The sequence below is a fragment of the Actinomadura monticuli genome (assembly GCF_041463655.1).
Classification (GTDB): Bacteria; Actinomycetota; Actinomycetes; order Streptosporangiales; family Streptosporangiaceae; genus Spirillospora; species Spirillospora monticuli.
The window spans coordinates 561669-619339 of the sequence record NZ_JAXCEI010000001.1; the positions used below are offsets into that span (position 1 = coordinate 561669).

At 72.4% G+C, this 57671-nt stretch carries 47 protein-coding genes (2 of these 47 cut by a window edge); 27 read left to right on the forward strand and 20 right to left on the reverse strand.

Annotated features, from left to right (window positions below; genetic code table 11):
• The 7 genes from SM611_RS02775 to SM611_RS02805 form a co-directional block, all read right to left on the reverse strand.
• Nucleotides 1-131, reverse strand: the start of a protein-coding gene (locus SM611_RS02775; protein WP_371947169.1) for a roadblock/LC7 domain-containing protein. It extends 283 nt beyond the left edge of the window; the window shows 131 of its 414 coding nt (coding positions 1-131); its start codon is at nucleotides 129-131; the stop codon falls past the left edge of the window.
• Between the two features lie 91 nt (nucleotides 132-222).
• Entirely contained in the window at nucleotides 223-1926 is a 1704-nt protein-coding gene (locus tag SM611_RS02780; RefSeq protein ID WP_371947170.1) for a sensor histidine kinase, read from the reverse strand.
• A gap of 628 nt (nucleotides 1927-2554) precedes the next feature.
• Nucleotides 2555-4885 carry a helicase-associated domain-containing protein gene (locus tag SM611_RS02785; RefSeq protein ID WP_371947171.1) on the reverse strand — a complete coding sequence of 777 codons (2331 nt, stop codon included), beginning with the start codon at nucleotides 4883-4885 and terminating at the stop codon, nucleotides 2555-2557.
• Between the two features lie 124 nt (nucleotides 4886-5009).
• Entirely contained in the window at nucleotides 5010-6236 is a 1227-nt protein-coding gene (locus tag SM611_RS02790) for a Wadjet anti-phage system protein JetD domain-containing protein (RefSeq protein ID WP_371947172.1), read from the reverse strand.
• A complete protein-coding gene (locus tag SM611_RS02795) occupies nucleotides 6233-9577 on the reverse strand; it encodes an ATP-binding protein (RefSeq protein WP_371947173.1) in 3345 nt (1114 codons plus the stop codon). The genes SM611_RS02790 and SM611_RS02795 overlap by 4 nt, the downstream gene beginning before the upstream one ends.
• Nucleotides 9574-10245: a DUF4194 domain-containing protein gene (locus SM611_RS02800; protein WP_371947174.1), complete on the reverse strand. Its 672-nt coding sequence runs from the start codon at nucleotides 10243-10245 to the stop codon at nucleotides 9574-9576. The genes SM611_RS02795 and SM611_RS02800 overlap by 4 nt, the downstream gene beginning before the upstream one ends.
• Entirely contained in the window at nucleotides 10238-12106 is a 1869-nt protein-coding gene (locus SM611_RS02805) for a DUF3375 domain-containing protein (RefSeq protein ID WP_371947175.1), read from the reverse strand. The genes SM611_RS02800 and SM611_RS02805 overlap by 8 nt, the downstream gene beginning before the upstream one ends.
• Between SM611_RS02805 and SM611_RS02810 the strand changes: the two genes are divergently transcribed.
• Nucleotides 12036-13385, forward strand: coding sequence for a serine/threonine-protein kinase (locus SM611_RS02810; protein WP_371947176.1), 1350 nt, complete (start codon nucleotides 12036-12038; stop codon nucleotides 13383-13385). The two genes, SM611_RS02805 and SM611_RS02810, sit on opposite strands and share 71 nt — an antisense overlap.
• Here the strand turns inward: SM611_RS02810 and SM611_RS02815 are convergent.
• Both SM611_RS02815 and SM611_RS02820 read right to left on the reverse strand, forming a co-directional pair.
• A complete protein-coding gene (locus SM611_RS02815) occupies nucleotides 13372-13884 on the reverse strand; it encodes a hypothetical protein (protein WP_371947177.1) in 513 nt (170 codons plus the stop codon). The genes SM611_RS02810 and SM611_RS02815 overlap by 14 nt on opposite strands.
• Nucleotides 13885-14122: 238 nt before the next feature.
• Nucleotides 14123-15538 carry an endo-1,4-beta-xylanase gene (locus tag SM611_RS02820; RefSeq protein ID WP_371947178.1) on the reverse strand — a complete coding sequence of 472 codons (1416 nt, stop codon included), beginning with the start codon at nucleotides 15536-15538 and terminating at the stop codon, nucleotides 14123-14125.
• A gap of 391 nt (nucleotides 15539-15929) precedes the next feature.
• On the opposite strand from SM611_RS02820, the gene SM611_RS02825 reads away from it, so the two are divergent.
• Complete coding sequence (locus SM611_RS02825) at nucleotides 15930-17357, forward strand: non-reducing end alpha-L-arabinofuranosidase family hydrolase (protein WP_371947179.1); 1428 nt, start codon at nucleotides 15930-15932, stop codon at nucleotides 17355-17357.
• On the opposite strand, the gene SM611_RS02830 is transcribed toward SM611_RS02825, so the two are convergent.
• From SM611_RS02830 to SM611_RS02840, 3 genes are all read right to left on the reverse strand, one after another.
• Complete coding sequence (locus SM611_RS02830) at nucleotides 17245-18723, reverse strand: serine hydrolase domain-containing protein (protein ID WP_371947180.1); 1479 nt, start codon at nucleotides 18721-18723, stop codon at nucleotides 17245-17247. The genes SM611_RS02825 and SM611_RS02830 overlap by 113 nt on opposite strands.
• 301 nt (nucleotides 18724-19024) lie before the next feature.
• On the reverse strand, nucleotides 19025-19435 hold the full coding sequence (locus tag SM611_RS02835) for a DoxX family protein (protein ID WP_371947181.1): 411 nt from the start codon (nucleotides 19433-19435) through the stop codon (nucleotides 19025-19027).
• Between the two features lie 183 nt (nucleotides 19436-19618).
• Complete coding sequence (locus tag SM611_RS02840; RefSeq protein WP_371947182.1) at nucleotides 19619-20020, reverse strand: VOC family protein; 402 nt, start codon at nucleotides 20018-20020, stop codon at nucleotides 19619-19621.
• A gap of 135 nt (nucleotides 20021-20155) precedes the next feature.
• Here SM611_RS02840 and SM611_RS02845 point away from each other — a divergent pair, with 135 nt between their 5' ends.
• Nucleotides 20156-21028 carry a sigma-70 family RNA polymerase sigma factor gene (locus SM611_RS02845; protein ID WP_371947183.1) on the forward strand — a complete coding sequence of 291 codons (873 nt, stop codon included), beginning with the start codon at nucleotides 20156-20158 and terminating at the stop codon, nucleotides 21026-21028.
• 216 nt (nucleotides 21029-21244) lie between these two features.
• Nucleotides 21245-22738, forward strand: a complete 1494-nt coding sequence (gene rox / locus SM611_RS02850; protein ID WP_371947184.1) for a rifampin monooxygenase — start codon at nucleotides 21245-21247, stop codon at nucleotides 22736-22738.
• Here rox and SM611_RS02855 read toward each other — a convergent pair.
• On the reverse strand, nucleotides 22735-22911 hold the full coding sequence (locus tag SM611_RS02855) for a hypothetical protein (protein WP_371947185.1): 177 nt from the start codon (nucleotides 22909-22911) through the stop codon (nucleotides 22735-22737). The two genes, rox and SM611_RS02855, sit on opposite strands and share 4 nt — an antisense overlap.
• A 67-nt stretch (nucleotides 22912-22978) precedes the next feature.
• On the opposite strand from SM611_RS02855, the gene SM611_RS02860 reads away from it, so the two are divergent.
• Both SM611_RS02860 and SM611_RS02865 read left to right on the forward strand, forming a co-directional pair.
• Nucleotides 22979-24238, forward strand: coding sequence for an acyl-CoA dehydrogenase family protein (locus SM611_RS02860; protein WP_371947186.1), 1260 nt, complete (start codon nucleotides 22979-22981; stop codon nucleotides 24236-24238).
• A gap of 41 nt (nucleotides 24239-24279) precedes the next feature.
• Nucleotides 24280-24834, forward strand: a complete 555-nt coding sequence (locus tag SM611_RS02865; protein ID WP_371947409.1) for a TetR-type transcription factor C-terminal domain-containing protein — start codon at nucleotides 24280-24282, stop codon at nucleotides 24832-24834.
• Between the two features lie 84 nt (nucleotides 24835-24918).
• Here the strand turns inward: SM611_RS02865 and SM611_RS02870 are convergent, their stop codons facing one another.
• Nucleotides 24919-25506 carry a TetR/AcrR family transcriptional regulator gene (locus tag SM611_RS02870; protein WP_371947187.1) on the reverse strand — a complete coding sequence of 196 codons (588 nt, stop codon included), beginning with the start codon at nucleotides 25504-25506 and terminating at the stop codon, nucleotides 24919-24921.
• Between the two features lie 100 nt (nucleotides 25507-25606).
• On the opposite strand from SM611_RS02870, the gene SM611_RS02875 reads away from it, so the two are divergent.
• The 5 genes from SM611_RS02875 (at nucleotide 25607) to SM611_RS02895 (ending at nucleotide 33264) form a co-directional block, all read left to right on the forward strand.
• The gene (locus SM611_RS02875) at nucleotides 25607-26740 is read left to right on the forward strand and encodes a hypothetical protein (protein ID WP_371947188.1); all 1134 of its coding nucleotides are present in this window, start codon (nucleotides 25607-25609) and stop codon (nucleotides 26738-26740) included.
• A gap of 20 nt (nucleotides 26741-26760) precedes the next feature.
• The gene (locus SM611_RS02880) at nucleotides 26761-27825 is read left to right on the forward strand and encodes a hypothetical protein (RefSeq protein WP_371947189.1); all 1065 of its coding nucleotides are present in this window, start codon (nucleotides 26761-26763) and stop codon (nucleotides 27823-27825) included.
• Nucleotides 27822-29021 carry a sulfotransferase family protein gene (locus SM611_RS02885; protein WP_371947190.1) on the forward strand — a complete coding sequence of 400 codons (1200 nt, stop codon included), beginning with the start codon at nucleotides 27822-27824 and terminating at the stop codon, nucleotides 29019-29021. The genes SM611_RS02880 and SM611_RS02885 overlap by 4 nt, the downstream gene beginning before the upstream one ends.
• 172 nt (nucleotides 29022-29193) lie before the next feature.
• Nucleotides 29194-31227, forward strand: coding sequence for a SpoIIE family protein phosphatase (locus SM611_RS02890; protein ID WP_371947191.1), 2034 nt, complete (start codon nucleotides 29194-29196; stop codon nucleotides 31225-31227).
• A 150-nt stretch (nucleotides 31228-31377) separates the two neighbouring features.
• Nucleotides 31378-33264 carry a tetratricopeptide repeat protein gene (locus SM611_RS02895; protein WP_371947192.1) on the forward strand — a complete coding sequence of 629 codons (1887 nt, stop codon included), beginning with the start codon at nucleotides 31378-31380 and terminating at the stop codon, nucleotides 33262-33264.
• On the opposite strand, the gene SM611_RS02900 is transcribed toward SM611_RS02895, so the two are convergent.
• The gene (locus SM611_RS02900; protein WP_371947193.1) at nucleotides 33251-33760 is read right to left on the reverse strand and encodes a hypothetical protein; all 510 of its coding nucleotides are present in this window, start codon (nucleotides 33758-33760) and stop codon (nucleotides 33251-33253) included. The two genes, SM611_RS02895 and SM611_RS02900, sit on opposite strands and share 14 nt — an antisense overlap.
• Before the next feature lie 152 nt (nucleotides 33761-33912).
• Here SM611_RS02900 and SM611_RS02905 point away from each other — a divergent pair, with 152 nt between their 5' ends.
• The 3 genes from SM611_RS02905 to SM611_RS02915 all read left to right on the forward strand — a co-directional run bounded on the left by SM611_RS02905 (nucleotide 33913) and on the right by SM611_RS02915 (nucleotide 38160).
• A complete protein-coding gene (locus SM611_RS02905; protein ID WP_371947194.1) occupies nucleotides 33913-35403 on the forward strand; it encodes a helix-turn-helix domain-containing protein in 1491 nt (496 codons plus the stop codon).
• A 148-nt stretch (nucleotides 35404-35551) separates the two neighbouring features.
• Nucleotides 35552-36841: an FxsB family cyclophane-forming radical SAM/SPASM peptide maturase gene (locus tag SM611_RS02910; RefSeq protein ID WP_371947195.1), complete on the forward strand. Its 1290-nt coding sequence runs from the start codon at nucleotides 35552-35554 to the stop codon at nucleotides 36839-36841.
• Nucleotides 36838-38160, forward strand: coding sequence for an HEXXH motif domain-containing protein (locus tag SM611_RS02915; protein ID WP_371947196.1), 1323 nt, complete (start codon nucleotides 36838-36840; stop codon nucleotides 38158-38160). The genes SM611_RS02910 and SM611_RS02915 overlap by 4 nt, the downstream gene beginning before the upstream one ends.
• Nucleotides 38161-38212: 52 nt before the next feature.
• Here SM611_RS02915 and fxsT read toward each other — a convergent pair whose 3' ends face one another.
• The gene (gene fxsT / locus SM611_RS02920; RefSeq protein WP_371947197.1) at nucleotides 38213-40684 is read right to left on the reverse strand and encodes an FxSxx-COOH system tetratricopeptide repeat protein; all 2472 of its coding nucleotides are present in this window, start codon (nucleotides 40682-40684) and stop codon (nucleotides 38213-38215) included.
• Nucleotides 40685-40941: 257 nt separating this feature from the next.
• Here fxsT and fxsA point away from each other — a divergent pair, with 257 nt between their 5' ends.
• Together fxsA and SM611_RS02930 are read left to right on the forward strand one after the other, a co-directional pair.
• A complete protein-coding gene (gene fxsA, locus SM611_RS02925) occupies nucleotides 40942-41127 on the forward strand; it encodes an FxSxx-COOH cyclophane-containing RiPP peptide (RefSeq protein WP_371947198.1) in 186 nt (61 codons plus the stop codon).
• 701 nt (nucleotides 41128-41828) lie between these two features.
• A complete protein-coding gene (locus tag SM611_RS02930) occupies nucleotides 41829-41978 on the forward strand; it encodes a hypothetical protein (protein ID WP_371947199.1) in 150 nt (49 codons plus the stop codon).
• Here the strand turns inward: SM611_RS02930 and SM611_RS02935 are convergent.
• A complete protein-coding gene (locus SM611_RS02935; protein WP_371947200.1) occupies nucleotides 41956-42588 on the reverse strand; it encodes a TetR/AcrR family transcriptional regulator in 633 nt (210 codons plus the stop codon). The genes SM611_RS02930 and SM611_RS02935 overlap by 23 nt on opposite strands.
• Nucleotides 42589-42740: 152 nt before the next feature.
• Here SM611_RS02935 and SM611_RS02940 point away from each other — a divergent pair, with 152 nt between their 5' ends.
• Together SM611_RS02940 and SM611_RS02945 are read left to right on the forward strand one after the other, a co-directional pair.
• Entirely contained in the window at nucleotides 42741-43967 is a 1227-nt protein-coding gene (locus tag SM611_RS02940; protein WP_371947201.1) for a cytochrome P450, read from the forward strand.
• A 205-nt stretch (nucleotides 43968-44172) separates the two neighbouring features.
• Nucleotides 44173-45624, forward strand: coding sequence for a dihydrolipoyl dehydrogenase family protein (locus SM611_RS02945; protein ID WP_371947202.1), 1452 nt, complete (start codon nucleotides 44173-44175; stop codon nucleotides 45622-45624).
• Between the two features lie 36 nt (nucleotides 45625-45660).
• Here SM611_RS02945 and SM611_RS02950 read toward each other — a convergent pair whose 3' ends face one another.
• Nucleotides 45661-46542: a LysR substrate-binding domain-containing protein gene (locus SM611_RS02950; RefSeq protein ID WP_371947203.1), complete on the reverse strand. Its 882-nt coding sequence runs from the start codon at nucleotides 46540-46542 to the stop codon at nucleotides 45661-45663.
• Between the two features lie 72 nt (nucleotides 46543-46614).
• Between SM611_RS02950 and SM611_RS02955 the strand changes: the two genes are divergently transcribed.
• The 6 genes from SM611_RS02955 to SM611_RS02980 all read left to right on the forward strand — a co-directional run bounded on the left by SM611_RS02955 (nucleotide 46615) and on the right by SM611_RS02980 (nucleotide 52317).
• Nucleotides 46615-47796: a thiolase family protein gene (locus SM611_RS02955; RefSeq protein ID WP_371947204.1), complete on the forward strand. Its 1182-nt coding sequence runs from the start codon at nucleotides 46615-46617 to the stop codon at nucleotides 47794-47796.
• A complete protein-coding gene (locus SM611_RS02960; protein ID WP_371947205.1) occupies nucleotides 47793-48488 on the forward strand; it encodes a 3-oxoacid CoA-transferase subunit A in 696 nt (231 codons plus the stop codon). Before SM611_RS02955 ends, SM611_RS02960 begins: the two co-directional genes overlap by 4 nt.
• A 1-nt stretch (nucleotide 48489) precedes the next feature.
• Entirely contained in the window at nucleotides 48490-49140 is a 651-nt protein-coding gene (locus SM611_RS02965; protein WP_371947206.1) for a 3-oxoacid CoA-transferase subunit B, read from the forward strand.
• A 412-nt stretch (nucleotides 49141-49552) separates the two neighbouring features.
• Nucleotides 49553-50407, forward strand: a complete 855-nt coding sequence (locus SM611_RS02970) for a peptidoglycan-binding domain-containing protein (protein ID WP_371947207.1) — start codon at nucleotides 49553-49555, stop codon at nucleotides 50405-50407.
• 43 nt (nucleotides 50408-50450) lie between these two features.
• A complete protein-coding gene (locus tag SM611_RS02975; protein WP_371947208.1) occupies nucleotides 50451-51338 on the forward strand; it encodes a peptidase inhibitor family I36 protein in 888 nt (295 codons plus the stop codon).
• A 34-nt stretch (nucleotides 51339-51372) separates the two neighbouring features.
• Nucleotides 51373-52317: a SpoIID/LytB domain-containing protein gene (locus SM611_RS02980; RefSeq protein WP_371947209.1), complete on the forward strand. Its 945-nt coding sequence runs from the start codon at nucleotides 51373-51375 to the stop codon at nucleotides 52315-52317.
• Nucleotides 52318-52373: 56 nt separating this feature from the next.
• Here the strand turns inward: SM611_RS02980 and SM611_RS02985 are convergent, their stop codons facing one another.
• Nucleotides 52374-53393 carry an NBR1-Ig-like domain-containing protein gene (locus SM611_RS02985; protein ID WP_371947210.1) on the reverse strand — a complete coding sequence of 340 codons (1020 nt, stop codon included), beginning with the start codon at nucleotides 53391-53393 and terminating at the stop codon, nucleotides 52374-52376.
• 346 nt (nucleotides 53394-53739) lie between these two features.
• Here SM611_RS02985 and SM611_RS02990 point away from each other — a divergent pair, with 346 nt between their 5' ends.
• Entirely contained in the window at nucleotides 53740-55320 is a 1581-nt protein-coding gene (locus tag SM611_RS02990) for a GMC oxidoreductase (RefSeq protein WP_371947211.1), read from the forward strand.
• Between the two features lie 53 nt (nucleotides 55321-55373).
• Here SM611_RS02990 and SM611_RS02995 read toward each other — a convergent pair whose 3' ends face one another.
• On the reverse strand, nucleotides 55374-56054 hold the full coding sequence (locus SM611_RS02995; protein WP_371947212.1) for a TetR/AcrR family transcriptional regulator: 681 nt from the start codon (nucleotides 56052-56054) through the stop codon (nucleotides 55374-55376).
• Nucleotides 56055-56226: 172 nt separating this feature from the next.
• Here SM611_RS02995 and SM611_RS03000 point away from each other — a divergent pair, with 172 nt between their 5' ends.
• Both SM611_RS03000 and SM611_RS03005 read left to right on the forward strand, forming a co-directional pair.
• Nucleotides 56227-57468 (forward strand): oxygenase MpaB family protein, encoded by a 1242-nt coding sequence (locus SM611_RS03000; protein ID WP_371947213.1) that lies wholly within the window; start codon nucleotides 56227-56229, stop codon nucleotides 57466-57468.
• Nucleotides 57469-57665: 197 nt separating this feature from the next.
• Nucleotides 57666-57671: the 5' end (the start) of a peptidoglycan recognition protein family protein gene (locus tag SM611_RS03005; RefSeq protein WP_371947214.1), read on the forward strand. Its footprint extends 2097 nt past the window's final position; the window shows 6 of its 2103 coding nt (coding positions 1-6); it begins with the start codon at nucleotides 57666-57668; its stop codon lies off the right edge, out of view.

The following is a 57671-nucleotide window of genomic DNA, read 5'->3' on the forward strand; positions in this document are numbered from 1 at the left end:
TCCTCTTCGAGTCCGGGCGTGAAGCAGATCTTGAGGCCGTCCCTGGACAGCACCAGGACGTGCCGGGCACCCGGTGCTCGCTCCAGCAGCCCCGCGAGCAACCAGTCAAGATCACGCTGATCGGTGTTCATCGGTTCCCCGGGGCGGCCGGTGGTCCGGGTCGCCCCTCCTCCCATCTGTGAATCCTGCTGTCCGTCGTTCTGCCGGGGCCTGTCGCGGATCTCACTCGTCCGCGGCGGGCCCCGCCTCCCCCGCACCTGCTCCCCCACCCCCGGCCGCCGCGGACCCGGCCCCGTCCGGCTCGGCACCGGAGGCCGACGCGGACGCGGACGCGGACGCGGACGGGGATGCGGAGGCGGCGGGAGGCCCGGCCGCGGATTGGCGGAACGCGGCGAACCGGGTCCCCGAGTCGCGGAGACGGGGTTCCTGCCCCGCGGGCCGTCCCGCGGGCGCGCTCGCGAGGGCGGCGCCGCGTCTGCGTTTGGGCAGGACCAGATCATCGGATTCCGCGCCGGCGGGCTGAGGCGCCGCGACCTCGCGCTTCGGCTCCGCTGGACGGCGGGCGGCGGGGACGGCCGCGTCCGCCGCGTCCACGGCGTCCGCGGCACCGGGCGGGGTGTAGACGATGAGGTTGGCGGGGATCAGCACGATCACGCCGATTCCACCGCGCGAGGACGGGCGGAAGCTGACCCGCAGGCCGTGCTTGCGGGCGAGGCGCCCGACGACGGCCAGGCCGAGCCTGGTGCCGGGCAGCGAGCTGAGATCGGCGGCCTCGCTGACGAGCCGTTCGGCGCGCTGCCGTTCGCGCTGCCGCATGCCGAGGCCGCCGTCCTCGATCGTGACCAGGATCCCCGCGTCCTCCTCCTCGACGTACACGTGCACGGTGCTGCCCTGCGGCGAGAAGTTGGCGGCGTTGTCCATCAGCTCCGCCAGCGCGTGGATCACGCCTTCCGCGGCGAATCCGGCGACCGCGGCGGTACTGGTCAGGTGGTACTGGACGCGCTGGTACGCACCGATCCGGCCCATGGCGCCGCGCAGGACGCTCTCCATCACGATCGGCTTGGTCCAGCGCCGCCCCGACCGGCCGCCGCTGAGCAGCGCGATGCTGTCGGCCAGCCGTCCCAGCTGGGAGACGTCGTGGTCGAGGCCGAGCAGGTCCCCGAACACCTTGTCGTCGCCGTAGCGGTCCTCCAGGTCGCGCAGCTCACCGAGCATCCGGGTCGTCCTCGCCTGGATCCGCGCGGCCGCGCTCGCGCAGGCCGCCAGCGCCGCGGCGCTGGTCCGCTCTCCCTCGGCGAGGTCCTCGGCGACCCGGTGCAGGACGCGCCGTGTGGTGTCGTGGGCGGGGTCCGCGAGTTCGGCCAGGACGGCCGGGACGCCGACCCGGTCGCGCCTGATCCGGGTGGCCAGGGCGGGCAGCGCGGTGTCGGCGAGCCAGGCCAACTCCGCGTCGAGCGCGGCCGACTCCGCCCGCACCTGCGCGGCCGCGCGTTCCCCGGCGGCGAGGCCGTCCACGACGATGCGCAGCAGCCGTCCGAGGGCCCGGTCGGTCACCGGCGGGAAGCCGACCAGCACCTTCTCGGGCGGAGCGCCGTCGCGCAGCCGGGCGACCAGGGTGGGCAGCGGCCCGTCGACCAGTTCCGCGAGTTGTCGCTCCAACCGGTCGTCCTGGGCGGTGACCTGCATCAGCCGGCCTCGCAGCCGCTGGTTGTCCGCGGCGAAGTACACGGCGGCCCCGATGGCGGCGCTGAGCGCGAGGAGCATGCCTCCACCTCCGCCCGCCACCAGGGCGCGTGATTGCGGGCCGACGGCGAAGAGGGCGGCCAGCAAGATGCCGCCGCCGGCGATCGCCATGATGAGCCACACCAGTACCGCGCGTTCCAGGGGGGCGCGCTCGATGCGGAGTCGGCCTGCGTGTACCGGCATCCATCCTGTCCTTTGAGCGAGGGGCTGGCTGATGGAACCGTGCGCAGGCCCAGCGGACTGCGGGCCCGACCCGGATGCGGACCTCAACACGCACGAACCCCGAAATGGGGCGGAACCCATGATGCACGAAGACACGGGAGTAAGGGGAGATACTTCAGCGAACTACTGTCCCTTTTGCTCTGAATTGACCACCTTCCGATGCGGTTATCCGACCGGAAGAATCACCAAAGATCGTGGATCGTTCCAACTCTGGAGCCGCTAAGCCGGGGATCCGCCGCTTCGCGGGAGCGCGCCACGAACGTCCCGACCTCACGAAACGTTCGCCGAAGGCCCGCCGTGAACGGGCGGCCAAAAACGATCATCATTGAGCGATTCCTCCGGGTGCCCTGCACCTCGGCCAGGCGCGCCGAACCTCTCCTTTGCGGACGGCGGCGCCGCCGACTCCGCCACACCGTTCAGCACGCGGCGGTATTGATCGACATGAGAAATCGGACTCGATGCGGAGCGCCGACCTGAGGCCCCGGACAGCGGCCTCCGGTCCCGCCGCCGCGGCGCCCGGCCGTGCCCCCTTCCTTCGCTTCTCCGGCAGCCGCCCACCGACCGGGTTCCCCATGCGCCCGCGCTGGTCTCAGATCATGAGAGCTGCCGGGGTCACGGCCTGGACGCGGCCGATGTGGAAGACCCTCTCGGCGTCGCGCAGCCGGCACCACGCGGTGAGGAAGGGGGCGTCGAGCCGGGCCTTCTCGATCACACGGGTGGTGGGATTGCCCTCGCCGTTGACGTACTCGATGCCGACGGCGACGCCCGTCCGCAGTGCGTGGGCCAGCATGCGCCGTTCGGAGACCGGCAGGTGGGAAGCGAGCTCCGCCATGTGGGCGTCGACATCGTCGGCTTCGGCGGGCGGGTCCGGTGGTGTTCCGTGCAGCCGGGCGGCCAGGTCGATCGGCGTGCGCGGCCGGGTGGCCTCGGCCTTGCCCGGACGCTTCTCGCGACGTGGAGGGCGTGCGCGTTCGATCAAGGGCGCGTCGCCGTCGCCCGCGCCGGCCGGTACGTAACCGGCCGCCCGGAGCGCCGCGAGGGTCTGGTCCACCGGCTCGGCGCTGGCGAGCACCGTGGGCGCCAGTTCCCGGAGCTTCAGCCGGCGCAGCCCCCGATGGGCCAGGATCTCGGCGAGCAGCGCGGGACGGGAGCAGCGGATCGCGCAGGCGAGCGCGGTGACGGTGACCTCGCCGTGCCTGCGGGCGACATCGTCGATCAGGTACGCCAGCGGCTGCGGCAGGCCGGTGCCCGCCGCCGCCTCCAGGTCGGAGCGGATCCCGTCGGCGGTGCGGCCCTCGTCCAGGGCGCGCCGCACGCTGGGCAGGCTGAACCTCCAGACCGAGGCGGTGCCCCGTGATTCGCGATCGGCGACCAGGTCCAGGAGTCCCGCCAGCCACGGCGCGGGCGGCCCGGGGACCACGGCCGTGAGGTCGCTTTGCAGGAGCACCCGTCCGCACGTCGCTTCCAGCGCGTCCGCGACGGCCTCATCCAGCGTCACCGCAGCGTCGACGCCCGCCAGCACCCGTCCGGTCGGGGTGAGCGCGCCATGGGCGATCACGCCGAGCAACTCCGCCTCGTGCCAGACGGCCGCGATGTAGGGCGGCGCCACCTCGGCGTCCTCGAACAAGAGCGGGGACCGCCATGTCACCGCCGCGACCAGTTGTCCGGGTCCGGTCGCGCCGCGCCCTCCGGGGAGGGCCGCGAGGCTTTCGAGCACCGCGGCGCGAAGCCGGGGCGCCGCTGGATCGTGCGCCCGAGTGTCCAGAGGGGCGCTACGGCCCGTCTCCGGATCGTCGAGCAATGGAAGGCGCGGCATCTGCGCCCAGGTACGCAGCATGGACGCCAGGCGGGCGGCGGACGGCGGCGGATCACCCGCTTCAGCCGCCGGGGCCAGCGCGCCGTCGCGCCAGTCCAGCAGCCCCTCGGCCGCGGCCAGTTCCAGCCAGAGCCGGACGGCGTCCTCGGAACCTCCTGTCCGCTTGGCCGTCCGCCGCAGTTCCCGGACACCGACGCCACCGGACTTCAGACGGGCCGGCGGCTCCGCGGCGCAGGACCGGAGAACCGCCTCCATCTGCTCTAGGGCGCGTGCCGAGGCCGCCGCGAACTCCGCCGTCACCGCGCCCTCCGACGCCGCGGCCGTGCCCACGGACGGCGCGGCCGGTGTGAAAGGCGCCTGGTAGGACGGGCCGCGCAGCGCCAGTGCCACCTCCGCGGGCATGAGCGGCTGCAGCCAGTCGAGCTGGACGAGCAGTCCCCGGGCCAGCGCCCAGGTATACGGGCTCTCCCGGCCGAACAGGTAAATGCCCTGGTCGCCGTCTATGCGGCCGGCGCGTGCGATCTTCTCGATCCGGCTCCGTTCCCGTTGCGGCGCGGCGGCCACGACTCGCCGCACCCGTTCCGCGTCTCCCAGACCCGCGAGAGCCGCGTCCAGCAGCTCGGCCTTGCGCTTCCCCCGCGGCTCGACACCCAGGCCGCGGACGATCCGGCGGAGATCCTCGGCTCTCAGGTGCGGCAGCAGAACGGCGGCCGACGGCCCCAGACCGAGCGGTCCGTCCCCGATCGGCCATTCCCTCAACGGCTCCACGAGGTGCAGCAGGCCATCCGCCGGCCATACGAGGCCGCGCCGGACGAGTGCGTCCAGCACCCGTTCGAAGTCGTCCGGCTCGGCACCGAGCAACGCCTCGACGTCCGCCCTCGCCGCGGCGCCGCCGAGGGCCGCGAGCACCTCCGCGAACTGCACCAACGGCAGCTCGCAGGCGGCGAACGCCACCAGCGCCCCGCGCGGGCCGGACAGCCGTTCCGCGAGCTCGCCCAACGTCAACGGCTCCGGGTCGGCCAACGCGTCCGACCGCTCGGACAGCAGACCGGCCAACTCCTCCCGGCTCAACCCCGCCAGCCACGTGCTGAGCGACCCCGTCACACCTCGATCCTTCTGCGCCACCCGCCTACGATCCCACCGCGTGGACGCGTCGGCGAGCCGAACAGCGGGTCCGCACCGATCCGACCGCGATCGGGGGTCGTGTCGGCGGGTCGGCGCCGCTTGGTCACGGGTGAGATGTCGTGGAGACGTCCAGCAGCCGGGTCGCCGCGTGGACGAGAGGGATCGCTTCCTGTTCGATCCGGCGGAACGGGGTGGGGCCGGCCGTCGCGACGGTGTCGTAGGCGGTCGCCTCGGCTTCGGTCAGATGAGGCAGATTCTCCTCGGACGGCTTGAGGGGGCGCCCCCTCTTGTCGTGGTTCACGCCGTGCTGTGCGTAGCGGTGCAGGTCGGCGGCGTCCATCAGGATGGAGGTGACCGGTTTCGGTGGCGCGCCGTCCGGTGCGGGCTTGGCCAGCGCGGCGCGGAACCCGTCGAGGATCGCGTACCCGTCCGCGTCGATGTCTCCCCAGTAGACGATGTGGTCCGCAGCGCGGATCCAGGGGACGTTCGCCAGGAGGGACGCCGCCGCCTTGCCGCCGCCCTCGACCACGATGGCGTCCTCCACAGGCGGGAACCAGAGCCTGGAGTCGCGGTTCTCGACGACGAGGACGATCCGCGGCCGGTAGGCGATGTCGTGCGTGTCGCCGGTCGTCCACGCGTCGTGTCTGCGGCTCCCCGATGCGGCGTGCGCGGGGTCGACGTAGGTCAGATGCAGCACGGCCGGCCGGGACCGCACCTCGTCACGGACGTCGCGTCCGGCGACGTCGCGCAGTAACGCGCCATGGGTGTCGAGCCACTTGGTGTGCATGCCGGGGACCGGGAGCTGGCGTAAGGTCCACGCGCCCGCGTCGGGGTTCCGGCGCAGCCAGGTCACCGCGCTGAGCAGCACCTCGACGTCCTCGCCCCCGAGCAGGTAGACGGCCCGGACGGTGGCCGGGGTGAGGACCGCGCCGGTCGCCCGTAGCGACGACGCGAGCGCGCGGGCACGGCCCGCGTCCACGGGCGGCGGCTCGGTCCCGGAGACCAGCGCGAGGGCGGCGTCCAGGCCCGCGGCAAGCGTGGCGGGGTACTCATCCGTCACGCCCTGGACGGACACGGGCTTCCGGACGATCTGCACGCCCGCGGGCAGCCGGCCGGCGAAGTCACGCCAGCGCATGTGCCACTCGTGCCAGGCGGGGTACCCGATCCGCGCCACGGCGCTGCCCGTCGAAACGCCGGGACGGAGCGGGACGGAGAACGTGACCGGTTCCCCGGCACCGAGGTCGGCGCACACGGCGGCCGCCCACTTCTGATGGATCTTGCGGCGGAGCGACTCGACCGCGTCGGCCGGGACGACCAGTCGGGGGGTCATGCGTCGGGGACCGCCACGATGGGCTTCGCCCACGACCGCCCCTCGGTGTTCTTGAGGGTCAGGTATTCGGCGTCCACGTGCGGTTCGATCGCGCTGTGCTTGTCGTTGGGGGCGCTGATGACGAGCTGGAAGCCGAGCCCGCGCCAGGCGCCGATGGCCCGTCCGGTGAAGTGCGCGTCCGCCTTGATCAGCGCCTCGTCGAGGAAGACGGGGGCGTAGCGGGGACGTTCGGCGCCCGCGTCGCCCAGCTGGTAGCGCAGCGCGGCGCCGACGATGAACGCGACCAGTTCCTGCGACTCGCCGCCGGACTTCTCCCCGATGTGGTCGTAGACCGCGACGTGCTCGCCGGCGAGGTCGCATTTCTCCGCGCTGATCCGGACGTGGTTGCGCACGTCGATCAGGTCGGCGAAATCGGGGGCGGTGCGGCGGATGCGGTCGATCACCTTGGCCATGCGGTGGTAGGCGCGTTCCCGGTCGGCGTCGGTGGCCGCCTTGTCGATGGCGGCGCGCACGTCGCGCAGCTCCTTGCGGAACCGGGCGCGCACCGCGGAGTGGCTCTCCTGCGGGTCGATGCGCAGCCGGTGGCCGTCGTCGGCGAACGGCAGTTCGGCGAGGATCCGGTTGACCGGGTCGATCCGGTCGCGGATCTCCCGGACGGCGGCGGCGAGCTCGCTGTCCAGGCTGGTGAGGTCGTTGCCGGAGAGTTTGAGCAGGCTGTCGCGCCACTCCGTCTCCAGTTCGTGCAGGCCGCTGGTCTCCAGATCGGTGAGGAGGCGGTCGAAGTCGCGGTAGGAGTCCTCCGGGTCGGTGCCGAGGTTCGGGTTCGGCCAGCGTTCGACGAACGTCGAGAACGTGTCCTGCAACGCCTTCCGGGACCGGCCGATCTCCTCCTCGGCCGACTTCCGGTCGTCGTTCATGCGGTCCACTCCGCGCCGGTGCGCGGCGTCGAACTCCGCCAGCGCCGTCGCGGGGCCGGTGCCGTCCGGGGCGGCGCCGAACAGCCCGGCGAGGTAGTCGCGGTGCTCCGGGCTCACCGTGGCGCCGGTCGCCGCGGCGGTGTCGAGGGCCCGCTGGGCGCCGTCCACCTCGTCGACGATCGATTCCCAGTCCTTCTCGAGCCCGTCCAGCTCCCGCTTCTGGCCGCCGACGCGCTCGGTCAGGTCCTTCACCTCCTGCTTGAGCTCCTCCGCCTCCCGCTGCAACCGGTCGATCTCCGGGTTGCCCTCGCGGACCTCGGCGATGACCTGCTTCCAGCGATCCCGTTCGGCGGTGACGGACGCGACGTCCACCTGCTCCCAGGACAGTTCGGTCACGGTCTGGTGGGCGGTGCGCCGCTCCTCGAACGAGTTGAGGGCCTGCTCCGCGTCCGCCACGCGTGCGGCGGCGTCGTCATGGCGCTCCCGGGCGTGGCCGATCCGGGTGTCGAGGTCGGCGAGCAGCCTGCTGTTGCTGAAGCCCAGGAGGTTGGCGCGGCCGTGGCCGCCGTGCGCTCCCCTGCCGCGCTGCGACATCTGGCCGGTGATCGTGAGCGCCCTGGAGTACTGCCCCAGCAGCTTGGGCGTCTCGACGCAGACGAAGTCGAAGCCGCGGACGAGTTCGCCCTTGAGCCAGGCGGTGAACGGCGACGGCCGGTAGTCGAGCCGGCCGGGGAGCCGCTTGTCGTCCAGCCCGATCTCGTCGCGCATGCCGGTGCGGACGCCTTCGAAGTGGATGCGCCGGGCGAGCGGCACCGCGTTGATCGCCTCGCGGAACGCGTCCAGCCGGCCGATGTCGATCAGCATCCGGGTCGCGAACCCGCCGAGCGCCAGGTTGAACGCCTCCCGCCACGGTTCGAACTCCGTGCGCACCTCGATCAGCTCGCCGACGAACGGCAGGTCGTCCGGCGTGAGCCCGGCGGCGTCGGCCAGCCGGTCGCGGGCGGTGTGCAGGTCGGACGGGATGTTGCCGCGGCGGGCCTCGACCGCCGCGCGCTCGCCGCGCAGCGCGGCCAGGTCGCGTTCGGCGGCGGCGGCCTCCCCCGCCGCCTTGGCGAACTCGTTCTGGGCGGTCTTCCTGGCCTGGGAGTCGGCCAGCGCGCGGCGCGCCGCCTCGACCAGCGCGGCGAAGTCCGCACCGGTCGCCGCGGTGGCGCCGATGGCGGCGAGGGCCCGGTCCAGGCGCTCCCGTCCGCGTTCGACGTCGGCCAGCCGCCGCTCCACATTGCGGATCTCCCGGAGCGCGGTCTCCAGCCGGTCGCCGCCGGACGCGCGCAGGGTGTCCAGCAGCGCGTCCCGCCGGGACTCCGCCACGCCGATCAGCGCCGTCGTCTCCCGCACGCCCTGCTCGGCCTGGCGGCGCCGTCCGGTCAGGTCCTCCTCCGCCGCACGCAGCAGGTCGAGCCGGCGTTCGTGCCGCCACAGCGCCGCGGGGGACACCGGGTCGGCGAACGACCCGACGTCGTCGATCACCCGCAGCCGCGCCACCGCGGCATCGATGGCCCTGCGGTGGTCGCGGATCGGGGCCAGCGCCCGCACCTGCCGGCGAGCGGTGATCATTCGCTCCCGGGTGCCGGACAGCTCGTCGAACTGCTGCACCACCTCGTCCGCCGTGGCCAGGGTGGACGGCTCCTCCAGGACCATCGTCTTGTACAGCGCGTCGACGGTGGTGATCTGCTGGCCCGCCTGGATCCTGCCGAGCAGCCCGACCGCCTTGTGCCCGTCCCCGGCGGCGCCGATGCCGAGCGCGGTGTGCAGCCGGGCGGTGAAGTCCCGGTCGGTGCCGAAGCACGTCAGGCCCGTCGCGGCGACGGCGTCGCGGGCGAACCTGCTGCCCGCCGGGCCGTCCAGCTCGCGCAGGTCGTAGGCGTCGTCGCGGACGGCGCGGACCGCGACGACGTCTTCGAGAGTGCGCGCGGCCGACGGCACGTACCAGGCCCGCAGCGCGGTGAAGACCGCACCGCCCTGGTCCGCCCAGGTCATCGCGATCGCCGACCAGGTGTCGCGGCCGTCCCCGCGCAGCACCCGCACCCTCGTCTCACCGTCCGCCCGCGACTCGTCGAGCTTCCCGCGCGCGTAGGAGAGGATGTTGCGCTGGTCCTTGCCCCGCGGCCGGCCGACCACCCCGCCGTTGGACGCCCCGTTGAACGGCGTGGTGTGCGGCATCAGCAACGCGATGTAGGAGTCCATCAGCGTCGACTTGCCCGACCCGGAACCGCCGCTGAACAGGGTCGCGCCCGGGGCGAACCGGACGCGGTGGTACCCGTCGTAGCCGCCCCAGTTGACCAGCTGCAGGTCCCTCGCCACCCACTGCTGCCCGCGCGAGGCCTCCGGGATCAGCCCGAACAACGTGTCGATCATGCTCATGGCGCGGCCTCGTTCCGCTCCCGTAGCCACTGGCTCAGTTCGGTGAGCTTCCCGGTGCTCAGCACGACCTCGACCAGCGGCGTGATGCGGTACCGGCCCGCGGACTCCTCCGCGAGCAGCCCCTCCTTGGCCAGCCGGTCCACCGCGTTGCGGATCTCGCGCTGGCCGCGGGCGAGGTTGTGGTCGTCGGGGTCGAAGTAAGTGAGCACGGTCTGCTCCAGCTCTTCGATGTCGACCCGCGCGGACGTCTCGCCGGTCCCGCGCTCCCGCTGGTAGACCGTCCGCAAGTGGACCAGGACCAGGGTCTCGGCCCGGCTGTAGGGATCGTCCTTCAGCAGGATCGGGACGTCGGACTCCGCCGAGCGCACCTGCTGCTTGTAGGCGATGCCGCGGTCGTGGTCGACCACGAGCCGGACGAACAGGTCGTGCAGCCGCGACTCGATGAGCTGCTGGTTCTCCAGCAGCGTGCGCCACTGCGCCGGGTTCTTGTCGGCCAGGACGAACCTGCGCTGCAGGAGCCGCACCAGCACCTTCCGCACGTCCACGTCCAGCGTGCCGGTGTCGCCGGCGAACAGTTCGGACGGGTCGTCCTCCATCGCCACCGGGTCGATGAAGCCGGCGTCCGCGCCCGTCGTCCAGCCGTCGTCCGCGCCCTCCGGTTCACTCATCGTCGTTTCCCGGCCTCTCGCCGGCGGCGCCGTCCGCGGGACGGGGATTCGCCGGGTTCGCCGGGTTCACCGCGCGCACTCCGCCGAACGCGAGGCGCCGCCGGGTCCGGTCCGGGCGGACCGCGTCGACCACCGCCACCTCCTCCGTGCCGGTCATCCCCGAACCATGAGCGATCTCCAGCAGGCCGAGCAGATCCACCGGCCGCCGTATCCGCTCGTCCGCCGCGCGGAACGCGGCCGCGACGTCGACGCTGTCCGCGTCGCCGGCGAACGCCGCCAGATGCGCGTGCAGTTCGGCGTACTGGGGGCCGCCCCATGCCCGGGTGTCCGCGTCCGGCACGTCCTCCGCCTCGTCCCATTCGCGCAGCGGCGTGGGCGGCGTGGGCGGACGCAGGTCGCTCAGGGTCTGGCGCAGCTGCCTCACGTCGGCCACCGGCAGGCGGCGCAGCGGGGCGACGACCGCGCCGCGGCGTGACTTCGGCACCCAGGCGTGCAGCCCCGACATCACCTCCCGCAGCAGCTCGTCCACCTGGCGGTCGCGCATCGGGTCATGGTTGCGCACCTGGGTGGTGATGACGTGCGACGCCTGCCGCTGCGCGGCCAGCACCTCCTTGACGCCCTGCTCGATCCGGCGCGCGATCTCGGCGAGCTCCCGGCGCCGCGGCTCCGGCATCAGGTCGGTGAACCCGTGCCGCAGCACGGTGCGCAGCAGATTCCACAGGTCGTCGATCTGCGCCGGGTCGCCGATCAGGCGCAGCGCCCCGGCGAACGCGCGGCCCTCCGGCGTCGCGTCCATGATCTGCCGGCCGCGCTCCAGGTACTCGCGCAGGACCTCCCCGGTCGGCCGCACGTCCTGCCGCAGGTCGGCGACGACGTCCCGCTGCATGGCCTTGATCGACTCCGCGACGCGGGCGAAGTCGGCGGGCAGCTCCCGCGCCAGATGCAGCACGTTCTCGGCCGCCTCCAGAAGCTGGTCGTCGTCGACGGCGTCGATGGCGCCGCCCCGTTCGAGCCGGTCGAGTTCCCGCCGACGCTGGTCGATCTCCGTCTGGAGGCGCGCCATCCGGGCCATCACGTCCGGGTCCGCGTCCTGCGCGAGCCGCTCGACCGCCTCCAGCAGAGTCCGGACGCGGGACTCCGACACCCGGGTCCGTGCCCCGCCGACCCGGCCGGCCACCTCCAGCGCCCCGACGCCGTGCGCGGACAGCCGGTACACCTCGACGTCGTCGGCGACCTGCCGCACCAGCCAGCCCGCATGCACCCACTGCCTGCACAGGTCGCGGGCATTCCCCGAAGGCAGCGGCTGGTCGCCCTCCTCGCCGTAGCCCGCGGCCCGCAGTTGTTCGAGGGCGTCGGCGATCTCCGCATGGGCGTCCGCCACCGCCACCACCGGCCGCTCCGGCGTGAACATCATCGCCAGCACCGTCACCACGAACGGCGCATAGGTCCGGTGGAGCAGATCGAGCATCGGATTCTGGAACGCCCGAAGCGCACCCTGATATGCGCCTTGCACACCTCGTGTTCCCATCGCCGACCAGAGTACGACCTGTGACTCGACGCCACGCATCCGAAAACCGAAACCGGGGACCTCACCCCCTCCACCTCGGTCCAGCGCACACCTGGCGGGACCGCCGTCCGTCATTCCGCGGCCCGGACCTGCCGGTCTCCGGCGGCGATGCCTCGCCACCGGCGAGCGGCTTCTGCGAAGATCTGAACTGTTCGTGCAGACACGCTTGTTCCTGTGAGAGGTAGCGCCGTTGGAACCGCTGAGGCAGGACGGCTCGCGACGGATGGCGGACGCGGAAGGGCAGGTCCTGGCGGACCGGTACCGGCTGGTCTCACTGCTCGGCCGGGGCGGCATGGGAGCGGTCTGGCGAGCCCGCGACGAGCAGCTGGGCCGGGAGGTGGCGGTCAAGGAACTGCGCCTGCCCGAACAGCTGGACGACGCCGCGCGGCGGACCTGGATCGCCCGGCTGGACCGCGAGGCGCGTGCCGCCGCCGGGCTGAGGCATCCCGGGATCGTCACGGTGCACGACCGCGTGGCCGGTGATGACGGCCGCCCCTGGATCGTCATGGAGCTCGTCAGGGGGCGGTCCCTGGACGACCTGCTGAAGGCCGAGGGGCGGCTGCCGCCCGCCCGGGTCGCGCAGATCGGGTTGCACCTGCTGGACGCACTGCGCGCGGCTCATCAAGCGGGAATCACCCACCGCGACATCAAGCCCGCCAACGTCCTGCTGGAGGACGACCGCGTCGTCCTGACCGACTTCGGCATCGCGGCCGTCGAAGGCGATGCGACCCTGACCGGAACGGGCGCCGTCCTGGGCACTCCCGCGTACATGTCGCCCGAGCAGGTCCGCGGCGAAGAGGTCACGGCCGCCGCCGACCTGTGGTCACTCGGCGCCACGCTCTACACCGCCGTGGAGGGGCGCCCCCCGTTCGAAGGCGCCGGCACCGGGGCCGTCTTCATCGCCATCGCCACCCAGGACCCCACCCCGCCCGTCCACGCAGGCCCCCTCGAACCCGTCCTCAGGACGCTGCTGGACCGGACCCCCTCCCGACGTCCGACCCCCGATCGCCTTCACACCCAGCTCACCGCGGTCGCCCAGGGCCGTCCGCCGGAACAACCGACCCTCGTCCAGCCGCCTGTTCCGCAGCCGCCGCAACGCCCCGCCCGCACGCGCAAGGTGAAGAAGGCCGCCTTCATCGCCCTCGCGGCGGTCGCCGCCACCCTGACGCTCACCGTCGCGACGGGGTGGGTGGTGAACGAGTTCCAGGGATGGCAGGGGAACCGGCGCTACGAGGCGAACATGGACACCGTCGGGGGCCTGGGGACGATCCCGGGCAGTTCAACCGAGCTCACAAGGACGTACAAGGACACGGTGGAGGTCGACTCGACTCTCTGTGAGGACACATCCGCCCCGGGGTGCAACCTGCAGGCACAGGTCGACACCGTCCTCACCTGGTTCCGCACCCGGAACGGCGTGCGGTCCGTGCTCCTCCAGCCCCCCACCGAGGAGCCCAACACCTATCCCAGCCGTTCGCTCACGGTTCTCACCGAGGGCTCACCGAAGATCACCGAAGTCATCGTCTACGACAACGAGCACACCGACAAGATCATGCTCAGCTTCACCGTGGGCTGACGGCCGGCGCTCCGAACGCTTCGTCGACGGCCTTCACCCGGAGCTCTTCGAGGACGGTGATCTGGGCGTCGGCGCGTTCCAGCAGCGTGCGCAGCTCGCCGACGTCCAACCCGGGTTCGCGGTCCACGAGGGAGAGCAGGGTGCGCCACCCGGCGGCCTTGCCTTCGACCGCCAGGCGCATGGCTTCCAGCTCCACCAGGTCGCTCAGTGGCGAGCGGGTGCGCAGCCGTCCGTTGAACTTGAGCCGGGCCGCCTTCTCGCCCGCCCACGCCGCCATGCTCTTGTACCGGCGGACGGGCAGCCCCAGCGACAGCACGATCGACAGCAGGGCGCCCCGGTCGGCGGTGATGTCCCCGGCGAGCCGCTCCAGCCGCTCCTCATCGGCGGAGCCGCGGTGCGCGTGCGCGACCCGGCGAGCCAGTTCCACCCCGCCGGCCGCCCCGGCCAAATGGTCATTGAGGTAGATCCCCAGAAAGGCCCTGGTGTCTGTGGTCTGCATCTTCCACCGGTACCCGAAGGTCTCCGCACAAACGGGACGACGGCAAAACCGGTCCTGTGGTCGCGCGAGCGCCGACGGATCCGGAGCGGGGCCCGGCCCGCAGCCGAACCTGGGATCGCTGACCCTGGACGCGCGCGAGCCCGGCGCCCGCTGACCCGCCGCGGACGGCGGAGGCAACGGTGGAGGCGGTGGAGGCCCCGGACCTCCACCGCCTTGCCGCTACTTCACTTGTGGCAGGTCAGGTGCGGGTCCAGCGCTGGTTGCTGCCGTTCCAGCAGGAGTAGAGCTGGATCGGGGTGCCGTTGGCGCTGCCGGCGGCGTCCAGGCAGAGGCCGGACTGGACGCCGACGATGGATCCGTCGGAGTTGACGCGCCACTTCTGGTTGTCGCCTCCCCAGCAGCCGTAGATCTGGACCTTGGCGCCGTTGCCGGTGCCGGCGGCGTCCAGGCACTTGTTGCCGTAGACCCTGAGCTCGCCCGCGTCGGTGTAGGTCCACTGCTGGTTGGTGCCGCCGTGGCAGTCCCAGAGCTGGACCTGGGTGCCGTCGGCGGTGCCGGCGTTGGGCACGTCCAGGCAGCGGCCCGAACCGACACCCTTGATCGTTCCGGCGTCGTCGTCGGGGGGCGTCGTGGTGCCGCCGTTGAGGGCGTTGAGGACCGAGGTGTAGGCGGCCTTCTTGTTGCCGTTGCCGTCGAACAGCAGCGGCGTCTGCTCCGAGCGCCAGGAGTCGGTGTCGCGCACGCCCCAGACGGTGATGCCGAGGCACCGCGAGACGGCGAGGCAGTCGTTGGTCACGTTGGCGTAGGTCGTGGCCGAGGCGCCCTGGATGTCCAGTTCGGTGATGGCCACGTCGACGCCGAGAGCGGCGAAGTTCTGCAGGGTGGTGCGGAAGTTGCTGTTGTAGGGGCTGCCGCTGTTGAAGTGGGACTGGAGGCCGACGCAGTCGATGGGCACGCCGCGCTGCTTGAAGTCGCGGACCATGGAGTACACGCCCTGGGTCTTGGCCCAGGTCCAGTTCTCGATGTTGTAGTCGTTGTAGCAGAGCTTGGCGGACGGGTCGGCGGCCCGCGCGGTGCGGAAGGCGACCTCGATCCAGTCGTTGCCGGTGCGCTGCAGGTTGGAGTCGCGGCGGCCTCCGGAGCCGCCGTCGGCGAAGGCCTCGTTCACCACGTCCCACTGGACGATCTTGCCCTTGTAGTGGGCCATGACGCCGTTGATGTGGTTGATCATCGCCTGGCGCAGCGCGCTGCCGCTGAGGTTCTGCATCCAGCCGGGTTGCTGGGAGTGCCAGGCGAGGGTGTGGCCGCGTACCTGCTTGCCGTTCTGGACGGCCCAGTTGTAGACGCGGTCGCCGGAGCTGAAGTTGAACTGTCCCTGCTGGGGTTCGGTCGCGTCGATCTTCATCTCGTTCTCGGCGGTCACCATGGTGAATTCGCGGCCGGCGATGCCGGTGTACACCGAGTCGTTGAGCCGGCCCGAGGCGATGGCGGTGCCGAAGTAGCGGCCGCTCTGCGCCGCCGCGGCGCCCAGCGTGCTCTCCGCAGCGGACGCCGGGGACGGCGCCACCATCGCGGCGGCGGCGAGGACCCCGGCAGCGCCCGCGAGGACGGCCCGCCTGCGGATCCCGGGCCTGGTCATGGCATTGATACGCACGTCTGTTTCCTCCGTGAATTGAATGAGGGATGGGAGCACGGAACACCGCCGTGCGACAGACGCCGCGCCCCATCATGGGAGCGCACACACCACCCGGGGCGTCGCGGACTCATTGTGTGAGCCTTCAAAGATCACGTCAATATGTCTTGGAAAGATTTCATCGCACACGTCCAGGCACCGAATCGTGTATGCGGTCTAGCAGGGAATTCGTGCCTCGAAACTTTTCGGGGAGCCGTGGGTCTTGACGATGTCGCTTCGCCTCGTATTTACTCCGGGCCACCACCACCCCCCTCCACCACCGACAGAGAGAAGGTCCCGCCCGGCCGGAAATGTTAGCGCTAACATCATCTGGAACGAAGGGAAGAAGTTCATGTTGAGGACCGGTGCAGCAGTGCTGGCATCGCTCCTGCTGTCGGTGCTCCTGTTCGTGCCGAAAGCACAGCCGGCCCAGGCCGCGACAGTGGATGTGAACAAGTGGTACGTCCTGGTGAACCGCAACAGCGGCAAGGCCCTGGACGTCTACAACCTGGCGACCAATGACGGCGCCCGCATCACCCAATGGACCAGGAACGATCAGAACCAGCAGCAGTGGCAGTTCGTCGACTCCGGCGGCGGTTACTACCGCATCAGGTCGCGCCACTCCGGCAAGGTGCTGGATGTCTACAACTTCTCCACCGCGAACGGCGGCTCGATCGTCCAGTGGTCCGACCTGAACGGCACCAACCAGCAGTGGCGGCTGGCCGACAGCTCGGAAGGCTACGTCAGGTTCATCTCGCGCCACAGCGGCAAGGCCCTCGAAGTGCAGGGCGGCTCCACCACCGACGGCGCGAACATCGTCCAGTACGACGACTGGGGCGGCGCCAACCAGCAATGGCAGCTCGTCGAGGTCGGCGGCGACGATCCCGGCCAGCCGTGCAGCCTTCCGTCGACGTACCGCTGGTCGTCGACGGGCGCGCTGGCGCAGCCCAAGTCCGGGTGGGTCTCGCTCAAGGATTTCACCGTCGCCCCCTACAACGGCAAGCACCTCGTCTACGCGACGACGCACGACACGGGCACCCGATGGGGTTCGATGAACTTCGGCCTGTTCGGCAACTGGTCGGAGATGGCGTCGGCCAGCCAGAACGCGATGTCGAACGCCACCGTCGCGCCCACGCTGTTCTACTTCGCACCGAGGAACATCTGGGTCCTCGCCTACCAGTGGGGGTCGACCGCCTTCTCCTACCGGACGTCGAGCGACCCCACCAACCCGAACGGCTGGTCATCGCCGCAGGTGCTCTTCTCCGGAAGCATCTCGGGCTCCGGAACGGGCCCGATCGACCAGACGCTCATCGGCGACGACTCGAACATGTACCTCTTCTTCGCCGGCGACAACGGCAAGATCTACCGGGCGAGCATGCCGATCGGGAACTTCCCGGGCAGTTTCGGCTCGTCCTCGACAGTGATCATGAGCGATTCGACCAATAACCTGTTCGAAGCCGTTCAGGTCTACAAGCTCCAGGGCCAGAACCGCTACCTCATGCTCGTCGAGGCGATCGGTTCGCAAGGGCGCTACTTCCGCTCGTTCACGGCCACCAGCCTGAACGGTTCGTGGACCCCGCAGGCCGCGAGCGAGGGCAATCCCTTCGCCGGAAAGGCCAACAGCGGCGCCACCTGGACGAACGACATCAGCCATGGCGAACTGATCCGCACCAGCGCCGACCAGACCTTCACCGTCGATCCCTGCAATCTGCAACTGCTCTACCAGGGGCGCAGCCCCAATTCCGGCGGCGACTACGGCCTCCTGCCCTACCGGCCGGGTCTGCTGACGCTGCAGCGCTGACGCGACCCGGGTCCGGACCCGGCGTGGCGGCACCGCGTGGCGGGCTCGGCGGCATGCCGAGCCCGCCATCCGGGCCGGGGTCAGGCTCCGGTTCGCCCGGCCTCGCGGAGTCGGCGCGGCCCGTGTGCAGGTAGCGCGCGCGGCCCCCGCCGTCGTCCCCCAGGAACGCGACGGGCCGGTGGCCGGGCTTCGCGGGCAGCAGGGAGTCGCCGCGCCATCCGAGCAGCTCCGTCCGGTACGGCTCGTCCCCGGCCGCCGCGGCGAGGCCGAGGGGGACGTGCTCCAGCCACAGCCGTCCCCCGTCGTCGGCGCTCACCCTGGTCCGGCTCGTGCTCGACAGGTAGAAGCCCGCGTAGCGCCGCGCGTCCAGGCGCGCCGCGGGATCGGGGACGGGCTCGGCGGGCGGCTCGACGACCCTGCCGAGGATCTCCCTCATCAGCGGCCTGCGATCGCCGCCGTTGGTGAGGATCGCCACGCACACGTCGCGGCCGGGATCGACCCGCAGGACGGCCGACTGCCCGACGGTGTTGCCGTCGTGGCCGAAACCCCGCCCGCCCGGCAGGTCGTAGAGCTCCCAGCTCAGGCCCCACGCCGTCCCCCAGCCGATGTCCGGCAGGACGACCTGCGGCTCCCGCATGGCCCGCAGCCCTTCGTCGGCGAGGTGCGCGCGGGCGAAGGCCAGCAGGTCACGCGCGGTCATCGCGAGCATCGATCCGGCGGGCGCGTTCGAGCGCGCCATCGCCCAGACCCGGACGGGCCGCCCGCCCAGATGCCCCACAGCCGCGCGATGCAGGATCGCCTCGTACGGGTCGCTCGCCGCGTGCGTCATGCCGAGGGGCGTGAACAGGTGGTCCCGCATGCACCGGTCGAACGGCTCGCCGCGCACGACCTCGACGATCCGCCCGAGCACGCTGTAGGCGGCGTTGTTGTAGGAGAACATCGCCCCGGGCTCGAAGATCTGCGGCACTTCGGCGAGCAGCTCCACATACCTCTCCAGGCAGTCGTCCCCCTTGCCCGTGTCGGTGAAGACGTCCCCCTCGAACCCGGCTGTGTGGCACAGCAACTGCCGGACGGTCGCCTCCCGGAACCCGGGAAGATACGTGTCCACCGGCGCGTCGAGCTCCACCAGCCCTTCCGCGACGAGCCCCATCACCAGCGTCGCCGTCAGCACCTTGGTGACCGACCCGATCTGGAACACCGAGTCGACCGTGGCCTCCACTCCCGTCGCCGTGCTCAGGACCCCCGCCGCCGCCTCGACCACCCGTCCGCCGGCATCGACCGCGACCGACACACCCGGCACCCCGTACTCGTCCGCCAGCCCCGGCAGCCGCTCCCGCAGCCCCTCCCCCACCTCATCGATCTCCATCCCCATCCACCCACCGTAGATCGGCCGGGGTCACGCCCTCGTCTGGACGCGGGGAGAGGTCCGCAGGAGGTCGCGCCAGTCGCGGGGCTGCGTTGACCTGCGGCGTGTTGTTGTTATGGCGAGCCGGATACCAACAACACGCCGCAGATCAACGAACCGGCGGGCGTGCCGTCCGTGCGGCGGGTGGGTGGCTGGGGGTGGCGTGGGTGCTGGGTGGATGCGCGCGGGCGCGGCCTGCTGCTGATCGCGCACCTCGTCCACGACTGGGGCGTCCGCCCACCCTAGCTAGTTCGGCCCGGAATCATGTCCGCGTCTGGACGCGGGGAGAGGTCCGCAGGAGGTCTCGCCAGTCGGCGGGCCAGTTGGCCAGCGCCAGGACGCCCATGATGACGAGGTGGGTGGGCGCGGCCCAGCTTTCCGCCGCCGGGTCGTGGTTGACGATGTGGGTGGTGACCGCACCGGTGAGCACGAGCACCAGGGTCGTGGCGGCCAGGAAGCGCGTCCGCTTGTCCGGGATCACGAGCAGGACGGCCGCGATGCCTTCCAACGCGCCGACCACGAGGCGCATCCAGGACGGGTAGCCCCAGTCGACGAACTTCACGGAGTACGCGGGGCCGAAAATCGTGTCACCGGGCCAGTACTTCGTCACGGCGCCCAGCGCGAATTCAAGAGCGAGGAACCAGTACAGGACGGTCATGAGCCGCTTCGACATCGTCTTCCTTCCGGATATTCGAGCAGGATCAGGTCTCCGCGCGGCGATTCCGGCGGAGTCGAGGTCGGGTTTCCGGTGCTGGCCGCGTAGGGCCCGGTGAAGTCCTCGTGCCGGGCGGGCGCGGCCCGAGGGTGATCGTCACCCTCGGCCGCGCGTCCGCGGAGTTCCACGCGCCGGGCGGCGCTACTCGGCGTAGGGCTGGTCCTCGCCCTTGTCGCTGTATCCGAGGCTCCAGATATAGCCCTCGGGGTCGGCGAAGGTGCCGCCGTACCCTCCCCACTGGAGGGGCCCGGCGGGCTTGAGGATCGTGGCGCCGGCCTTCTCGGCCTCCGCCATGACCTCGTCCACCCGCGCCTCGCTGCGGACGACGTAGGTGAGGACCACCCCGCTGAAGCCGCTGCCGTCCGGGGCGGTGCCGACCTGCTCGGCCAGCCCCTCGCGGCCGTAGAAGCCGACGGGCGAGGCGCCGTCGGAGGCGAAGAACACCGAGACGCCCCAGTCGTTCTCGATCGTCCAGCCGAGCCCCTCGGTGTAGAACCGCTTGGCCCGGTCCATGTCCCGGACGCCGAGAAGGATGGAGCTCACGTGAGCCTTCATGGTTGTCTCCCAGGTGGTCGGTGGTCCGCCGGATGGGCGGGACGACATCCGCGACCGGATGTCACATCGACGCGTTCGCGCCGGTCACTTCGTATGACAGGGACTTTCACGGGAGTGTGACGGATGGCCGAGCAGGACTGGCTGAGCGCGCGGTTCGCCGAGCACCAGAAGCACTTGCAGGCGGTGGCGTACCGGATGCTGGGCTCGCGGAGCGAGGCCGAGGACGCGGTGCAGGAGGCGTGGGCCCGGGTCAGCCGCGCCGACACCGGTCAGGTGGAGAATCCCGGCGGGTGGCTGACGACCGTCGTCGCGCGGGTGTGCCTGAACATGATGGAGGCGCGCCGCATCCGGCCCGAGGACGCCGCCGGAGCGCTGCCGCCCGAACCGGCGGCGCCCCAGGCGAGCCCGTCTCCGGCGGGTCGGGCCGGGCCCGAGGACGAGGCGCTGCTCGCCGACTCGGTGGGCATCGCGCTGACGGTGGTGCTGGACACGCTCACGCCCGCCGAACGGCTCGCGTTCGTCCTGCACGACGTCTTCGCGGTGCCGTTCGGGGAGATCGGCGGCATCATCGACCGGTCGCCCGCGGCGGCCCGGCAGCTCGCCAGCCGGGCCCGGCGCCGCGTCCAGGGCGCCGCCGAGGCGTCCGACGCCGCGCGCTCGGCGAAACGGGAGATCGTCGCGGCGTTCCTCGCGGCGGCGCGCGACGGCGACTTCGACGCGCTGCTCGACCTCCTCGATCCGGACGCGGTGGCCGTGGGGCAGGTCCGCGGCGCCGAGGCCGTGGCGTCCTTCTTCGCGGGCAGGGCGCGGGCCGCCCACCTCGCCCTCGTCGACGGCGAGCCCGCGGCCGTCTGGTCCCACCGCGGCGTGCGCAGGGCGGTCATCACCTTCACGGTCGACGACGGCCTGATCACCCGCATCGCCACCGAGACCGACCCCGACCGGCTCCGCGCCCTCGACGTCATCTTCCTGCCCGCGAGCACGCGGGGCACCTGACCGGCCGTCGGGTATGCGCGACCGGTTCGCGCCGTAAAGGGTTGGACGGGCGGGGCCCGGACTTGTAGCTTGCCGGTGACCGTGGCACCGGCCGAGGAGGTGAGACCCATGAACGCTGTAGCGATGTGGGTGCTCCCCCTCCCCGTCACGGCCGGCGACTGACGCAGGTGTCGCCGGGAGCGCCTCGACAACAAGGCACTCCCGAAAGGCAGCACCATGCGTTCACTCTTCACCGCCGAGTCGTCGCCGGACTCCGGCACCGGCACCGCACCCCGCACGCACGACGTGATCATCGCCGGGTGCGGGCCCACCGGCGCGGTGCTGGCCGCCGAGCTGCGGCTGCACGATGTGCGGGTCCTCGTTCTGGAGAAGGAGACCGAGCCCGCGTCGTTCGTCCGCATCGTCGGCCTGCACATTCGCAGTCTCGAACTGATGGCGATGCGCGGGCTGCTGGAGCGCCTGCTCGAACACGGGCGGCGGCGTCCGGCCGCCGGGTTCTTCGCCGCCATTCCCAAGCCCGCGCCGAAAGACCTGGACACCGCGCACGCCTACCTGCTGGGCATCCCGCAGCCGGTCGTCGTCCGCCTGCTCGAAGAACATGCGATCGAACTGGGTGCGCGGGTCCGGCACGGCACCGCCGTGGCCGCCTTCGAGCAGGACGACGAGGGCGTGACCGTCGAACTGGCCGACGGGGAACGGCTGCGGTCGCGCTATCTCGTCGGCTGCGACGGCGCGCGCAGCACGGTCCGCAGGAAGCTCGGTGTCCCCTTCCCCGGCGAGCCCTCGCGGACCGAGACGCTGATGGGCGAGATGAAGGCGGCCGCGCCGCCGGAGGAGATCGCCGCGAAAGTCGCCGAACTCCGCGAGGTCTACCAGCAGTTCTGGCTCCGGCCGTTCGGCGAAGGGGTCTACAGCGTCGTCGTCCCGGCGGCCGGAGCCGGGGATCGCGCGGAACCGCCCACTCTCGACGATTTCAAGGAGCGGTTGCGCGCCATCGCCGGAACCGATTTCGGCGTGCACTCCCCGCGCTGGCTGTCCCGTTTCGGCGATGCCACCCGGCTGGCCGAGCGTTACCGGGTCGGTCGCGTCCTGCTGGCGGGCGATGCGGCGCACATCCATCCGCCCACCGGCGGGCAGGGCCTCAACCTGGGCGTGCAGGACGCGTTCAACCTCGGCTGGAAACTGGCCGCGCAGATCCGCGGCTGGGCGCCGGCTTCGCTCCTGGACACCTACCAGGCCGAACGCCATCCGGTCGCCGCGGACGTGCTGGACAACACCCGCGCCCAGATGGGACTGCACTCCGCCGACCCGGGCGCGCGGGCCGTGCGGAGGCTGCTCACCGAGCTGATGGACATCGACGAGGTGAACCGCCGCCTCATCGAGAAGATCACCGCGATCGGCGTCCGCTACGACTTCGGCGAGGGACCCGACCTGCTCGGCCGCCGCCTGCGCGACATCGACGTGAAACAGGGCCGCCTCTACGACCTGCTGCGTCGTGGCCGCGGCCTGGTGCTCGACCGCACCGGACGCCTCTCCGCCGGCGGCTGGACGGACCGGGTCGACCACCTCGCGGATCCCACCGCGGCGCTGGACGTCCCGTGCGTCCTGCTGCGCCCCGACGGCCACATCGCCTGGGTCGGCGACGACCAGCAGGAGCTGGACGACCGGCTGTCCCGCTGGTTCGGCCCCCGCCAGGACCCGCCGCGTTAGCGACCGGTGAAGTCGGCGGGACGGCGTTCCAGGAAGGCGGCGACGCCCTCCGCGTGGTCTTCGGAGGCGGAGAACTCGGCCAGCATGGCGTAGGTCATGGCGCCGCGCTTGTCCGGACGGTCGATGGTCAGCGTCGCGACGCCGTCGCTCGTCTCGTAGCGGATCTCGCGCATCGTGCTCCCTCTTGGCTCCGCGGGACGGCTGGTGTATTGCTAGTTGAACAAACGTTCAGGAGGATTTGTGGACTTCGCCCTGCCCGACGAGCTGATCCGGCTGCTGGCCGACCTCGACGCCTTCATCGAACGCGAGATCCTGCCGCTGCACGCACAGGACGACAACGAGCGCTTCTTCGACCACCGCCGCGAGTACGCGCGCACCGACTTCGAGAACGGCGGGGTGCCGCGCCCCGAATGGGAGGAGCTGCTCGCCGAGATGTTCCGCCGGGCGGACGCGGCGGGCTGGCTGCGCTACGGGCTGCCCAAGGAGGCGGGCGGCTCCGGCGGGACGAACCTGGACATGGCGGTGATCCGCGAGCACCTCGCGCACCGGGGTCTCGGGCTGCACAACGACCTGCAGAACGAGTCGTCGATCGTGGGCAACTTCCCGTTCGTCCACATGATGCTGGAGTTCGGGACGCCGGAGCAGAAGCAGGAGTTCCTGGAGCCGATGCTGGCCCGGGAGAAGCGGATCGGGTTCGGCCTCACCGAGCCCGACCACGGCAGCGACGCGACCTGGATGGAGACCACCGCCGTCCGCGACGGCGGGGACTGGATCATCAACGGGGCCAAGCGCTTCAACTCCGGCATGCACTCCGCCACGCACGACGTGGTGTTCGCCCGGACGTCCGGCGAGCCCGGCGACGCGCGCGGCATCACCGCCTTCTTCGTGCCCACCGACGCGCCGGGCTTCTCGGTGGACTTCCACTGGTGGACGCTGAACATGCCCACCGACCACGCCGAGGTCACCATCCGGGACGTGCGCGTGCCCGATTCGGCGATCTTCGGCGCCGAGGGCGAGGGGCTGGCGGTCGCGCAGACGTTCGTCCACGAGAACCGCATCCGGCAGGCGGCGTCCGGCGTCGGCGCCGGGCAGTACTGCATCGACCGCAGCGTCGAGTACGCGCGCAAGCGTCTGACGTTCGGGCAGCCGCTGGCCACCCGGCAGGCGATCCAGTGGCCGCTGGTCGAACTGCAGACCGAGGCGGAGATGCTGCGCGGCCTCGTCCGGAAGACGGCCTGGGAGCTCGACCGGATCCCGCACTTCGAGATCAGCGACAAGGTCTCGATGTGCAACTACCGCGCCAACCGGTTCGTGTGCGAGGCGGCCGACCGGGCGATGCAGGTGCACGGCGGCCTCGGCTACACCCGGCACACCCCGTTCGAGCACATCTACCGCCACCACCGCCGCTACCGCATCACCGAGGGCGCGGAGGAGGTCCAGATGCGCAAGGTCGCCGGGTACCTGTTCGGGTTCGCGGGCCCGAACAAGGTGGAGCGCTGAGGGCGCCGCGCGCGGCGCAGGGCCCCGGCGAGGAGGGGATCCTGAAGGCCGCGATCACGGTGATGGCCGAGAAGGGCTACCACGGCACCTCGGTGCGCGACATCGCGATGCGGGCGGGGCTGAGCCCCGGCGCGCTCTACTACCACTTCGAGTCCAAGCAGGAGCTGCTCGCGACGATCATGGAGCGCGGCATCGAGGAGCTGCTGCGGCGGACCCGCGCGGCCCTCGCCGGGGCCGGGGACGACCCCGCCGCCCGGCTGCGGGCGATCGTCCGGACCCACGTGCTGTTCCATCTGGAGGACCAGCGGGGCACCATGCTCGGCACGAGCGAGCTGCGCGCCCTGGAGGAACCGGTGCGGGCCCGGCACCTGGACAAGCGGCACCGGCAGCAGCGGCTGTTCGACGACGTCGTGCTGCAGGGCGCCGAGCGCGGCGTGTTCGGCACGCCGATCCCGCTGGAGGCGTCCCGCGCGGTCGTCGTGATGTGCACCGGCGTGGCGGGCTGGTTCTCGCCGGAGGGCCCGCTCGGCCGCACCGAGGTGGCGCTGCGCTACGAACGCCTCGCGCTGGACATGGTCGGCGCCGTCCGGAGCTGACCCGGCCGGGCTGAGCCGCACCCCGAACCGGCACGCCACCAGGACTCCACGGAAAGGGACGTCATGGCAGGAGATGTCACTAGGTCAGTCGCGGACGGGGGACGGGCCGAGGCAGGCGCGGGCGATGCGCCGGGACTGGGCGAGGAGCCGTTCGACCGGGTGGTGCTCCGGGTCGGTGAGGCGGAGGCGGACGAGCTCGTCGGCGAGCGCGTGCAGGACGCGGATGCTCAGCTCGGGGTCGTCCTGATGGCCGGTGATCTTGTGCAGGTGGGAGCGGGTCACGGCGCGGGCCCGGGCCAGCCGCTGGTGCAGCTCGGGCGGTCCGCCCTCGGCGGGCAGCATGAGCATCCGCCAGGTGGCGGGGGCGGCGTCGACGGCCTCCAGGACGCCGGCCAGCCCGGCGGTGAAGGGGTCCTCGCCCGCCGGGACGGGTCGGGCGACGGCCTGCCGGAAGCCGGCGAAGGCATGCTCGACCTCCCGGTCGAGCAGCGCGATCAGGAGCCTGGGCAGCGAGTCGAACTGCTGGTAGAGGACGGTGCGGGTGACGCCGCACTCCGCGGCGACCCGGTCGAAGGTGACCGCGTGGTAGCCCTGCTCGACCACGATCCGGCGGGTGACGTCGAGGATCTGGGCACGCCGCCGCGGACCGCTCAGCCGCCTGCGTGTGGCCATGCGCCGGAGTCCCCCCCGCCCCTTGCCGGGCTAACTTACGATCTGTAAGTTAACGCCTCGTCCGGCGGTCGTCCAGCCCGGACGGAAGCGAGGGTCAGCGATGGGCACGACGTACCGGGTGATCGTCTGGGGGCCCGGAGAGGTCGGCGGCGCCTTCGCCAGGGCCGCCCACCGCAGGCCCGACATCGAGCTGGTCGGCGCGAAGGTGTTCAGCGAGCGCAAGGACGGCGCCGACCTCGGCGACCTGCTCGGGCTCGGCCCGATCGGGGTCGCGGCGACCACGTCGGCCGAGGAGGTCCTCGCCCTGGACGCCGACTGCGCGATCGTCACACCGCGGCCCGACGTGCTCGGGGCGAAGCTGGACGCCGACGTGATCGCCCTGCTGGAGTCCGGCAAGAACGTCATCTCCACCGCCGCCTACCACAACGCGGCGATGCCGAACTGGCTGACGGCGTCCCGCCCGCCGGTCTCCCGGCTGCTGGAGGCGTGCCGGACGGGCGGGACCACGCTGCACGGCACCGGCGTGCATCCGACGTTCATGGTCGAGCGCGTCGCGATGACGATGGCCCGGGGCGTCTCGGGCGTCTCGCACGTGCGGTGCGTGGAGGCGGTCGACTTCGCGGCCGCGGCGGGCTCGATGTGGGGCGGGCTCCGCCGGATCGGGTTCGGCTCCGACCCGGCGGACCTGGGCGCGGGCAAGCCGCTGGCGCTGTTCGGCGACCTGTACTACGGCGACCTGACCGGCAACGTCGCCCACCACCTGTTCGGCGCCTCGATGGACGAGGTCCGGGTCGTCCACGACCTGCGCGGCATTCCGGCCGCCGAGCGGTTCGAGACCCGGTCCGGCTTCGTCGTCGAACCCGGCCAGGCCGCGGCGCTCCACCTCACGCACAAGGGCTACCTGGGCGACCACTGCTTCTTCACCAACGAGGAGTGCTGGTACCTCGGGGCCGCCAACGCCTTCCGCGGCGACGATCTGCCCTACCCCGACCGCGAGGGCCACAGTCCGATCGACTACACCATCGAGATCACCGGCGACCCGTCGATCTTGCGGACCCGGCTCACCTTCGACCCCAACCCCGGCGCGTCCGGCACCGACCGCACCAACCCCGTCACCGCCGCCTCGGTCCGCGCGATCCTCGACGCGCTCCCGGCCGTGTGCGCCGCCGGACCCGGCGTCCTCATCGACGATCCGACCCCGCACTACGTCCACGACGACCGAGTCCGTCTGTGACCGCGTCCTCTGGAGCCGCCATGACGCCCGAAGCCCGAGCCTGGGCCGGCCTGGTCGACGCGCTGTCGGCCGCGGGACGGGACCTCGACGACGCCGCCCTGTCCGAGGACGAGCGCGCCGACGGCTACCGGGCGCTGCTGCGCGGCCTGCACCACCAGCTCGCCCGGTTCGAGGCCGACCGCGAACGGCCCGAACTCGTCCCGTTCAACGGCTGGCGGCAGAAGTTCTTCATGGACAACCCCGACACCCGCTACTGGGTCGCCGACGTGCGCGGCGACCGCCGGTACCGGGTCACGGGGCACCCGGGAGACGCCGTCTACACCTCGATCACCGCCTACACCGCCTCCGCGGGCGCGGCGGAGGCCGCGGCCCGCATCGACGGCGACGCGCTCCCCACCGACCCCTCCGGCGAGTTCTCCCTGCTCGTCGGCGGGGAACGGCCGGAGACGGGACCGTGGCTGCCGCTGCCGGACGGCAACGTCCAGCTGTGGGTCCGCCACTTCCACGACGACGTCGCCGCCGACCGGCACGGCTGGTGCGCCATCGAGCCGGTCACCCCGCCGCGGCCCCCGCCGGTGATCGAGGCGGCGCGGTTCCGGCACCGGCTGCAACGGCTCGCCACGACCGTCCAGATGATGCCGGCCGTGTTCGCGGCCGTCGGCGGCCAGGTGGAACCCAACACCGTGCACCACTGGGCGGAGATGGCCGGCGGCGCCGCCTTCACCGAGCCCGGCATCCACTACCAGCGCGGCGCCTGGCGGCTCGGCCCGGACGAGGCGCTCGTCATCGAGGGCGAGACCGTCCCCTGCCGCCACTGGAACGCCCTGCTCTACAGCAGGTACCTCAACTCCCTCGACTACCGGCACCGGACGGTGTCGCGGACCGGCGCCACCGCCGCGCTCCGCGACGGCCGCTACCGCCTCGTCCTGGCCGCCAGGCGACCGGACGTCCCGGGGATCGACTGGCTGGACACCGAGGGCCGCCCGTCCGGGCTGATCGTGCTGCGCTGGCTGCACGCCGAACAGCCGCCGCAGCCACCGCAGGTCCGCACCTGCCGGATCGACCAGTTGGAGAACGACTCGTGACGCTCTGGCGCCCGCCCCGACGCACCCGGCAGGCAGACGCGGTCTACTCCGCAGCCGAAGCCGACCGTGCCGCACGTCCCGACGCCTACGCCCTCGACGCCGACACCGTCGTCGAGACGGCGCTGCGCGGCGCCGACCCCGCGGAACTCGGCGACCCGGCGCACTGGCGCGAAGCCCTGGACCGCTATCTGGCCTCGGCGCGCGACGACGGCCGCCTCAACGCCGTCGGCGACCGGATGGTCCGGGGCACCTCCGTCGCCGGGCTGCGCGCCCGGCTGGCGATGAACCGCCTCCCCCGCGACGACCGGCCGCTCGACCAGGCGCCCATCGTCATCACCGGCGGATGGCGCACCGGAACGACCTTCCTGTACCGGCTGCTGGCGAGCGACCCCCGGCTGCGCGCCCCGCTCCCCGCCGAACTCGCCGTCCCCTGGAAGTTCGCGGGGGCCTCCCCGCAGCGGCGCGAGGAACTCCTCCAGGCCGGCTCGGCGGCCAACGACATGCTGGACCTGCTCAACCCGGACCTGGCGACCGTCCACGACCACGGCCCGCGCCTGCCCGAGGAATGCGTCGTCGCGATGAACCCCGGGTTCCGCAACTGGGGTTTCAGCGCCACCGTCCGCCTGGACGGCTACAGCCGATGGCTCGCCGGCCAGGATCTCACCCGCACCTACCTGGACTACCGGCACGTCCTCGCCACGCTCGACGCCGCCGACGGCCGTCGCTGGGTCCTCAAGGCGCCCGCCCATATCGCCGAGCTTCCGCGCCTCGCCGGCGCCTTCCCCGGCGCCACCGTGATCGTGCTGCACCGCGACATCGTCCAGACCGTGGCCTCGGGCGCCAGCCTCTTCGCCGTCTTCCGCTCCACCTACAGCGACCACGTCGATCCCGCCGACGTCGGACGTTTCCAGACCGAGCAGACCGAGCTGTGGCTCCGCCGCGCCCGCGCGTTCCGCGACTCCCCCGAGGCCGGCTCGGTCAACGTCCTCGACGTCGCCTACGACGACCTCGTCCGCGACACCCCCGCCGTCCTGCGGCGCATCTACGCCGCCGCGGGCCTGTCCCCCGGCGACCCGGCCGACCTCACCGACCGGTACCACGCCGCCCATCCCCGCACCGCCAAGGGCGCCCACCGCTACACCGCCGCCGCCTTCGCCCTCGACGAGGCGGACCTCCGTGCCCGCTTCGCCTTCTGAGGACGCCTGCCGCGCGACGCGGGCCTGCCGCCGGACGCATCGGTGGGCGCCAGGTCCCACGGCATGTCGCGTTCAGTAATCCCGACCTGCTGGGGAAGGAAACAGTGACGCCCGCGGCAGACCGGGGCTGGACGCGAGCGAGGTCGATCATGGTCGGCGACGGAGGGACGAGGTGAACGACACGGGCGGTCGCGGGATGGGGTGGCTGGCGCTGGAGGCGTTCGACCTGGCGCCGGTCGCGGTCGCGCTCACGATCGGGCCGGACCACCGCCTCGTGTACACCAACCAGGCATATCGGGCCTTCGTCGGGGACCGTCGGCTCGGCGAGCCGATCGGGGACGCGTTCGGCGAGTGGGTCAAGGAGGACTACGGGGACCTGTTCGACCGCGTGCTGGCCACCGGGGAGCCGGCCAGCATGGTCGAGGCGCCGGTGAAACTGGCCTCCGCCGGCACGGACGACGAGACGAGGTTCTTCTCCTTCAGCCTGTCGCGGTTCGTCCACGAACGGCCCGGAGTGCTGGTGACCGCCGTGGACGTCACCGAGCAGGTCGCCGCCGTCCGGCAGGCCGAGCGGGCCACGGAGGAGCAGAAGCGGTCGCGGCGCCGGTTCGAGAGCCTGGTGCGGGTGAACGCGCAGACCGTGTGGGTCGCCGACCCCGCCGGGCGGATCATCGAGCCCAGCGCCGGCTGGGAGCGGATGACCGGGCAGACCTGGGAGGAGTACCGCGGCGACGGCTGGCTGACGGCGCTGCACCCCGACGACCGCGGACCCGCGATCCGGGCGTGGGCCGATGCCCGGCGGCGCGCCCGCCCCCTCCAGCACGTGTACCGGGTGCGGAACCGGGACGGGGAGTACCGGCACGTCGAGGCGCGCAGCGCGCCGGTGCACGAGAGGGGCGTGGTGGCGGAGTGGATCGGCTCCTGCACCGACGTCGAGGAGGAGTACCGGCAGCGGCAGCGGCTCGACCTGCTCGGCCGCGCCGCCGCGGCCGCCGCCGAGCACACCGGGCTGCAGGAGGCGTTCGCCGCGCTCGCCGAGGTGCTGGTGCCCGCGCTCGCGGACGGCTGCGGCGTCCACCTGCTGCCCGATCTCGGCGACCGTCCCAAGCGCGCCCCGGTCATCGCGCAGCGCATCGTCACCGCCGCGCGCGACGGCCTGCGCCGGCAGCCGCCGGCGGGCGAGGAGCGGTTCGCCCCCGACAGCGGGTTCGCCCGCGCGCTGGAGGGTCGGCGCCCGGTGCACCGCACGTTCCCGCCGGGGCGTCCGCCGGCGGATCTGCTGCCCCGCAGCACCACCGACTGGCTGGTCGACGTCCGGGCCGGCAGCGTCGTGCTGCTGCCGGTGGTCGTCGACGGCACCGTGGCGGCGGCGGTCACCGCCGCCAGGCGCGGGGACCGCGCCCCGATGGGGCCGGACGACATCTCCCTCATGAGCCAGATCTTCGAGCACACCCACGACGCGCTGAGCAGCGCCGTCCGGTTCCACCGGACGCAGCGGGTGGCGCTGGCGCTGCAGTACAGCCTGCTCGCCGACCCGCCGGAGGTCGCCGGGCTGGAGGTGGCCGCCCGGTACCGGTCCAGCCCGACCGCGGCCGAGGTCGGCGGCGACTGGTACGACTCCTTCGTCCTGCCGGACGGCTCGGCCGTCCTGGCGATCGGGGACGTGGCGGGCCACGACCTGGCCGCCGCCGTCGGGATGAGCAGGCTGCGCAACATGCTGCGCGTCCTGACCGCCGACCGCGCCGACCCGCCCGGGGAGATCCTGCGCCGGCTGAACGTCGCGATGGCCACCGTGGCGCCCGAGGCGACGGCGACGTGCGTGCTGGGCCGCGTCGAGGAGCCCGAACCCGGCCGGCGGCGCTTCCACTACGCCGGGGCCGGGCACCCGCCACCGCTCCTGACCCGCGCCGACGGCGCCTGCCGCTTCCTGGAGGGCGGGGCCAACCCGCTGCTGGGCGCTCCCGTCGACCAGCCCTACGACACCGCGTCCTGCTCCCTTCCGCCCGGCTCCACCCTGCTGCTCTACACCGACGGCCTGGTCGAACACCCCGACGAGCACCTCGACGCCGGCCTGGCCCGGCTCCGCGAGCACGCCTCCGCGCTCGCACGCCGCCCCCTGGACGCCTTCTGCGACGGCCTCCTGGACGACCTGCCCACCTCCGGAACCGACGACATAGCCGTCATCGCCGCCCGCGTCACCCCCTAGCCACGACCATGTGGCTATTGGCTGGTTTGCCGGGAGCGGTGGTGAGTTATCTCCATTACGTGCTAAGTAACTCTCAGTTGAGTCGGCGATGAATCGCTCTCCGACCGCCCTCGGGGAGGGTTCCGCCGGCCTGCCGTGAGGGGAGTGGCCGTGAGCCGGGTCAGCCCGTGGGTGGGGGTCAGGGCGTTCGAGGAGAAGGACTGGGGGCGCTTCTTCGGACGTCAGGCCGCGACCCGCGAGGTGGCGGACCGGTGGCGCCGGGGACGGCTGACGATCGTGGCCGGGGACCCCGGGATCGGCACGACGTCCCTGCTGCGGGCCGGCGTCGTCCGGCGGCTGAAGGACGACGGGGCCCGCGTCCTGCCGATCGGCGACGTCGGGAAGCGGGGGCTGATCGGGCCCCCCGCGCCCGCCGCGGCGGTGCGCAACCCCTATGTCGCGGCCCTGCTGCTGTCCTGGCGGCGCGACGACGCGCCCGACGATCTCGGGCTGGTCGATTTCCTGCGCGGGGTCGAGCAGTACGGCCAGGGCGGTCCGCCCTCGCCCACGCTGGTCGCCGTCGACCATCTCCACCATGTGCTGCCCGAGGCCGGGCGCCGCGGCTTCCTGGAGGAGCTCGCGGAGGCGATGTCGGCGGTGCGGGACGTCCACCTGCTGATGTCGGTGCGGACCTCGGAGCTCGATGAGCTCGGTCCGCTGCGGGACGTCCTCGGGGACGCCGATCCCTTCGTGCTCGGACCCCTCGACCGGGACGGCGCGCTCGACGCCGTGGTGCTGCCGACCATCGGGTCCGCGGTGGACTTCGACGCCGGGGTGGCGGGACGGCTGGTCGACGGCCTGGGCGGTCCCGCGGTGGAGCCGCTGCTGCTCCAGGTCACGCTCCAGGCGATGTGGGACGAGCTGGCCCCCGAAGTGGCCGCGCTCTCCGCCGGGCACTTGCCGGAGCCGGAACTGGCCCTGGCGGCGTACTGCATCCCGGTACTGGACGGCATCACCGGCGAGCACGGGATGCAGACCTGCGAGGTCGGCACGTGGATGCGCCGCACCATGGTCGCCGAGGACGGGACGCCGCGCACCGTGGCGGAGGCGGCGGCGCGGCGGGACATGCCCGATTCGGTGCTGCGGGCGCTGGAGAACCACTACCTGATCCGGACCGGCCGCGCGGAGGTCGAGCTGCGTTTCCCGCTGGTCGCGGAGGCGCTGCGCCGCATCCCGGACGTCCGCGCGCCCGCGGGCGGGGCCGACCCGCACGACAGCCTGATCGCCGCGCGGCTGGCGCTGTCCGCGAACGACCTGCCCGTCGCGACCTGGCGCGCCCAGGCGGCGCTGCGGAGCGGCGGCCCGGACCGCCGGACCGTGGCCGAGGCGCGGTCGCTGCTGGGCGACATCGCGTTCCACCGGCGGCGGCTGGAGGACGCCGAGGAGCACTACCGGGTGGCCGCCGAGGAGTACGTGTACGTCGGCGACCTGCCGCAGGCCGGGCGGCTGCTCGCGGCGATCGGGTGCCTGCGGCTGGAGCAGGGCGACCATCAGGGGGCGATGGAGAAGCTGAGCAACGCCGCCTACCGGGCGCCCGCGGATCCGCTGGTGCAGATGGGGCTGGCCAGGGCGTTCTGGGTCACCGGCTCCACGCAGTCCGCGCTCACGGCCTTGGACAACGTGCTGAGTCAGAGCGGTCTGGGCAACGTCGAGGCGCGGCGGCTGCGCGGGGAGCTGCGCGCGGACCTCGGGCAGGCCCGGCACGCCTTGACGGACCTGGCGCACGTCGACCGGCACGCTCCGGCGGCGCAGCGCGCCGCGCGGCTGCTGGCGCTGGCCATGCACATGGGGGCGTCCGGCCATCTGCTGGAGGAACTGGACGAGATCATCGCCGCGGCGCCTCGCAGCGGTCCGGTGCTGCTCCGGGCGGCACGGGCCTGCGCGCTCTCGGGTGACGCCGCGCGCGCCGCCGACCTGGCCGTCCGGGCGCGGGCCGCGGAGGACCCTCCGCTGCCCGCGCACCAGCACGCCCTGGTCGAGCAGCTCATCGGTTCTTGACGGTGCGGCGGTCGCGGGCGTCACGGATCTCGCGGAGCGTGGTGAGCACCGCGATGTACACGGTGGCGAGCGCGGCCACCGCTCCGGCCAGGCCGGGACGCTGGCTGAGCACGTCCAGCCCGGTGGGGGCGGCGCCGGCCGCCGCTCCGCCCCCGGCTCCGGCCACGGCGGCGGCGAGCGTCCAGAGCGGTCCCGGACGGTCGCGGTGCCGCGCGGGTGCCGCCTCCGAAGCGCGCGCACGCTCGCCGCGGGCGCGCTCGGCACGGGCCCGCGGCACGGCGGCGCCGGCGGTCGCCGGCCGGGCGTCGGCCCGCTCGGCCCGACCGGGTCCGAGCCGTTCGGTTCCGGCCGGGGCCGGCTCGGCGGGACGCGCCGGGCCGGTGTCGGCCACGATGTCGCCCGCGATGTCGGCGGTGCGCTGGAACACGTCGGGTTCGGGACGCGTCACAGAAGTGGGACCGGTCGGCCGCTGGGATTCCGGCATTTGTCGCGCCATCTGTGTCTCCTGACATGGTGGGCGGGCTCGCTTCCACCCTTGATCTGGAGAAGGGGTGTCCTGCGCCGTCGAGCACACCGACCCCAGGTCACGCGCCTGCACGTCAGGACAGACGGCGGACGTCCGGTGTCCGGGTCTTGGATGGAGGCGGGATGGCGAGATGGGCCGAGCTCCGAGGGGACCACGTCGAACCCCGGGAACTGGCGCAGTTCCTGCGGAACGTCGTCGACGACTACCGGCTGTCGGTCCGCCAGCTCGAAGACCGCATGCCCTACTCGAGGTCCGTCATCTCCGAGCGGCTGTCCGGGAAGGCGCGTCCGGGATGGGAGTTCGTCGAAGCCCTGATCGACGCCTGCGCGCGGACGGACATGGAGGCCAGGGCCCTGCTGAAGGCCGACGCCCGGGAGAGGTGGAAGGCGGCCGACCCGACCCGGCTGACCCCGGTGGACGGGGAGGCCGCCGAGGTGCTCGGGCCCGTGGACCTGATCGTGGAACGCATCGTCGAGCGGCTCCAGGAGCCATCGGCCGGGGTGACGGGAACGGAGCCGCGGCCTCCCCGCCGTGGCGCCGGTCCCTTGGCACCGCGTCCCTTCGAGGGGCCGGTCCCCGAACGCAACCGGCACTTCACCGAGCGGGCCGGGATGCTGGAGCGCCTCACCGCGGGCTTCTCCGCGTGCCGTGTGCAGGTGCTGCACGGCCTGCTCGGCACCGGCAAGACCCAGCTCGCGGCGGAGTACGCGCGACGCCCCGCCTCCGGCTACGAGCTGGTGGTCTGGGTCCCGGCCGGCGAACCGTCCCACGCGAGCTCGTCGATGGCCGCGCTGGCCCCCCGGCTCGGGCTGGAGTTCACCGCGCCGCTCCCCATCATGGAGGCGGCGCGGGCGGTGCTCGCGGCGCTGCGGGACGGCGCGATCGGCGACCGCTGGCTGCTGGTCTTCGACAACGCGGGCCATGTCACCGACGACCTTCTCCGGCTCGTCCCGCGCGGCGGCGGCCACGTGCTCATCACCTCGCGGGACCCGGCGTGGGCGTCCGTCGGCGAGGTCGGCGGGGCCATCGAGGTCGGGAGCTTCAGCCGCGCCGAGAGCGTCGACTTCGTCGGACGGCGGGTGGGTCCGGGGCCGGACCGGCGGCGCCACGACCCCGCCGACGCGGACCGCCTCGCCGAGGCGCTGGGCGACCTGCCGCTCGGCCTGGAGCAGGCGGCTACGCTCCTCGACCGGTTCCCCCGCCTGAGCATCGCCGAGTGCCTGGCCTGGCTGTCGCGCGAGCCCGGCAGGGCGCTGGACCTGGCCGCCCCCACCGCCTACCCCGTGACCCTCAAGATCGCCTGGAGCCTGGCGGAGAACAAGCTCGGCACCCGCTCACCGGAGGCGCTCGCCCTGCTGCGGCACTGCGCGCGCTCCCCGCTCGACCCGGTCCCGCTCCGGACCTCGGGCCTGGACGGGCCGGACTCGCCGGACGCGCAGGACGGGCCCGGCGCGGACGCGGAGTTCACCGCCCTGCTGGCCGACCGGTTCGGCGCGGTGGAGGAGCTGCGGAGGTCCGGGCTCGCCCACGTCGCCGCCGACGGGATCCGCGTGCACCGGCTCGCCCGCGCGCTCGTGCTGGAGGAGCCGTCGGGTCCCGCGGCCGGCACGTGAACCGGCCGGCGGGACATGCCGCAAGCCTGCCCAAACCGGGGTTTCGGTCCTGCACCCCGAAAAGGCGTGCCATTATCTGCGCTGACTGGACCACGGGGGAAGTTCCCGCCGCCCAGCGCCGCATGCGAATCCCACCGTGGAGGTTGGCGTGGCCCTGAAGCCCGGAGCTGAGGCCGTGCCGCCCGAGACCGAGTGGCCGGCCGGCCTGGACGTGCGCACGCTGCTGGAGGAGGGCTGGCGGCCGACGCCGTTCCACGAGTTCGTCCTCAAGATTCACAGCAGGTGCAACCTGGCCTGCTCGTACTGCTACATGTACGAGATGGCCGACCAGAGCTGGCGCGGCCAGCCGCGCCGGATGGCGGACGCGACCATCGAGACGGTCGCGCGGCGCATCGCCGAGCACGTCGAGTCGAACGGCCTGTCCCGCGTCGAGCTGATCCTGCACGGCGGCGAGCCGCTGCTCGCCGGGCTCGACGGCCTGCGGCACGCCGTCACCGCCGTCCGGTCGGCGGTCGGCGGCGGCGCGACGGTGAACGTCGGGCTCCAGACGAACGGGCTGCTGCTCGGCCCGGACTTCCTCGACCTGTTCGCCGAGCTGGACGTGCGCGTGAGCGTCAGCCTGGACGGCGACGAGGAGGGCCACGACCGCCACCGCCGGGCCCCGAACGGCGGCGGCAGCTACCACCGGGTGGTGGCCGGACTGGAACGGCTCCTCCGACCGCCGTACCGGCACCTGTTCGCCGGCCTGCTGAGCACGATCGACCTGCGCAACGATCCGGTGGCCACCTACGAGGCGCTGCTGAGGTTCGGGCCGCCGTCGCTGGACTTCCTTCTCCCGCACGGCACGTGGGAGGCCCCTCCACCGGGCGCCGCCTCCGCCGACTCGACGGGCGCCTCCGGCGCCCCGTACGGCGAGTGGCTCGTCCAGGTCTTCGACCGGTGGTACGGGGCGCCGGTCCGCGAGACGCGCGTCCGGCTGTTCGACGAGATCATCCGGATGGTGTTCGACCGCCCGTCCCGGATGGAATCGGTCGGCCTCTCCCCCTTCGCCACCGCCGTCGTCGAGACCAACGGGGCCATCGAGCAGGTCGACACGCTCAAGGCCGCCTACGAGGGCGCCACCCGCACCCCCCTGCACGTCTCGCGCGACAGCTTCGACGACGCCCTCATGCTGCCGTCGTTCGCGGCCCGACAGATCGGCCTGCGCGCACTCTCGGACGAGTGCCGCGGCTGCGACCTCGTCCGGATCTGCGGCGGCGGGCTCTACCCCCACCGGTACCGGGCGGGCAGCGGTTTCGCCAACCCCAGCGTCTACTGCCGCGACCTCTCCCGGCTGATCTCGCACATCGCCGCGACCGTCCGCCGGGACGTGTCCGAGCTCCGGGAGAACGGGCGGCGCCGCATCGCAGTCCACGGCCGGAAGGACGGAACCGAGTGACGAATCCGACTCGCCACGCCGTGCCCGACGAGGTCTTCCTCGATCTGGCGGCGGGCGGTGGCGGCGCCGGGGCCGTGGCGGCGCTCCAGGCGGCCCAGCAGAGCAGGCGGCTCCTGCTGCTGCACGGCGTGCGCGATCTCGCGGCGCGGGCCGACCCGGACCGCGCCCGGCCGGTCCGGGACGCGTACGCGCTGATCACTGCGGTGCAGCGGGCCGACCCGGCGGCGGCTCGGGCCGTCCTCGGCTACCCGACCGTCGCGTCCTCGGCGCTGCGGGCGTTGACGAACCTGTCCGGCGCGTCGCCCGACCTCCAGGACTGCGCCGACCGGTTGGCCGCGATCGCGGCCGCCGCCGCGATCCGCGCCGGGTTCCCGGCCTCCGTCGAGCTCCCGGCGACCGGGGCGCGGGTCGTGCTGCCGTCCCTGGGGATGGCGAGCGGAGTGGGCGGCGACCGCGTCACGGTCCGGTCGGGGCCGGGCGGAGCCGCGGTGGGCGCGGTCATGCTCCCGGCGTCCCCGGACGAGGACGGGCCGGGCTGGACCGCGCTGTACCGCCTCGCGGCCGAACACGACGGCGTATCCGTCGGCGTCACGCTGGACGAACTGGACCCCGATCGGATGCCCGGCGCGGACCTCGCCCCCCGGCCGCTCACGCCGGAGCAGATCGCGCGCTGGCGGACCACGCTCGACGCGGCGTGGGCCCTGCTGGTCGACCGGCACCGCGCGGTCGCCCACGAGGTCCGGTCCCTGATTAGCGCGCTGACGCCGCTGGCCGCGCCCGCCGGCGCCGAGAGCAGCGGGACCTCCACGAAGGCCGTCGGGAACGTCGGGATGACGCCGCCGCGCGACGCCCGCGGGCTGGCCGTGACGCTGGCGCACGAGGTCCAGCACGTCAAGCTCACGGCGCTGATCGACATCGTCCCCCTGACGCTGCCGGACGACGGCGGCCGCTACTACGCGCCCTGGCGCGAGGATCCGCGCCCGCTCGCCGGGCTGCTCCAGGGCGCCTACGCGCACCTCGGCATCACCGGCTTCTGGCGGCGCGAGCGGACCGCGGGCGAGGGCGGCGCGGCGGAGCACGCGCACATCGAGTTCGCCCGGTGGCGGGCGGCCACCGCGCGGACGATCGTGACGCTGCTCGGCAGCGGACGGCTCACCGGCGCCGGCGAAACCTTCGTCGCCGAGATGGACCGCACGCTCGGGGCGTGGTGCGCCGAGCCCGTCCCGCCGGGCGCCGAGGCGCGTGCCGCCGCGGCGGCCGACCTGCACCTCGCGCGCTGGCGGGAACGGCCGCACGGCGAAGCCGTCGCCCCGCGGTGACCGGGCCCGCCCCGCGGTGACCGGGCCCGCCGCGCGGCGGGCGGGGACGGCGTCAGATCGGCGGCGGGTCGAAGTCGAGGTCCAGGTGCCGGTGCTCCTTGAAAGCGCGGACGTCGGGGTGCTCGTGCGGAAGCGTCCGGACGTAGCGCGCCTCGGTGTCGGCGGCCAGTTCCTCCGCGTCGTCCGTCCGGCCGAGCCTGCGCAGGTCGGCGGAGAGGTTGCCGGCGCAGGCCAGCGTCATCGGGTGGTTCTCGCGGGCGAGGCGGCGCAGCCGCGGCAGCGTGTCCTCGCCGATCGCGACGGCCCGTTCGAAGTCGCGCAGCTCGGCGAGGTCGCTCGCGAGGTTGGTCGCGACCGTCAGGTAGTAGTGGTGGTCCTTCCCGACGGCCGTCTCCAGGCTCGCGAGCGTGCGCTCGTTGAGGTCGCGCGCCTCCTGCGGCGAGGCGATCAGCCGCAGCAGCAGCGCGTGGTTGCCGGCGCAGGCCAGCGTGTACGGGTGCTCGGAGCCGTAGACCTTCCGGTAGCGCTGCACGGTGTCGGCCGCGAGCTCCAGCCCCTCCTGCGCCCGTTTCGCGTTGCGCCGCGCATTGGCGAGCGACATCGCCGCCGCGAGCGTGTCCGGGTGGTCGAGGCCGAACAGGCGGACGCACCGGCCGTGGACGTCGCGCGCCAGCTCCTCGGCGCGCTCCACCTCACCGAACCGCCGCAGCGCGGTGGAGAGGTCCTTGGCGGTCCGGAGCGTCCAGGGGTGGTCGCGGCCGAGGTAGTCGATGCCGTAGGCGTACGCCTCCTCGCCGACGTCGCACGCCTGGCCGTACTCGCCGTTGAGGCGGGTGGCCCGCGCGAGCCCGCCCCAGGTGGCCAGCAGGAAGGCGGCGCCCATCGTCCGGCCCGCCTGGTCGGCCAGGGTGAACGCCTCCTCGTGGAGCCGGACCGACTCGGGGAACCGGCTGTTGAGGCTGTTGTCCACCGCCAGGTTGTTGGTGGCGCGCAGGGTTCTCGGGTCGTCGGGGCCGAACGCCTCGACGTGCGCCGCCCGCGATTCCTCGTCGTGCTTGAGCGCCTCGCGGAACCGGCCGCTGGCCCGCAGGTCGGCGCCGATGCTGTTGATCAGCGGGAAGGTGTCGTCCTTGGGCAGCCCGGCGGCGCGCATCTTCTTCAGGGTGTCCTGGTTGAGCTCGTACGCCTCGCCGTAGCTGCCCAGCTCGCGGAGGATGTTGCCCTTCTCGCGCAGGCCCCGCAGGGCGTCGGCGCCGGGCGCCTCGCGGCTCTGCGACCAGTGCTCGATGAAGCGGTCGACGTAGCGCAGGGCCGAGGAGAAGTCGCCGGAGAGGAACAGGTACCGGATCATGTCCAGGGCCATGGACCGGACGTCGTCGTCCGTGCTGGTCTCCAGCTCGGTCGGCTCGAGGTGCGCGACCAGGTTGCGGAACGACTCCCAGTAGGTGGCCTCGTCGGGGTTCTGCGGCAGCGCGGAGACCAGCAGCTGGTGCACGTCCGCCCGGATCTCCTCCTGCTCGGCCGGCGGCAGCGCCTCCCGGACGAGCGCCTGGATCAGCCGGTGGACCTGCACGGTGCGGCTGTCCAGGTCGACCCGCAGCAGGGCGTACCGGCCCAGCTCGCCGATCGCCTGGCTGAGCCGGATCGGCTTCGACAGCAGCTCGGCGAGCTGCGGGCGCTGGACGACCCGCGCCCGGAACACGTCGCGCGGGATCGGCTCCGGGCCGAACAGCGCGCAGCAGCGCAGCAGCTCGACCGCCTCGGGCATCCGCTGCTCCAGGTTGGTGACCGAGATGCTCCACGCGGCCGTCATCGACATCGGGTACTCGTTCGGCTTGCCGACCGAGAGCAGGTGCCCGGTCTCGCGGTGCAGGGCCTCCAGGTAGTCGGACGGCGTCATGCCCGTCTGCGCGAGCAGCGCCCCGGCCTGCTCCAGGGCGAGCGGCAGGTCGCCCAGTTCCTCGGCGAGCTTGTCGGCGTGGTCCGGGCTGATCGAGGTCGAGACCCGCTTGTGCAGGAACTCGATGCTCTCCTCGCGCGCGAACACGTCGACGGAGATCGTCTCGACGATGTCGCCCCAGCGGTTGTTCCGCGAGGTGAGGAGCACGTGACCCGGCCCCCGGGGCATCAGCTCGTTGATGTCCTCGGGCTGGTCGGCGTTGTCGAAGATCAGCAGCCAGCGGTGGTAGGGGTGGCCGCGGCGCAGCGCCTCCAGCACGGCGGTCGCCGCGTCGCCGACGCTCGTCGCGGCCGTCTGCGGAAGGTCGAGGGAGGGAGCGAGCTGGGCGAGCGCCGAGCGGATCATCATGGGCTGGTCGGCCGGCACCCACCAGACCAGGTCGTAGGAGTCCTGGTAGCGCCAGGCGTACTCGATCGCCATCTGGGTCTTGCCGACGCCGCCCATGCCGTGGAGGGCGTGCAGCGCGACCGTGGTCGACGACTCCTCGATCTTGGTGCGCAACGCCTCCAGCAGGTCCCCGCGCCCCGTGAAATTCTTGTTGCGCAGCGGCACCTTGCCCCACACCGCCGGACCCCGTCGCTGGCCTTCCCCGGTCTGCAAACGGTCCACAAGTCGCCTCCGGCGGGTTGGCTTGTCCCGGCACCAGAATAGCGGAAGAGTCAACGACTCCATAGAGTGCTTTTACGGGCTTTAGTGATAATCAGTTAAGTGCAAGTGCATATCCACGCAAGGGCTCTACCGATCGCCCCAGAGCTCACGTACGGTTCGATGGGTTAAGCTCGTCCCGGTGATGTCGGAGAACCGGCGTTGAGGAGACTCACATGCAGCCCCAGCAGCGCAATGACGCGCAGAGCTGTCTGATCGACGTGTCGGCCATGTCGCTCGACGACCTGGAGGGCCTCGACCAGTCCGCGCTCGGCCTGGCCATCCAGGAGCTCCTCGACCCCGGACGGCACGACGGCACGCCCGTCGCGCGGTTCACCTCGTACACCGACGGCGCCGACTGACGCGCCCCATCGGCGGCGAGCCCGCAGCGGGCCATCGGACGTCGGGGCCTGCGAGTCCCGAACCGGCCCCCGGGCCCGGTGCGCCCAGGCGCAGGGTCGGCGACGCTTACGGCGGGCACGGCCGCCAAGACGCGCGAGGACGCCCGGCCCGCCCGGCCCGCCCGGCCCGACTTGACCACGAGCATGTGCGCGGACTCGCTTTCTTCAAGGCCGAATCGCAGCCTTTACAGGCGACATCCGGTCTTTGTTTATCCGGGCTGCGGCAATGCGAGTCCGATGAAGAGCGGCACAGGCGCCATTGCAGCGTTCCATTCGAATTGATGCCGGCCATCTTTGGCAGGCCGTCCGGCAGAACGAGCACAGGCCGGTCGGGTTGAACCCGCCCGCCTTGCCGAGTGCGAACGCGAAGCGCAGTGCCATCCCCGGTAAGCCGGTCGCGCGTTTCAGCGATCAGGTAGGCACGCTCGCTCGGGGTGACCGAAGGGTGCGGCCCGCACACGGTGAGGCGTGCGGGCCACGTTCGTTGGCCGTTTTCTGAGGACCACCCTCTGGCGCCAGTGACGCCACATGGCGCCCGTCGGCGCTCACCCGACGGTGAGAACGCCGCGGAGTTTCGCCGGTCCTCGTCGCTGTCGACGTGCAGGTTGGCCGTGGAGCCGTTTCGATAGCGTGAATGCCGGGGGGCGGCGCAGCGTGCGGAATTGTTCGAACGCCGTCGCGCTGATGGCTACATCTGGCCGGCGAACCACGACCTGTGCCGCGTCCCCATCGCGAACCCGACCCTCGCGTACCCGCTCTCGCTGATCCTCCCCATGACGGTGGAGTTCGTCAGGTGGCGGGCGGCGGGGTGAGGGACGGCGTCCTGGCGGCCAGCAGGGAGGGGACCAGCCAGCGCCGCAGGAAAGGCCGCGGGTCGACGTCGTCGGGGCGGGGCCGCTCGGGCCCGGGGACGTAGGAGTGCAGCAACCGGAGCAGGTATTCGGCGAGTCCGTCCAGGTCGGCGCCGGTGTAACCGAGCTCCTCCCAGTCGATCCGGAGTTCCCGGAGGAGGTCGGTCGTGAGCATGATCGCGGTCGGCGACAGCAGGGCGATGCCGAAGCTCGTGGTGGCGCCGGTGGCGAGGAGCAGGCCGACGTAGGGCTCGCGGGGAACGCGCTCGATCACGTGGGCGACCAGCTCGACCAGGATCTCGGCGGGGTCGTCGAGGCCGGCGACGTGGGCCTTGAGGCGGTCGGCGAACTCGCCGGCGGCGGCCAGCGAGGTGGCCTTCAGCACCTCTTCGATGTTGCGGTAGTACCGGTAGATGGTGGCGCGGGTGACGCCCAGCTCGTCGGCGACGTCGGTGAGCCCGGTCTTGCGGGCGCCGTAGCGGTCGATGCAGCGGGCCGCGGCGGCGACGATCCGCCGCCGCGCCTCCTGGTCGCTGCCGGGCGGATCGCCCCGCCACCCGTGCGTGCGCATGGCCCTCATTCCATCAGACGATCCCGGCACCCTTGACAGTACACAGAATCGAACTATGTACTGTCGTATGCCCGGACGCCGTCCCGGCATACCGCACGAGGCCGAATCGGCGCGAGGTCGGTCTCCGCCATCCCGGCCGAGGTGCTGCCTTCATGTCGCCGACCACCCGAGTGACGTCCGATCAGCCGGTCAACGACGCGGTCAACCTGGTCAGCGGTGACTTCTGGGGACGTGACCCCCACCCCGAGCTCCGCTGGATCAGGGAGAACGCGCCCGTCTACTGGGACCCGCACGGCCAGGTGTGGGGGGTGTCGACCTATGACGCGGTCAAGTACGTCTCCCGCAACCCGGCCCTGTTCTGCAACGGCGGCGGCATCCGCCCCGACGCCGACCCCATGCCGATGATGATCGACATGGACGATCCGGAGCACAAGCTGCGCCGCAAACTGGTCAGCGCGGGGTTCACGCCGCGCCGCGTCGCCGACCGCCGCGCCTACCTCGAACGGCTCTGCGACGAGATCATCGACCGGGTCTGCGAACGCGGCGAATGCGACTTCGTCGCCGACCTGGCCGCGCAGCTGCCGCTGATCGTGATCGGCGACGCCCTCGGCTTCGCCCCGGAGGACCGCCAGACGCTCCTGGACTGGTCCGACGACATGCTCCGCGCCCTGACGGGCGGCGACGACCCCGACCTGATGGTCCGCGCCACCGCCGCGTTCGTGGGCTTCAACGACTACACCTCCGGTGTGGTGGCCGACCGCCGCACCTGCCCTCGCGACGACCTCATCAGCGCCCTCACCCACGCCACGGTCGACGGCCGCCAGCTCGACCACGACTCCCTGCTGCAGGAGGCCCTGCTCATCCTCATCGGCGGCGACGAGACCACCCGGCACGTCATCTCCGGGGGCATGTGGCAGCTGTTCCAGCACCCCGGCCAGCGCAAGGCCCTGGCCGCCGACCCCGGCGCCATCCCCACCGCCGTCGAGGAGATGCTGCGCTGGGTCTCCCCCATCAAGAACATGGCCCGCACCGCCACCCGCGACACCGTCCTGGACGGACGCGAGATCGCCGCCGGCGACACCCTCCTGCTGCTCTACCCGTCCGCCAACCGCGACGCCCGAGCCTTCACCGATCCCGACACCTTCGACACCACCCGTCGCCCCAACGACCATCTGGCCTTCGGCAACGGTCCCCACTTCTGCCTGGGCAACAGCCTCGCGCGCCTGGAGCTGGAGGTCATGTTCACCAAACTCCTGGCCCGCCTGCCGGATCTGGAGCCGCTCAGCCCGGACGAACCCGCCCACCGTCCCGCCAACTTCGTCTCCGGCTACGAGAGCATGCCCGTCCGCTTCACCCCGGTCCGGCCCGTCGTGTCCTGACCCCCGGCGATCCGGGCCCACGCTGCACGGAAGGACGAATATGAGCTCCCGCCCGGGCGGCACCACCTACGACATCGACGCCAACACCGTCATCTGGGAGTTCGTCTCCCGGTTCCGTCTCCCCTGACGGACGCCGCGAGGCCCCGCACGATCGGCGCGATGAGCGCTCCCCGCGAACAGGACCGCCCTTTCGGGCAGGATGCTCGTGGGGCTGCAACGGCCGATCGGGAGGCAGGACGTGATGGACGAGTTCGACGTCGTGGTGGTGGGGGCGGGGCCCACGGGTGAGAACCTGGCGGATCGGGCGCACGCCGGCGGGCTGAGCGTGGCGGTCGTGGAAAGCGAGCTGGTCGGCGGGGAGTGCTCCTACTGGGCGTGCATGCCCAGCAAGGCGCTGCTGCGTCCGGCCGCCGCCCTCGCCGACGCGCGGCGGGTGCCCGGCGCCCGCGAGGCGGCGACCGGGACGCTGGACGCCGAGGCCGTCCTCAAGCGCCGCGACGAGTTCACCTCGCACTGGAAGGACGACGGCCAGGTCGACTGGCTGGAGGGCGCCGGGCTCGTCCTGGTGCGCGGGCACGGGAGGCTGGACGGGCCCCGGCGCGTCGCGGTCGACACCCCGGACGGCGGGCGGCGGGTGCTGACCGCCCGCCACGCCGTCGCGGTCTGCACCGGCACCCGCGCCGCGCTGCCCGGCCTGCCCGGACTGGCCGAGGCCCGTCCCTGGACGAGCCGCGAGGCGACCTCCTCCGAGCGGGTGCCGCCGCGGCTCGCCGTCATCGGCGGCGGCGTGGTCGCGTGCGAGATGGCCACCGCCTGGCGGGCGCTCGGCAGCGAGGTGGTGCAGCTGGTCCGCGGCTCACGCCTGCTCCCCCGCATGGAGCCGTTCGCCGGTGAGGCCGTGGCCGAGAACCTGCGCGCCGCCGGAGTCGACGTGCGCTTCGACACGTCCGCCGCCGAGGTCCGCCGCGAGGGGGCGGTGACCCTCACCCTGGACGGCGGCGGCACGGTGACCGTCGACGAGGTGCTGTGCGCCACCGGCCGGACCCCGGCCACCGCCGACCTCGGGCTGGAGACGGTCGGGCTGGCGCCGGGCCGCTCGATCGAGATCGACTCCACCGGGCTGGCGGCCGGCGTGCCCGGCGCGTGGCTGTACGCGGCCGGGGACGTCAACGGCCGCGCGCTGCTCACCCACCAGGGCAAGTACCAGGGGCGGATCTTCGGCACGGTGATCGCCGACCGCGCCGCCGGACGGCCGCTGGACACCGCCGACTGGGGACGCAGCGTCGCGACCGCGGACGAGCGGGCGGTGCCGCAGGTCGTCTTCACCGATCCCGAGGTCGCCGCCGTCGGCCTCACCCTGGAGGACGCGACCCGCGCGGGACGCCGGGTGCGGGCGGTCGACTACGAGATCGGGGACGTGGCCGGCGCGTCCCTGCACGCCGACGGCTACCAGGGCCGCGCCCGCGCCGTCGTGGACCTGGACCGCGAGATTCTGCTCGGCGCCACCTTCGTCGGGTCCGGCGTGGCCGAACTCCTCCACTCCGCCACGATCGCGGTGACGGGCGAGGTGCCCGTCTCCCGCCTGTGGCACGCCGTCCCCTCCTACCCCACCATCAGCGAAGTCTGGCTGCGCCTCCTGGAGACCTACCGCGGCTGACCAGGTGGCCGGCCACGGCGATCCGACTCCCCGGATTCAGACGATCCGGCGGATGATCGACACGGCGCGGGCCAGGTGCGGCTCCGTCCGGCCGGTCCGGTGGGCGATCGCCAGGTCGACGGTGACGCTGGGCCGCGCCAGGGGCCGGTAGGCGACGCCTTCGAGGGCGAGGGCCGTCACCGGCTCCGGGACGACGGCCACGCCCAGGCCACCCGCGACGAGGGTGACCAGCGTGGACGTCTCGCCGACCTCGTGGCGGACGCGGGGCTCGACGCCGGCGTCGCGGAAGAGCCCGAGCACGACGTCGTACATGACCGAGCGGCGGTCCGCGGAGTGCACGATGAGGTCGGCGTCCGCCAGCTCGGCGATCCCCACCCGCGCGAGGGCGGACAGGGGGTGGCGCGCGGGGACGGCGACGACGAGCCGGTCCCGGCGCAGCGGCAGGACGGTGAGCGAGAGGTCCGCGATCGGCGGCCGCAGCAGCGCCAGGTCGATCTCGCCCGTCCGCAGCGCCGCGACCTGGTCGGGCACGAGCATCTCGCCGCGGAAGGAGAAGTCGACGCCGGGAAGCTCCGTGGAGAGGTCGCGGGAGAGCGCGGGCAGCAGGCTGTAGGTCGCCGACCCCACGCAGCCGAGGGCGAGATGGCCGACCGCGCCGGCCGCGACCCGGCGGGCCTCGTGCGCCGCCTCGTCCACCTCGGCGAGGATCCGCCGGGCGCGGGCGAGGTAGGCGCGGCCCGCGTCGGTGAGGTCGACCCGGCGCGTGCTCCGGCGCAGCAGCGGCACGCCGAGTTCGGTCTCCAGCCTGCGGATCGCCTGCGACAGCGGCGGCTGGGCCATGGTGAGCCGCTCGGCGGCCCGGCCGAAGTGCAGTTCCTCGGCGACGGCGACGAAGTACCGCAGGTGGCGCAGATCCATATCAGGAGCGTCTTAATAAAGGCGGATATTGATACTTCACTGTATCAAGGCGGGCCGCCTAGCCTCGATGCCATGACCTCCTACCTGTACTCCGCCGTCCGGACGCCGTTCGGCCGCTTCAACGGCGCACTGTCGGGCGTCCGGCCGGACGACCTCGCGGCCGGCGTGATCACCGGGCTGCTGGGCCGGGCGCCGCGGCTCGACCCGGCCGCGGTCGGCGAGGTCGTCTGGGGCAACGCGAACGGCGCGGGCGAGGACAACCGCAACGTCGGCAGGATGGCCGCGCTGCTCGCCGGGCTGCCGACGAGCGTGCCGGGCTCGACCGTCAACCGGCTGTGCGGCTCCAGCCTCGACGCGGCCATGATCGGCTCCCGGACGATCGAGACGGGCGACGCCGACATCGTCCTGGCCGGCGGGGTCGAGTCGATGACCCGGGCGCCGTGGGTGCTGCCGAAGCCCGCCAAGGGGTTCCCGGCCGGGAACGTCACCGCCGTGTCGACCACGCTCGGCTGGCGGCTGGTGAACCCGCGCATGCCGCGGGAGTGGACGGTCTCGCTCGGCGAGGCCAACGAGATCCTCCAGGAGAGGTACGGCATCGGCCGGGAGCGGCAGGACGCGTTCGCCCTGCGCTCCCACCGGCTGGCGGCGGCCGCCTGGGACGACGGCTTCTACGACGACCTGGTCGTCCCGGCCGGCGACCTGAAGCGCGACGAGGGCGTCCGCGCCGACACGTCCCTGGAGAAGCTGTCGGCGCTCAAGCCGAGCTTCCGCCCGGACGGCACCATCACCGCCGGCAACGCCTCGCCGCTGAGCGACGGCGCGTCCGCGCTGCTGCTCGGCTCGGAGGGCGCCGCCGACCGGATCGGCCTCGACCCCGTCGCGCGCATCGCGGGGCGCGGCGCGTTCGCGCTCGACCCGCAGGACTTCGGCTACGCCCCCGTCGAGGCGGCGAACCGCGCCCTCGCGCGGGCCGGGATCGGCTGGGACCGGGTCGGCGCGGTGGAGCTGAACGAGGCCTTCGCCGTCCAGTCGCTGGTCTGCGTGGACGCCTGGGGCATCGACCCGGAGATCGTCAACACCCGGGGCGGCGCGATCGCGATCGGGCACCCGCTCGGGGCCAGCGGCGCCCGCGTCCTCGGCACGGTCGCGAAGGTGCTCCGCGAGCGCCGGGAACGCTGGGGCGTCGCCGCCATCTGCATCGGGGTGGGGCAGGGCCTGGCCGTCGTCCTGGAGAACACGGAGGCGGGCGCGTGAGCCGCGCGGAGATCCTCGAAGGAGTCGACGAGGCGGTCCGCGGCATCGAGGACGGCAGCACCGTCCTGGTCGGCGGCTTCGGCTTCGCCGGGATGCCGTTCGACCTCATCGACGGGCTGATCCGGCAGGGCGCGACGGACCTCACCATCGTGTCCAACAACGCCGGCAACGGGGACGTCGGGCTGGCCGCGCTGCTCAAGGCCGGGCGCGTGCGGAAGGTGATCTGCTCCTTCCCCCGCCAGAGCGACTCCTACGTCTTCGACGGGCTGTACCGGGACGGGAAGATCGAGCTGGAGATCGTCCCGCAGGGCAACCTCGCCGAGCGGATGCGCGCCGCCGGCGCCGGCATCGGCGCCTTCTACTGCCCGACCGCCGTCGGCACCCCCCTCGCGGAGGGCAAGGAGACCCGGACCATCGACGGGCGCGTGCACATCCTGGAGTACCCCATCAAGGGCGACGTGGCGCTGATCAGCGCCCACCGCGCCGACACGATGGGCAATCTCGTGTACCGCAAGACGGCCCGCAACTTCGGCCCCGTCATGGCGACGGCCGCGACGACCACGATCGTGCAGGTCGGCGGGATCGTCCCGGCCGGTGGCCTCGACCCCGAAGCGGTCGTCACACCCGGCATCTACGTCGACCGCGTGGTGCGCGTCGAGGACCGGCACTACACCGTCCAGGGAGCGCGCTGACATGTCTCTGAGCACCGACGAGCTCGCCGCGATCGTGGCCCGCGACATCCCGGCCGGCTCCTACGTCAACCTCGGCATCGGCCGGCCCACCAAGGTCGCCGACCACCTGCCGGACGGCTCGGGCGTCGTCCTGCACACCGAGAACGGCATGCTCAACATGGGCCCCGCCGCCGTCGGCGAGCAGATCGACCCCGACCTCACCAACGCCGGCAAGGTGCCGGTGACCGAACTTCCCGGGACGTCCTACTTCCACCACGCGGACTCGTTCGCCATGATGCGCGGCGGCCACCTCGACGTGTGCGTCCTGGGCGCGTTCCAGGTCTCGGCCACCGGCGACCTCGCCAACTGGAGCACCGGCGCCCCCGACGCCATCCCCGCCGTCGGCGGCGCGATGGACCTCGCCATCGGCGCCAAGCAGGTCTTCGTGATGATGACGCTCTTCGACAAGAAGGGCGAGTCGAAGCTGGTGCCCGCATGCACCTACCCGCTGACCGGCGTCGCCTGCGTCAGCCGCGTCTACACCGACGTAGCCGTCATCGACGTGGGCCCGGACGGAGCGGCAGTCCGCGAAACCTTCGGCATCACGCTCGACGAGCTGCGCGACCGCCTCCCCATCCCCTTCAAGGACGCCTCGGCCCCCCGCTCCCGGTAACCGACACGAACACCGGCGACTCGCCGGACCGCTCCAGCGCGGCCGGCCCGGCCGCCTTCCGCTGCGCGGTCGATCCGGCGCAGTTCGTCCTGCGGTGCGATCACCAAGCCCCCCGCCCGAGGCGCGGGGTCGACACCCTCGGCAGGACGTTCAGCCCCACGGAGCCTCACGGTCGCGTGCTCCCTTCGGCTGGGCGCTCATCACCGGGGTGCGTGACACGTCTGACTTCGTCTTCTCCCGCGTCCGGCAGGGCGGGTGCGGGTGTCAGATCGCGCGTACGGCTGTTCGGACGTGCGCGGCGTACAAGCTGACAACAGCGATCTTCTTGTGAACACGCGCGGGAATCCGTGACGGTGGTCTTCGCCGCGGGCTTCACGGCCCGGCTCCCAAGCTCCCGCACTCAGGAGAATGCATGAAGCTGCCCTCACACGTCGCCGCCTTCACGGCGGCCGCCCTGCTCGCCTCCCTGACCGGAGCGTCCGGGACGTCGGCGGCGCTGGCGGCCGGCGCCGACGACCAGAAGGCCCTTCCGAGCGTGAACATGGAGGCCACCGTCAAGGCGGCCCAGATCGACCCGCGGCGGCCCGACGACACGCTGACGCCCGGCGCCAAGGCGAGCGTGCTGCTCGTCGAGCGGGCGCTGCGGGACCGGAAGCTGCTCGACGCGCGGTGGGTGGACGGCTACTTCGGCACCACGACGGTCGCCGCCTACGCCAAGTACCAGAAGTCGCTCGGCTACACCGGTCTCGGCGCCAACGGGCTGCCGGGCAGGACGTCGCTCGCCAAGCTCGGGGCCGGCCGCTTCACGGTCGCCCGCGCCATCGGGCCGGGCGACCGGGTGACCACCGGCGGCGTCCTCGTCAACACGCGGACGCGGGACATGCTGGCCGAGGCGGAGCGGCTGCTCGGCCGGAAACTCGTCCTCGAGCAGGGGTCGTACAACCCGGGCGGCGACCCCACGTCCGCGGGCACCCATGACGGCGGGGGCGTCGTCGACATCTCCGTCGACGGGATGGGCTCCGCCGCCCGGACCGCCGCCGCCCGCGCGCTGCGGCGCGTCGGGTTCGCGGCATGGGTGCGCAGTCCCGCGCAGGGCGACTGGCCGTGGCACATCCACGCCGCCGCCATCAGCGACACCGACCTCTCCAGCCAGGCGCAGCACCAGACCGGCGACTACTACCTCGGCCTGAACGGGCTCGCCGGCAAGGGGCCGGACGACGGCCCGGAGGTGGCCATCCGTACCTGGGAGGAGTACCAGCGCCGCTGACCCGTTCCGAAAGACCAGCTCCCGAACAGAAAGGCAAGAAACGATGAGTACGCTCGGCAAGATCCTCACCGTGTCGACCGCCGCGATCGCGCTCGGCGGCGCGGCGACCGCCCTCCTCGCGCCCGCCTCGGCGGCGAGCCGCAACGGCGTCTGCGAGAGCGGCGAGTTCTGCTACTACTACAACAGCGGCAACGAGGGGTCGGTCTCCGACTTCACCGGTTCGGTCGCCGACTACGGCACCACGCAGCCGTCCTGCTACGACTTCAAGGGCGCGGGCGCCGGCAAGGGCAAGTGCGTCAAGAACGAGGCCGCGTCGGTCTGGAACCGCAGCACCAAGACGGTCCGGGTCTACTACAACAGCAACTACGGCGGCGCCTACCAGGACTTCAAGGCCGGCGCCAAGGGCAACCTGAACGCCACCCTGAAGAACCAGAACGCCTCGCACCAGTTCTCGCCGTCGTCGCGGACGAAGATGACGACCGGGCTGTACAAGGCGAGCGGCGGCCGGATCACCTGCGGCTTCGACGGATACACCTCCACTCCCGGACGCCACGAGGGCATCGACATCGCCCGCGGCATCGGCTCCGACGTCCACGCCCTCGTGAGCGGCAAGGTCATCTACATCGCGCGCGGGGCCAACGGCAGCGGCGGGCTCTCCACGATCTCCATCTACAACTCCTCGCTGAACAAGACCGTCATCTACCTGCACTCGGCGCCGCGGTCGTCGCTGGCGGTCGGCCAGTCGATCAGCCGTGGCCAGATCATCGCGGACGAGGCGTGGCGCGGGGTGTCGTCCAGCTCCGCCGCGCACACCCACGTCGAGATGCGCCTCGGACGGCAGACGCACGCCGCCAAGAGCGTCAACGACCCGACCCTCGACAACCCGAACCCGACCTCGTTCTGGCACGCCCGGGGCTACAACATCGGATAGCGGCGCTGGGCCACGGCAGAAGAGGAAGAACACTGTGTCGACACGAACAGCGCGGCTGATCCCGCGGCTCACCGCGGCAGCCGCCGCGGCGGCGCTCGGCGGGACGGTCCTCGTCCCGGCATCGCCCGCCGCGGCGGCGAGCCGGAACGGCGTCTGCGAGAGCGGCGAGTTCTGCTACTACTACAACAGCGGCAACGAGGGGTCGCTCTCGGACTTCACCGGTTCGGTCGCCGACTACGGCACCGCCCAGCCCTCGTGCTACGACTTCAAGGGCGCGGGCGCCGGCAAGGGCAAGTGCGTCAAGAACGAGGCCGCGTCGGTCTGGAACCGCAGCGGCAAGACGGTCCGGGTCTATTTCAACAGCAACTACGGCGGCACGTACCAGGACTTCAAGGCCGGCGCCAAAGGCAACCTGAACGCCACCCTGAAGAACCAGAACGCCTCGCACAAGTTCCTGAGCTCCACGCCGCCGGCCGGCTGCAAGACCGACGGCACGAACAGCAAACTGCCCACGACGATCCTGGTGTACCGGGTGTCGCTCGACCGGGTCGACCGGGTGGCGTTCAAGACGTACGTCAAGAACGTCCTGCCCAACGAGTGGATCACGAGCTGGCCGAGCGAGTCGCTCAAGGCCGGGGCGATGGCCGTGAAGAGCTACGGCTGGTACTGGGCGCTGCACTCGACGCGCAAGACGTCGGACGGCCGGTGCTTCGACGTCTACGACACCACGTCGAGCCAGGTGTACAAGCCGGGCTCGGCCAAGGCGTCGACGAGTTCCGCCGTGGACGCGACGTGGGGCACCCGGATGACCCGGGGCGGGAGCATCCTGCAGGCCCACTACTGCTCCACGACCACGGCGTGCGGCGGATGGGTCACCGGGGACTGGATGTCGCAGTACGGCTCGCGTGACAAGGCCAACGCGGGCTGGAGCCACTCCAGGATCCTGAAGGCCTACTACAGCGGGATCACGCTCTCCTGAACCCGCTGATCACGACCCCGGTTCCCCGTCGTGCCCGCCACGGCGGGGAACCGGCGTCATTCGACGATGATCTGGAAGTTGACCGGCCTGCTCCCGGGGAAGGCGACCTTTCCGGCGGCGTCCACCATCTTGAACCGGACGTAGCAGAGGCCCGGCTTCCTGGGCGTGGTGATGACGGTCCGGATGTCGACCATCCGGCCGGGCCGCGTGTCCTTGATCGGCACGTCGGAGATGGTCTGGCACTGGTCGGCCTGCTGCGGGACGTCGAGGCGGCGCAGCGAGTACCCCTCCCACGGCACTTTCCCGGCGTTCTTGAGCCGCCACACCTTCGTCACGGTCTTGCCGGCGCCGACGCGGGTGCAGTCGGGCAGTGTGATGTCGGCGATGAACGCGGCCACGTCGCCCTTGTGCGCCGGCGGCGCCGGAGCGGGGTTGGTCGCGTGCACCGGGCAGTCGGCCGGGGACAGCGCGGCCTTGGAGACGCCGCCGGACGGTTTCGCGCCGCCCCCCGCGGCCCCGGAATCGCGGTTGACGGCGACCACGATGACGACCACCGTCCCGACGCCGACGGCCGCCGTCGCCAGCGCTAAGGCCACCGGACGGCCCAGGCGGAATCGGCCCCGGCCGGACGCCGGCGGGACGCCGTCGCCCGCTTCGCCGAACGGTGGCGGCGCCGGCACGGCCTCGCCGGGCGGCTCGGCCGTCGGCGGCTCGATGGCGATGTGCACGGCGGAACGTTCCGCGGCGCCCGTCACGGGGGCGGCGAGCCCGCCGGACGCGCGGCCCTCGGCGGGCGCGGGTTCGGTGGCGCCCGCCGATCTGACCGCCTGGTTCGCCCTCTCCCAGCGTTCGCGGTAGCCGGCCGGGTCGGCGCCGCACGCCTTGACGAACTCGGCCGTGGTCCCCCAGCTCGGGAGCCGGTTGCCCTTCGTGGCCTCGTGCAAGGTCGTGTGCGAGATCGCCCCCGACCGGCCGGACATCTCACGAAAAGAAGGATTGCCGACCGATTCGCGCAGTTCCCGCAGGTCCGCCGCGAAACCCTCGATCGCATCCGCCTGTGCACGCCTGTCGTCCACCGGGTGAAGCTAACAGCGGCCGTACCCCCCGCTCAAGCATGCAACGAAACCGGCGTCGGGCCGTGATCAACCGCCGCCGCTCGCATTCCCGCCCAGTTCACAGTTCCCATGACCAGGGCATTTGACGAACACGTCAGATCGCGGCCACGGAGATCCGCCGGCCGAATTCGAGCCCGTGCGCTCGCAGTTCGGACGGACGGTCGAGCGCGAGCCCGCGGTCGGCGATCCTCCCTGCTCGCCCATCCCGGCCACGCCGCGCCGGATCGGCCCGGTTACGCTCCCAGCGGTCAACTGGTCAGTAATCACTTGCTCCCCGTACGTCGCCCCCCGCCCGAATGGAGTACCGATGCCCGACGTGAGCCGCCGTTCCCTGCTCGCCGGCGCCGCCGCCACCGCCGGCCTGGCCGCCGTCGGGACGCCCCGCCCCGTCGCCGCGGCGGCGAAGCGGACACCCGTGACGCGCGAGGAGCACCGCGTCGTCATCATCGGCTCCGGCTTCGGCGGAGGCGTGACGGCCCTCAGGTTCGCGCAGGCCGGGGTGCCGTGCCTGGTCCTTGAGCGCGGCACCTGGTGGCGCACCGGGCCGAACGCCGAGACGTTCCCGCACGCCACGTCCCCCGACAACCGGATGTTCTGGCTGGGCTCGACCCCGACGGTCTTCGGCATCCCGGCCAGCCCCTTCCCCCCGTACACCGGGCTGCTCGAACAGGTGCCCGGCGACGGCATGGACATGATCGTCGCCGCCGGGGTCGGCGGTGGCTCGCTGGTCTACCAGGGCATGACGCTCCAGCCGACCGAGGAGGTGTTCAACGCGACGTTCCCCGAAGAACTCGACTACGCGCGCATGGACCGCGACCACTACCGCCGCGTCGCGAGCATGCTGGGCATCGAGACCGCACCGGACGCGATCGTCAACAGCGCGACGTACAAGCCGTCGCGCATCTTCGCCCGCAACGTCGAACGCGCCGGCTACTCGGTGTCGAAGATCCCGATGCCGATCGACTGGACGTTCGCCGAGCGCGAGCTCAAGGGCGAGATGAAGCCGTCCTACACCAACGGCGACTGCGCGCTGGGGGTGAACAACGGCGGCAAGCACTCGGTCGACGCCACCTACATCGCCGCAGCGCAGGCCACCGGACGGGTGACGGTGGCGACGCTGCACAACGTCACCGACGTGGCCCTGGCCAAGGACGGCCGCTGGGAGGTCCTCGTCGACCGCATCGGGACCGACGGCACGGTGCTGGAAAAGAAGATCATCACGACGAAGGCCCTGGTCATGGCCGCCGGCACCGCCAACACCACCAAGCTGCTGATGCGCGCGGCGGCGAAGGGGCAGATTCCCGACATGCCCGACGGGCTCGGGACCAACTGGGGCTCGAACGGCGACCGCATCTACTTCTGGACGAACTTCGCGGACGACTTCGGCGCCCCGCAGGGCGGGCCGGTCGTCTACGGCAGCAAGGAGTGGGACGACCCGGCGACGGCCAACACGATCATCCAGGCCTCGCTGCCGCCGCTGCCCGACATCCGGTCGACCATGATCGTCGGCTACGGGGTGAGCTCGGGGCGGGGCCGGTTCGTCTACGACTCCGCCAAGGACGACGCCGTCCTCCGGTGGCCGCGCGACGCCGACGCCGCCCTGTACGAGCGGATCCACGAACGGGTCACCAAGATCGCGGGCCCGGCCTCGCTGCTGCTCGACACGACCGGCGCGTACCCGTCCACCTGGCATCCCCTGGGCGGCGCCTCGATGGGGACGGTGTGCGACCTCGCCGGCCGCGTCCGGGGGCATCGCGGCCTGTACGTCCTGGACGGCGCCCTGATGCCCGGCACCACCGCGGCCTGCAACCCGTCGATGACGATCGCCGCGATCGCCGAACGCGCGACCGACGAACTGATCGCCCACGACGTGGGATCGGTCTTCTGACGCACGGCCGGTCTCACCCGAGCACGGGTTCCGCAGGTGAGCGGGTCAGCGGGTCAGGCCGGGCTCCCGCCGGACGGGTCCAGCATGGGGACGAGGAAGCGCCGGGCCAGGTCGGCCACCTGGTCGTCGCTGTCGAGGTCGACGAGGTGGCTGGGGATCGCGAGGAACGAGGCGGAGATCCGCACCATCATCTCGGCGACGAGGTCGGCGTCCAGGTCGGCCGAGACGTTGCCCGCGCGCTGCTCCCGGCGCAGCTGGCCCGCGACGAACTGCCGGACGATGGCCAGGGTCCGGCCGCCGTCGCTCACCATGGAGGGCACGACCATGTCGGGCTCGGTGACGATCAGCCCGCCGATCAGCGGGTTGCCCCGGATGGCGCGCAGCGAGGTCACGAAGCCCAGCACCACCCGGTCCGCGGGGCTCTCGGCCCGCTTGATGTCGACGAGGAACCGGTCGAAGTAGCGCCGGAACTCGCGGCGCACCACCTGCTCGACCAGCGCGTCCTTCGTGGCGAACCGCCGGTAGACGGTGATCCGCGAGACCCCGGCCCGCCGGGCCACGTCCTCCATGGTGGACCGCTGGATGCCGATCCGGGAGAACTCCGCATGGGCGGCGTCGAGCACGCGCGTCCTGGTCGCGTCCCGGTCGTCGACCCGTTCCACCGCGTCGCTGTACGCCTGGTCGAGCAACGATTCCGCGCCCCCCGGCGCCAGAAACGACTGCACAGAATCCACGAGCTCCTCCTGAGGCGATCGATTCTGCCCCAATCACCGGCGACCGTCACGGCGGGTCTTGTGATGGCCGACACGTTGTGCTCTTATTGACGCTGTTGTTGATGATACACGGGAACGAGTTGCGTTTCAGCGTATCATCACGGTGCTCTCGGCCCCGAGGAGGAGCGAAGGCATGGAGAAACCCAGCAGGCGCAACGTGTTGGTGGCAGGCGGAACGCTCGGCGCGCTCGGCGCGCTCAGCGTCGCGACGCCCGCGCAGGCGTCCGCACTGTGGACGTGGTCGCCCAAGGGCTCGGTGGCGGGTGCCGGCGAGGGCGCCGACCCGCGCTGGGTGTGGGACCCCGAGTGCGACGCCCTGGTCGCCGGCATCATCGACCGGGGCGAGGCGCCCGCGGTCAACAAGCTGCTGAAGACCTGGACCAAGAACGGCCAGGCACTGCCGAGCGGGCTCCCCGCGGACCTGCGCGCCTTCATCGAGAACGCCCGGCAGCTGCCGTCGTGGGTGGACCGGGCCAAGCTGGCCAAGGCGTTCGAGTTCAACGAGAAGCGCGGGCTCTACCTCGGCGTCACCTACGGCTTCGCCAGCGGGATGATGAGCACGGCCATCCCCAAGGAGGCCCGCGCGGTCTACTACTCCAAGGGCGGCGCGGACATGCGCGACCGCATCACCAAGACCGCCAAGCTCGGCTACGACATCGGCACCGAGCGGGCCTTCGAGCCCGACGGTGAGATGATCGTGACCTGCGTCAAGACGCGGCTGGCCCACTCGGGCGTCCGGCACCTGCTGCCCAAGTCCCCGTACTGGCAGAAGGCCGCCGACGAGGAGATCCCGATCAGCCAGGCCGACATGATGGTCACCTGGCACAGCCTGCCCACGACGGTCATGAAGCAGCTGACCAAGTGGAAGGTTCCGATCCCCGCCGACGAGTCCGAGGCGTTCCTGCACTCGTGGCAGGTGACCGCGCACATGCTCGGCATCAGGGACGAGTACATCCCGAACTCGTGGGCCGAGGCCAACTCCCAGGCCGCGCAGGTCCTCGACCCGATCCTGGCGGCCACCCCCGAGGGCATCAAGCTCGCCGACACGCTGCTCAACCTCGCGTCCTTCATCGACCTCGGCCTCCTCACCCCCCACATCCTCGGCGCCCTCAGCCGCTACGTGCTCGGCGACGAGATCGCCGGCTGGCTGAAGATCCCGCGCGAGCCCGTGTGGGACCCGATCTTCAAGAACCTCTGGCCGCCGTTCGTCGCCGTCCGCGAGGGCCTCCTCGAGCTGACGGACGCTCCGCCGGAGCTGCGGACGGTCTACTGGATCTTCGACGAGATCATCCGGCAGGCTGTCCTGTTCGTCCTGTCCGGGGCCGACTACCCCATCAGCATCCAGATCCCCACCACCAACAACCCGAACTACTGATCAGGACCGCCTGATCGGGCAGGCTCCCCACCAGAAGACGATGATCTCCGGGCTCGGAATCCATGGATTCCGAGCCCGCGGCGCGTCTCGAACGGTGCGTTCGATGCGAACTAATGGGACATGTGTGACACTTGCCGCGGTCGCGGCGCTGCATGATCATGGGGTCGGCCCACGGGCCGCGACGTGAACGGGGAAGCATGCTC

Excerpts from the sequence above, each read along its gene's own strand:
- SM611_RS02780 (WP_371947170.1), bottom strand. The coding sequence starts at position 1,926 with ATGCCGGTACACGCAGGCCGACTCCGCATCGAGCGCGCCCCCCTGGAA.
- SM611_RS02790 (WP_371947172.1), bottom strand. The coding sequence starts at position 6,236 with ATGACCCCCCGACTGGTCGTCCCGGCCGACGCGGTCGAGTCGCTCCGC.
- SM611_RS02795 (WP_371947173.1), bottom strand. The coding sequence starts at position 9,577 with ATGAGCATGATCGACACGTTGTTCGGGCTGATCCCGGAGGCCTCGCGC.
- SM611_RS02800 (WP_371947174.1), bottom strand. The coding sequence starts at position 10,245 with ATGAGTGAACCGGAGGGCGCGGACGACGGCTGGACGACGGGCGCGGAC.
- SM611_RS02810 (WP_371947176.1), top strand. The coding sequence starts at position 12,036 with ATGGCGGACGCGGAAGGGCAGGTCCTGGCGGACCGGTACCGGCTGGTC.
- SM611_RS02805 (WP_371947175.1), bottom strand. The coding sequence starts at position 12,106 with ATGCCGCCCCGGCCGAGCAGTGAGACCAGCCGGTACCGGTCCGCCAGG.
- SM611_RS02815 (WP_371947177.1), bottom strand. The coding sequence starts at position 13,884 with ATGCAGACCACAGACACCAGGGCCTTTCTGGGGATCTACCTCAATGAC.
- SM611_RS02830 (WP_371947180.1), bottom strand. The coding sequence starts at position 18,723 with ATGGAGATCGATGAGGTGGGGGAGGGGCTGCGGGAGCGGCTGCCGGGG.
- SM611_RS02835 (WP_371947181.1), bottom strand. The coding sequence starts at position 19,435 with ATGTCGAAGCGGCTCATGACCGTCCTGTACTGGTTCCTCGCTCTTGAA.
- SM611_RS02845 (WP_371947183.1), top strand. The coding sequence starts at position 20,156 with ATGGCCGAGCAGGACTGGCTGAGCGCGCGGTTCGCCGAGCACCAGAAG.
- rox (WP_371947184.1), top strand. The coding sequence starts at position 21,245 with ATGCGTTCACTCTTCACCGCCGAGTCGTCGCCGGACTCCGGCACCGGC.
- SM611_RS02855 (WP_371947185.1), bottom strand. The coding sequence starts at position 22,911 with ATGCGCGAGATCCGCTACGAGACGAGCGACGGCGTCGCGACGCTGACC.
- SM611_RS02870 (WP_371947187.1), bottom strand. The coding sequence starts at position 25,506 with ATGGCCACACGCAGGCGGCTGAGCGGTCCGCGGCGGCGTGCCCAGATC.
- SM611_RS02875 (WP_371947188.1), top strand. The coding sequence starts at position 25,607 with ATGGGCACGACGTACCGGGTGATCGTCTGGGGGCCCGGAGAGGTCGGC.
- SM611_RS02880 (WP_371947189.1), top strand. The coding sequence starts at position 26,761 with ATGACGCCCGAAGCCCGAGCCTGGGCCGGCCTGGTCGACGCGCTGTCG.
- SM611_RS02900 (WP_371947193.1), bottom strand. The coding sequence starts at position 33,760 with ATGGCGCGACAAATGCCGGAATCCCAGCGGCCGACCGGTCCCACTTCT.
- SM611_RS02905 (WP_371947194.1), top strand. The coding sequence starts at position 33,913 with ATGGCGAGATGGGCCGAGCTCCGAGGGGACCACGTCGAACCCCGGGAA.
- fxsA (WP_371947198.1), top strand. The coding sequence starts at position 40,942 with ATGCAGCCCCAGCAGCGCAATGACGCGCAGAGCTGTCTGATCGACGTG.
- SM611_RS02935 (WP_371947200.1), bottom strand. The coding sequence starts at position 42,588 with ATGCGCACGCACGGGTGGCGGGGCGATCCGCCCGGCAGCGACCAGGAG.
- SM611_RS02940 (WP_371947201.1), top strand. The coding sequence starts at position 42,741 with ATGTCGCCGACCACCCGAGTGACGTCCGATCAGCCGGTCAACGACGCG.
- SM611_RS02950 (WP_371947203.1), bottom strand. The coding sequence starts at position 46,542 with ATGGATCTGCGCCACCTGCGGTACTTCGTCGCCGTCGCCGAGGAACTG.
- SM611_RS02955 (WP_371947204.1), top strand. The coding sequence starts at position 46,615 with ATGACCTCCTACCTGTACTCCGCCGTCCGGACGCCGTTCGGCCGCTTC.
- SM611_RS02965 (WP_371947206.1), top strand. The coding sequence starts at position 48,490 with ATGTCTCTGAGCACCGACGAGCTCGCCGCGATCGTGGCCCGCGACATC.
- SM611_RS02970 (WP_371947207.1), top strand. The coding sequence starts at position 49,553 with ATGAAGCTGCCCTCACACGTCGCCGCCTTCACGGCGGCCGCCCTGCTC.
- SM611_RS02975 (WP_371947208.1), top strand. The coding sequence starts at position 50,451 with ATGAGTACGCTCGGCAAGATCCTCACCGTGTCGACCGCCGCGATCGCG.
- SM611_RS02990 (WP_371947211.1), top strand. The coding sequence starts at position 53,740 with ATGCCCGACGTGAGCCGCCGTTCCCTGCTCGCCGGCGCCGCCGCCACC.
- SM611_RS03000 (WP_371947213.1), top strand. The coding sequence starts at position 56,227 with ATGGAGAAACCCAGCAGGCGCAACGTGTTGGTGGCAGGCGGAACGCTC.